This is a genomic window from Sphaerisporangium sp. NPDC004334, from assembly GCF_053602655.1.
In genome coordinates this window covers 115,344-172,318 of the sequence record NZ_JBSGDZ010000017.1, presented here as the reverse complement: position 1 = coordinate 172,318, position 56,975 = coordinate 115,344, and the positions used below count along the sequence as shown (strand labels likewise).

At 72.0% G+C, this 56,975-nt stretch carries 49 protein-coding genes (2 of these 49 cut by a window edge); 28 read left to right on the top strand and 21 right to left on the bottom strand.

Annotation, left to right across the window (positions count from 1 at the left end):
- Positions 1 to 1,337, bottom strand: the beginning of a protein-coding gene (locus tag ACWEN6_RS23385) for a hypothetical protein (RefSeq protein WP_452572747.1). The gene continues 1,588 nt to the left of window position 1, outside the view; only the first 1,337 of its 2,925 coding nucleotides appear in the window; the start codon lies at positions 1,335 to 1,337; the stop codon falls past the left edge of the window.
- Between the two features lie 392 nt (positions 1,338 to 1,729).
- Between ACWEN6_RS23385 and ACWEN6_RS23380 the strand changes: the two genes are divergently transcribed.
- From ACWEN6_RS23380 to ACWEN6_RS23365, 4 genes are read left to right on the top strand one after another with little or no spacing between them, the layout of a single operon-like run.
- Entirely contained in the window at positions 1,730 to 2,872 is a 1,143-nt protein-coding gene (locus ACWEN6_RS23380) for an ABC transporter ATP-binding protein (RefSeq protein WP_452572745.1), read from the top strand.
- On the top strand, positions 2,865 to 3,530 hold the full coding sequence (locus ACWEN6_RS23375; RefSeq protein WP_354927981.1) for an ABC transporter permease: 666 nt from the start codon (positions 2,865 to 2,867) through the stop codon (positions 3,528 to 3,530). The genes ACWEN6_RS23380 and ACWEN6_RS23375 overlap by 8 nt, the downstream gene beginning before the upstream one ends.
- On the top strand, positions 3,527 to 4,198 hold the full coding sequence (locus tag ACWEN6_RS23370; RefSeq protein WP_354927978.1) for an ABC transporter permease: 672 nt from the start codon (positions 3,527 to 3,529) through the stop codon (positions 4,196 to 4,198). The genes ACWEN6_RS23375 and ACWEN6_RS23370 overlap by 4 nt, the downstream gene beginning before the upstream one ends.
- A gap of 40 nt (positions 4,199 to 4,238) precedes the next feature.
- Positions 4,239 to 5,159 (top strand): ABC transporter substrate-binding protein, encoded by a 921-nt coding sequence (locus ACWEN6_RS23365; RefSeq protein ID WP_452572743.1) that lies wholly within the window; start codon positions 4,239 to 4,241, stop codon positions 5,157 to 5,159.
- A gap of 56 nt (positions 5,160 to 5,215) precedes the next feature.
- Here the strand turns inward: ACWEN6_RS23365 and ACWEN6_RS23360 are convergent, their stop codons facing one another.
- Together ACWEN6_RS23360 and ACWEN6_RS23355 are read right to left on the bottom strand one after the other, a co-directional pair.
- On the bottom strand, positions 5,216 to 6,223 hold the full coding sequence (locus ACWEN6_RS23360; protein ID WP_452572741.1) for a zinc-binding alcohol dehydrogenase family protein: 1,008 nt from the start codon (positions 6,221 to 6,223) through the stop codon (positions 5,216 to 5,218).
- 116 nt (positions 6,224 to 6,339) lie between these two features.
- The gene (locus tag ACWEN6_RS23355; RefSeq protein ID WP_452572739.1) at positions 6,340 to 7,131 is read right to left on the bottom strand and encodes a helix-turn-helix domain-containing protein; all 792 of its coding nucleotides are present in this window, start codon (positions 7,129 to 7,131) and stop codon (positions 6,340 to 6,342) included.
- Positions 7,132 to 7,307: 176 nt separating this feature from the next.
- On the opposite strand from ACWEN6_RS23355, the gene ACWEN6_RS23350 reads away from it, so the two are divergent.
- On the top strand, positions 7,308 to 7,787 hold the full coding sequence (locus ACWEN6_RS23350) for a flavin reductase family protein (protein ID WP_452572737.1): 480 nt from the start codon (positions 7,308 to 7,310) through the stop codon (positions 7,785 to 7,787).
- 111 nt (positions 7,788 to 7,898) lie between these two features.
- Here ACWEN6_RS23350 and ACWEN6_RS23345 read toward each other — a convergent pair whose 3' ends face one another.
- From ACWEN6_RS23345 to ACWEN6_RS23305, 9 genes are all read right to left on the bottom strand, one after another.
- Complete coding sequence (locus tag ACWEN6_RS23345) at positions 7,899 to 9,473, bottom strand: MFS transporter (protein WP_452572735.1); 1,575 nt, start codon at positions 9,471 to 9,473, stop codon at positions 7,899 to 7,901.
- 75 nt (positions 9,474 to 9,548) lie between these two features.
- Positions 9,549 to 10,037 carry a MarR family winged helix-turn-helix transcriptional regulator gene (locus ACWEN6_RS23340; RefSeq protein ID WP_452572733.1) on the bottom strand — a complete coding sequence of 163 codons (489 nt, stop codon included), beginning with the start codon at positions 10,035 to 10,037 and terminating at the stop codon, positions 9,549 to 9,551.
- A gap of 110 nt (positions 10,038 to 10,147) precedes the next feature.
- Positions 10,148 to 10,621: a MarR family winged helix-turn-helix transcriptional regulator gene (locus ACWEN6_RS23335; protein ID WP_452572731.1), complete on the bottom strand. Its 474-nt coding sequence runs from the start codon at positions 10,619 to 10,621 to the stop codon at positions 10,148 to 10,150.
- Between the two features lie 105 nt (positions 10,622 to 10,726).
- Positions 10,727 to 12,418, bottom strand: a complete 1,692-nt coding sequence (locus tag ACWEN6_RS23330) for a S49 family peptidase (protein ID WP_452572729.1) — start codon at positions 12,416 to 12,418, stop codon at positions 10,727 to 10,729.
- Between the two features lie 53 nt (positions 12,419 to 12,471).
- Entirely contained in the window at positions 12,472 to 14,847 is a 2,376-nt protein-coding gene (gene glgB / locus ACWEN6_RS23325) for a 1,4-alpha-glucan branching protein GlgB (RefSeq protein WP_452572830.1), read from the bottom strand.
- Between the two features lie 212 nt (positions 14,848 to 15,059).
- The gene (locus ACWEN6_RS23320; RefSeq protein WP_452572727.1) at positions 15,060 to 15,623 is read right to left on the bottom strand and encodes a hypothetical protein; all 564 of its coding nucleotides are present in this window, start codon (positions 15,621 to 15,623) and stop codon (positions 15,060 to 15,062) included.
- 127 nt (positions 15,624 to 15,750) lie between these two features.
- The gene (locus tag ACWEN6_RS23315; protein WP_452572725.1) at positions 15,751 to 17,178 is read right to left on the bottom strand and encodes a maltokinase N-terminal cap-like domain-containing protein; all 1,428 of its coding nucleotides are present in this window, start codon (positions 17,176 to 17,178) and stop codon (positions 15,751 to 15,753) included.
- On the bottom strand, positions 17,175 to 18,887 hold the full coding sequence (treS, locus tag ACWEN6_RS23310) for a maltose alpha-D-glucosyltransferase (protein WP_354847182.1): 1,713 nt from the start codon (positions 18,885 to 18,887) through the stop codon (positions 17,175 to 17,177). The genes ACWEN6_RS23315 and treS overlap by 4 nt, the downstream gene beginning before the upstream one ends.
- A 52-nt stretch (positions 18,888 to 18,939) precedes the next feature.
- Entirely contained in the window at positions 18,940 to 20,967 is a 2,028-nt protein-coding gene (locus ACWEN6_RS23305) for an alpha-1,4-glucan--maltose-1-phosphate maltosyltransferase (RefSeq protein ID WP_452572723.1), read from the bottom strand.
- A 448-nt stretch (positions 20,968 to 21,415) separates the two neighbouring features.
- On the opposite strand from ACWEN6_RS23305, the gene glgP reads away from it, so the two are divergent.
- From glgP to ACWEN6_RS23280, 5 genes are all read left to right on the top strand, one after another.
- Positions 21,416 to 24,013 carry an alpha-glucan family phosphorylase gene (gene glgP / locus ACWEN6_RS23300; protein WP_452572721.1) on the top strand — a complete coding sequence of 866 codons (2,598 nt, stop codon included), beginning with the start codon at positions 21,416 to 21,418 and terminating at the stop codon, positions 24,011 to 24,013.
- Between the two features lie 122 nt (positions 24,014 to 24,135).
- The gene (locus tag ACWEN6_RS23295; protein WP_452572719.1) at positions 24,136 to 24,519 is read left to right on the top strand and encodes a YciI family protein; all 384 of its coding nucleotides are present in this window, start codon (positions 24,136 to 24,138) and stop codon (positions 24,517 to 24,519) included.
- Positions 24,520 to 24,584: 65 nt separating this feature from the next.
- Positions 24,585 to 25,868: an RNA polymerase sigma factor gene (locus tag ACWEN6_RS23290; RefSeq protein WP_452572828.1), complete on the top strand. Its 1,284-nt coding sequence runs from the start codon at positions 24,585 to 24,587 to the stop codon at positions 25,866 to 25,868.
- Positions 25,869 to 25,971: 103 nt separating this feature from the next.
- Positions 25,972 to 26,550 (top strand): NADPH-dependent FMN reductase, encoded by a 579-nt coding sequence (locus tag ACWEN6_RS23285; RefSeq protein WP_354847193.1) that lies wholly within the window; start codon positions 25,972 to 25,974, stop codon positions 26,548 to 26,550.
- Between the two features lie 10 nt (positions 26,551 to 26,560).
- On the top strand, positions 26,561 to 26,917 hold the full coding sequence (locus ACWEN6_RS23280; RefSeq protein ID WP_452572717.1) for a winged helix-turn-helix transcriptional regulator: 357 nt from the start codon (positions 26,561 to 26,563) through the stop codon (positions 26,915 to 26,917).
- Between the two features lie 183 nt (positions 26,918 to 27,100).
- Here ACWEN6_RS23280 and ACWEN6_RS23275 read toward each other — a convergent pair whose 3' ends face one another.
- Positions 27,101 to 27,958 carry a hypothetical protein gene (locus ACWEN6_RS23275; protein ID WP_452572715.1) on the bottom strand — a complete coding sequence of 286 codons (858 nt, stop codon included), beginning with the start codon at positions 27,956 to 27,958 and terminating at the stop codon, positions 27,101 to 27,103.
- 215 nt (positions 27,959 to 28,173) lie between these two features.
- Between ACWEN6_RS23275 and ACWEN6_RS23270 the strand changes: the two genes are divergently transcribed.
- The 11 genes from ACWEN6_RS23270 (at position 28,174) to ACWEN6_RS23220 (ending at position 42,233) form a co-directional block, all read left to right on the top strand.
- Positions 28,174 to 28,536, top strand: coding sequence for a hypothetical protein (locus ACWEN6_RS23270; RefSeq protein WP_452572713.1), 363 nt, complete (start codon positions 28,174 to 28,176; stop codon positions 28,534 to 28,536).
- Between the two features lie 52 nt (positions 28,537 to 28,588).
- A complete protein-coding gene (locus ACWEN6_RS23265; RefSeq protein ID WP_452572711.1) occupies positions 28,589 to 29,890 on the top strand; it encodes a DUF6395 domain-containing protein in 1,302 nt (433 codons plus the stop codon).
- Entirely contained in the window at positions 29,887 to 30,729 is an 843-nt protein-coding gene (locus tag ACWEN6_RS23260; RefSeq protein ID WP_354847209.1) for a M55 family metallopeptidase, read from the top strand. The genes ACWEN6_RS23265 and ACWEN6_RS23260 overlap by 4 nt, the downstream gene beginning before the upstream one ends.
- Before the next feature lie 64 nt (positions 30,730 to 30,793).
- The gene (locus ACWEN6_RS23255; protein WP_452572709.1) at positions 30,794 to 32,497 is read left to right on the top strand and encodes a flavin monoamine oxidase family protein; all 1,704 of its coding nucleotides are present in this window, start codon (positions 30,794 to 30,796) and stop codon (positions 32,495 to 32,497) included.
- A gap of 3 nt (positions 32,498 to 32,500) precedes the next feature.
- A complete protein-coding gene (locus ACWEN6_RS23250) occupies positions 32,501 to 33,037 on the top strand; it encodes a YbaK/EbsC family protein (protein WP_452572707.1) in 537 nt (178 codons plus the stop codon).
- Between the two features lie 479 nt (positions 33,038 to 33,516).
- Positions 33,517 to 36,180, top strand: coding sequence for a protein kinase domain-containing protein (locus ACWEN6_RS23245; RefSeq protein ID WP_452572705.1), 2,664 nt, complete (start codon positions 33,517 to 33,519; stop codon positions 36,178 to 36,180).
- Positions 36,177 to 38,231, top strand: a complete 2,055-nt coding sequence (locus tag ACWEN6_RS23240; RefSeq protein WP_452572703.1) for a serine/threonine-protein kinase — start codon at positions 36,177 to 36,179, stop codon at positions 38,229 to 38,231. The genes ACWEN6_RS23245 and ACWEN6_RS23240 overlap by 4 nt, the downstream gene beginning before the upstream one ends.
- Positions 38,232 to 38,276: 45 nt before the next feature.
- Entirely contained in the window at positions 38,277 to 39,491 is a 1,215-nt protein-coding gene (locus tag ACWEN6_RS23235) for a serine/threonine-protein kinase (protein ID WP_452572701.1), read from the top strand.
- A gap of 421 nt (positions 39,492 to 39,912) precedes the next feature.
- Positions 39,913 to 40,692, top strand: coding sequence for an electron transfer flavoprotein subunit beta/FixA family protein (locus tag ACWEN6_RS23230; protein ID WP_354924793.1), 780 nt, complete (start codon positions 39,913 to 39,915; stop codon positions 40,690 to 40,692).
- An 11-nt stretch (positions 40,693 to 40,703) separates the two neighbouring features.
- Positions 40,704 to 41,657, top strand: a complete 954-nt coding sequence (locus ACWEN6_RS23225; protein ID WP_452572699.1) for an electron transfer flavoprotein subunit alpha/FixB family protein — start codon at positions 40,704 to 40,706, stop codon at positions 41,655 to 41,657.
- 120 nt (positions 41,658 to 41,777) lie between these two features.
- Entirely contained in the window at positions 41,778 to 42,233 is a 456-nt protein-coding gene (locus ACWEN6_RS23220; protein ID WP_452572697.1) for a DUF488 domain-containing protein, read from the top strand.
- Here ACWEN6_RS23220 and ACWEN6_RS23215 read toward each other — a convergent pair.
- From ACWEN6_RS23215 to ACWEN6_RS23205, 3 genes are all read right to left on the bottom strand, one after another.
- On the bottom strand, positions 42,211 to 42,717 hold the full coding sequence (locus tag ACWEN6_RS23215; protein WP_452572695.1) for a hypothetical protein: 507 nt from the start codon (positions 42,715 to 42,717) through the stop codon (positions 42,211 to 42,213). The two genes, ACWEN6_RS23220 and ACWEN6_RS23215, sit on opposite strands and share 23 nt — an antisense overlap.
- Positions 42,718 to 43,002: 285 nt before the next feature.
- Positions 43,003 to 44,346: an MFS transporter gene (locus tag ACWEN6_RS23210; protein ID WP_452572693.1), complete on the bottom strand. Its 1,344-nt coding sequence runs from the start codon at positions 44,344 to 44,346 to the stop codon at positions 43,003 to 43,005.
- Between the two features lie 605 nt (positions 44,347 to 44,951).
- Positions 44,952 to 45,461, bottom strand: coding sequence for a TetR/AcrR family transcriptional regulator (locus tag ACWEN6_RS23205; RefSeq protein ID WP_354847239.1), 510 nt, complete (start codon positions 45,459 to 45,461; stop codon positions 44,952 to 44,954).
- A gap of 60 nt (positions 45,462 to 45,521) precedes the next feature.
- On the opposite strand from ACWEN6_RS23205, the gene ACWEN6_RS23200 reads away from it, so the two are divergent.
- Positions 45,522 to 46,682, top strand: coding sequence for a cysteine desulfurase family protein (locus ACWEN6_RS23200; protein ID WP_452572691.1), 1,161 nt, complete (start codon positions 45,522 to 45,524; stop codon positions 46,680 to 46,682).
- Between the two features lie 47 nt (positions 46,683 to 46,729).
- Here ACWEN6_RS23200 and ACWEN6_RS23195 read toward each other — a convergent pair whose 3' ends face one another.
- Entirely contained in the window at positions 46,730 to 47,146 is a 417-nt protein-coding gene (locus tag ACWEN6_RS23195; protein ID WP_452572689.1) for a DUF2871 domain-containing protein, read from the bottom strand.
- Between the two features lie 176 nt (positions 47,147 to 47,322).
- Positions 47,323 to 48,525, bottom strand: a complete 1,203-nt coding sequence (locus ACWEN6_RS23190) for a serine hydrolase domain-containing protein (RefSeq protein WP_452572687.1) — start codon at positions 48,523 to 48,525, stop codon at positions 47,323 to 47,325.
- 347 nt (positions 48,526 to 48,872) lie between these two features.
- On the opposite strand from ACWEN6_RS23190, the gene ACWEN6_RS23185 reads away from it, so the two are divergent.
- A complete protein-coding gene (locus tag ACWEN6_RS23185) occupies positions 48,873 to 49,709 on the top strand; it encodes a CPBP family intramembrane glutamic endopeptidase (RefSeq protein WP_452572685.1) in 837 nt (278 codons plus the stop codon).
- A 39-nt stretch (positions 49,710 to 49,748) separates the two neighbouring features.
- Here the strand turns inward: ACWEN6_RS23185 and rplK are convergent, their stop codons facing one another.
- Entirely contained in the window at positions 49,749 to 50,174 is a 426-nt protein-coding gene (rplK, locus tag ACWEN6_RS23180) for a 50S ribosomal protein L11 (protein WP_452572683.1), read from the bottom strand.
- A 76-nt stretch (positions 50,175 to 50,250) separates the two neighbouring features.
- Here rplK and ACWEN6_RS23175 point away from each other — a divergent pair, with 76 nt between their 5' ends.
- On the top strand, positions 50,251 to 51,198 hold the full coding sequence (locus ACWEN6_RS23175) for a MerR family transcriptional regulator (protein WP_452572681.1): 948 nt from the start codon (positions 50,251 to 50,253) through the stop codon (positions 51,196 to 51,198).
- A gap of 23 nt (positions 51,199 to 51,221) precedes the next feature.
- Here ACWEN6_RS23175 and ACWEN6_RS23170 read toward each other — a convergent pair whose 3' ends face one another.
- Positions 51,222 to 52,265: a DUF695 domain-containing protein gene (locus ACWEN6_RS23170; RefSeq protein ID WP_452572679.1), complete on the bottom strand. Its 1,044-nt coding sequence runs from the start codon at positions 52,263 to 52,265 to the stop codon at positions 51,222 to 51,224.
- A 155-nt stretch (positions 52,266 to 52,420) separates the two neighbouring features.
- On the opposite strand from ACWEN6_RS23170, the gene mnmA reads away from it, so the two are divergent.
- Entirely contained in the window at positions 52,421 to 53,491 is a 1,071-nt protein-coding gene (mnmA, locus tag ACWEN6_RS23165; protein ID WP_452572677.1) for a tRNA 2-thiouridine(34) synthase MnmA, read from the top strand.
- 12 nt (positions 53,492 to 53,503) lie between these two features.
- On the opposite strand, the gene ACWEN6_RS23160 is transcribed toward mnmA, so the two are convergent.
- A complete protein-coding gene (locus ACWEN6_RS23160) occupies positions 53,504 to 54,139 on the bottom strand; it encodes an MBL fold metallo-hydrolase (RefSeq protein ID WP_354924813.1) in 636 nt (211 codons plus the stop codon).
- A 116-nt stretch (positions 54,140 to 54,255) separates the two neighbouring features.
- Between ACWEN6_RS23160 and ACWEN6_RS23155 the strand changes: the two genes are divergently transcribed.
- The 3 genes from ACWEN6_RS23155 to ligA all read left to right on the top strand — a co-directional run.
- Positions 54,256 to 55,266 carry a methionine synthase gene (locus ACWEN6_RS23155; RefSeq protein ID WP_452572675.1) on the top strand — a complete coding sequence of 337 codons (1,011 nt, stop codon included), beginning with the start codon at positions 54,256 to 54,258 and terminating at the stop codon, positions 55,264 to 55,266.
- A gap of 225 nt (positions 55,267 to 55,491) precedes the next feature.
- On the top strand, positions 55,492 to 55,992 hold the full coding sequence (locus tag ACWEN6_RS23150; RefSeq protein WP_452572673.1) for a hypothetical protein: 501 nt from the start codon (positions 55,492 to 55,494) through the stop codon (positions 55,990 to 55,992).
- A 217-nt stretch (positions 55,993 to 56,209) separates the two neighbouring features.
- Positions 56,210 to 56,975, top strand: the start of a protein-coding gene (gene ligA, locus ACWEN6_RS23145) for an NAD-dependent DNA ligase LigA (RefSeq protein WP_452572671.1). Its footprint extends 1,523 nt past the window's final position; the window shows 766 of its 2,289 coding nt (coding positions 1–766); its start codon is at positions 56,210 to 56,212; its stop codon lies off the right edge, out of view.

Here is a 56,975-nt window from a genome sequence, read left to right as displayed (position 1 = left end):
GGCCACTGGCCGTTCGCCAGGGCGTTCTTGAACAGCGAGCCCTCGCCGCCAGGGGCGCCCCGCTTCCTGTCCGGACGGGACGCGCCGCGCCGTTCCTGGGCCGGACGCGAGGACGTGGGGGGCTCGTCCGCCGACTGCGAGGAGGGCCGGGCTTCGCCGGCCACGTGGGATGCGGTGCCCGGAACGCCGGTGGAGCGGGACGTGGTGTCCGAGGGAGCGGTCGTGCGGGACGTGGGGCTCAGGGCGTCGGTGGAGTGCGAAGCGGCGCCGAAAATGTTTGTGGAGTGGGGAACGGCGCCGAAAACGTCGGTGGAGTGGGGAGCGGCGCCGAAGACGTCGGGCGAGTGGGGAGCGGCGCCGAAGACGTCGGTGGGGTGAGAGGTGGCGCCTGGGGCATCGGTCGCGCGGGACGTGACGCCGGGAGCGTCGGCCGGGCCGGAGGGGGCGTGCGTGGAGGAGGGCGTGGGCGCGTCGGTGGCGCGGAAACGGGAGCGAGACGCGCGAGCTGGTTTTCCGGCGGGGCGGGAGGCGCCGCGGAGTCTCGGCATCGGCTCGGTGGTGGCCTCGTGCTTGGATCTGCGGCCGGAGGCCGGAGGCGTGAGCTCGGGCGCGGGGAAGACGCCGGCGTTGGTGACCGGGTTGGGCTCGGCGAGCGGCAGAGGCCAGCGCGGCGTGGTGGGCCACCGCTTCTGCTGCGGGGCTCGCGCGGACGCCTTGGCCGTGTCGGGTGCGGGTTCCTCGGGCACCGCGGCGAGGACGCGGGTGCGCAGGGACGGCGAGGGAGTGCGCCAGGGCAGCCGGCCGAGGGACTCCTCGGCGGGCGCGACCCCGAGCACCTCGTACTCGGCGGCGAGCCGCGCGGAGGCCGTGGTGGCCCGCGCGGAGGAGACGGCCGAGGCCAGGGAACGGGCGAAGCGATGACGCGCGCTGATCATGAGCTGCTCGGCCGTGTCGGCCGCGACGTCCAGGACCCACGCGAGCTCCACGGTGTCGAGCCCGCAGACCGCCGACAGCAGCAGCACCTCGCGCTGGTGCGGGCGCACCTCGCGCACCACCCGTTCGACCAGCGCGGTCACCGGGTCGGCGGCGGGGTCCACCGAGGGGAAGGAGTAGGCGACATCGCGCCGGTAGATCTCACGGCGGGCGAGCGCGTACAGGGCGGCGCGCGGGGGCTCGATGGCCGGGACGCCGGTGAGAACGGCCACCAGGGTGTTGGCGGCGGAGGCGGTGTCACCGAGCTGGTCGTGGCAGTACGCGAACAGCCCGGCGGCGTGACGGTCGTAGAGCTCGGCGACCAGCTCGCCACGAGGGCGGCGATCGATGAGCGATGGAGTCACAGCCGGTACCTCTGGAATTCTCGAGCGGGGTCGGGGGGTTGGTGTGACGGCAGAGGTCGCAGGGAGCGTCAGCGGAAGCGTGGGGGCCAATCATGTCAAGGGGCGGCCGAGGACCGCACTAATCGATGCCACTTTGATAGATATCGCGAAAGTACCAGGAAGAAGGGCACGCACACGGCGCGATGCCCCTTTTCGGAAATGCTGACAAGTAGGCATGAGCGAGGTCTTGGGACAGATTGTCGAAGATCCCCATAGGCTGTGTCGGGAAAGATCAAGTGGACCCGCGGTCGGGCCGTCACCTACCGTGGGGGCTGCCGAGCGGGTGGTAGCCGTGCGCAGCCGACTCGACGTTTCCGGGCCACGGGGCCCGGCCGAGAAGCACGAGGTCGTGCGTGATCACATTTGAAGGCGTCACCAAGCGTTATGCCGACGGGACGGTGGCCGTCGACAATCTCAGTCTCCAGGTGCCGACCGGGGCGATCACCGTCTTCGTCGGGCCTTCGGGCTGCGGCAAGACGACGTCACTGCGGATGATCAACCGGATGATCGACGCGTCGTCCGGGCGCATCCTGCTGGACGACCAGGACGTCCGCCAGATCGATCCTCCCACGCTGCGCCGCGGCATCGGCTACGTCATCCAGCAGGCAGGCCTGTTCCCGCATCGCAAGATCGTGGACAACGTCGCGACCGTGCCGTACCTGCTCGGGTGGGACAAGAAGAAGGCGCGCGCCCGCGCGATGGAACTGCTGGAGCGCGTCGGGCTCGACACCAAGCTCGCCGGCCGCTACCCGTTCCAGCTCTCGGGCGGGCAGCAGCAGCGCGTCGGCGTGGCCAGGGCCCTCGCGGCCGACCCGCCGGTGCTGCTGATGGACGAGCCGTTCAGCGCGGTCGACCCGGTCGTGCGCACCAGCCTGCAGGACGAGCTGTTGCGGCTCCAGGCCGAGTTGCACAAGACCATCGTGTTCGTCACGCACGACATCGACGAGGCGATCAAGCTGGGCGACACCGTCGCGGTGCTTCGGGTGGGCGGCCATCTCGCCCAGATCGCCGACCCCTCGACCCTGCTGGCCGAGCCCGCGGACGACTTCGTCGAGGGGTTCCTCGGCAGGGACCGCGGCATCCGGCGGCTGTCGTTCGTCCCGGCCGAGGGGGTGGCGGTGCGGCGCGAACCGGACGTCCCCGGCTGGGCGGTGGTGCTCGACGCGGACGGCCGCCCCCTGGGCTGGCGCGCGGACGGCTCGGCCACCGGCGCCTCTCGCTCCGGGACGGGCGGCACCGAGGCATCTCCGGGCGCGGACGACCCGGGACGGTCGCCCGCCTCCGACGGGTTGCTGCCGTTCGGCACGTTCGACCCGCGCACCGACTCCCTGCGCGCCGCGCTGGACGCCGCGCTGCTCGCGCCGTCCGGGTGCGCGATCGCGGTGGACGGCGACGGGCGCTTCGAGGGCGTCGTCACCCGGCAGGCCATGGACGAGGCGCTCGCCGGCGCCGGCACGCGCCGTTCGCCCGGTGAGGGGACGGCGTCCCATGGGTGAGGGCGAGCCGCTGATCCGCTGGGCGTGGATCGGGCGCAACTGGCCGAGCATCCAGCAGTTGCTGGTGGACCACGTTGTCATGGCGCTGGTCCCGGTGCTGCTCGGACTCCTCATCGCGCTGCCGCTGGGCCTGGCGAGCGCGCGCTGGCGGGTGCTCTACCAGCCCACGGTGAGCCTGATGAACGTGGTCTACTCCCTGCCGTCGCTGGCGGTGTTCATCGTGCTGATCCCGCTGACCGGCCTGGCCGAGCGCACCACGGTGATCATCCCGCTCACCTTCTACTCGCTGGCGGTGCTGATCCCGGCGGTGGTGGACGGGCTGGCGGCGGTGCCCGACCACGTGCGGCAGTCGGCCGTGGCCATGGGGTTCGGGCCGATGCGGCGACTGCTCCAAGTGGACTTGCCGATCGCGGTGCCGGTCGTGCTGGCCGGACTGCGGGTCGCGACGGTGTCCAGCATCAGCCTGGTCAGCGTCGGCGCGCTGATCGGCCGAGGCGGGCTCGGTTACCTGTTCATCGACGGCTGGCAGCGCCAGTTCTCCACGCCGATCATCGTCGGCATCGTGCTGGTCGTGGTGCTGGCCGTGCTCGCCGACGGCCTGCTCGTGCTCGCGCAGCGCCTGCTCACCCCGTGGGCCCGTGCCAGGAGGACCGCGTGAACTGGCTGATCGACTTCTTCGGCGACCCGGCGAACTGGTCGGGGCCGGGTGGCATCCCGGCCCGGCTGCTGGAGCACGTCGAGTTCTCGGTGGTGGCGTTGCTGCTGTCGATGCTCATCGCCATCCCGCTCGGGCTGCTGATCGGCCACACCGGCCGGGGCGCCGTGCTCGTGGTGATCGCCGCCAACGCCGCCCGCGCGCTGCCCACCCTGGGGCTGGTGGTGCTGATCGTGCTGCTCGTCGGGGTCGGCACCACCTGGCCGGTGCTGGTGCCGCTGGTGGCGCTCGCGATCCCGCCCATCCTGGTGAACACCTACGAGGGCATCCGGGGCGTGGAGGACGACCTGCGCGACGCCGCGTACGGCATGGGCCTGCGCGGCGGCCAGGTGCTGATGAAGGTGCTGGTCCCGGTGGCGATGCCGCTGATCCTGCTCGGCCTGCGCGTCGCGGCGATCCAGGTGGTGGCCACGGCCACCGTGGCCGCGTACGTCGGCCTGGGCGGTCTCGGCCGCTACATCATCGACGGGCTGGCGACCAAGGACTTCCCCAGCACGATCGGCGGAGCGGTCCTCGTGGCCGCCCTCGCCCTGGTCGTGCAGCTCTGTTTCGCGTTACTGCAGCGTGTGGTGGTCTCACCTGGGGTGAGCCGCCGTTCCGGGCTCCGGTAACCTGTAATACCCCCCGATTTGGAAGGGATTTAAGTCACTTATGAGGCGAATCATTACCACCGCGGCGGTCGCGCTGACCGCGGTGCTCTCCTTGGGCGCGTGCGGCGGGGGCGACCCGCTCAGCGACACCGGCGCCAGCGCGGCCCCGAGCTCAAGCGGCTCCGGCTCCGCCGCCGCCAAGGTCGTCGTCGGCTCGGCCAACTTCCCGGAGAACGTCCTTCTCGCCTCCATCTACTCCCAGGCCCTGCAGGCCAAGGGCGTCCAGGTGGAGGAGAAGTTCAACATCGGCAGCCGCGAGGTCATCTACGACCAGGTCAAGAACGGCGCGCTGACCGTCCTGCCCGAGTACAACGGCGGTCTGCTCAGCTTCCTGGACCCCAAGAGCACCGCCGCCAGCAAGGACGACGTCAACACCGAGCTGAAGTCCAAGCTCGCCTCCGAGCTGGAGATCCTCGACTCCTCCCCGGCCGAGGACAACGACTCGCTGTCGGTCACCAAGGACACCGCCACCAAGTACAGCCTGACGACGATCGAGGACCTGGCCAAGGTCGCCAAGGACTTCGCGGTCGGCGGCCCGCCGGAGTTCAAGAAGCGCCGTGAGGCCCAGTTCAAGGACGTCTACGGCCTGACCTTCAAGGAGTGGAAGCCGACCGGCGACACCACCGCGGACGCCATCAAGAGCGGCGCCGTCCAGGTCGGCAACGTCTTCACCACCGACCCGAAGATCCTGATCAACGGCCTGGTGCCGCTGCAGGACCCCAAGAGCGTCTTCAGCGCCCAGAACGTCACCCCGCTGGTCAACAAGGCCGGCGCGAACGACACCGTGCGCACGACGCTGAACGCCATCTCCGCCAAGCTCGACACCGCGGGGCTCGTCGACATGATGAAGCGCGTGGCCGTCGACAAGGACGACCCGCCGGCCGTCGCCAAGGACTGGCTGACCAAGAACGGCCTCGCCTGACCTCACGATGATCGTCCCAGCTCGCGGCCGGTCGAGGCCGGCCGCGGCAGGGGTGGTCAGAAGCCGGTGATGACGACCTTGCCGATTGTGCGGCCGCTTTCCAGCATCTCGTGGGCCTTGCGGAGGGTGGCGGCCTCGATCGGGGCCAGTTCGGTGGTGAGGGTCGTGCGCAGGGTGCCTGCGTCGATCAGTTCGGCGACCTTCTCCAGCAGGTCGTGCTGGGCGATCATGTCGTCGGCCTCGTACAGCGACCGGGTGAACATCAGCTCCCAGTGGAAGGCGATGCTCTTGGACTTCAGGGGCAGCAGCTCCAGCCCCTCCGGCTCGTCGATGGCGGTGATGTGCCCGCCGGGTCGCAGCAGTTCGGCGTACGCCTCGATCTGGCCGTCGGTCTTGGGGGAGAACACGTAGTCCACTCCCTGGGGCGCCACGGCCCGGACGCTGGCTACCAGGTCGTGGTGGTCGGCGATCTCGTGGGCGCCCAGGCCGAGCACCCACTCGCGCGACTCGGGCCGCGAGGCGGTGCCGATGACGGTCAGGCCGGTCAGCGCGCGGGCGAGCTGGACGACCATCGAGCCGACGCCGCCGGCCGCGCCGAGCACGAGCAGGGTTCCGGTGCTGCCGGCGTCCAGCCGGAAGCGGTCGAACAGCGTCTCCCAGGCGGTGATCGTGGTCAGCGGCAGCGCGGCGGCCTCGGCGAAGCCCAGCGTCCGCGGCTTGTGGCCGACGATGCGCTCGTCGACGGCGTGGTAGCGCGAGTTGGAGCCGGGACGGGTGATCGAGCCGGCGTAGTACACCTCGTCGCCCACCTCGAACAGCGTGACCTCGGAGCCCACGGCGGTGACGACCCCCGCGGCGTCCCAGCCGAGCACCTTCGGCGTGCCCCCGGGATCGTCGCCCTTGCGGACCTTGGTGTCCACGGGGTTCACCGACACCGCTTCGACGCGCACGAGCAGGTCACGCGGTCCGGGCGTGGGAACGGGCAGCTCGACGTCCTCCAGGCTGCCGGGGTCGGACACGGGAAGGGATCTGCGGTAGGCCACCGCGCGCATCGTCTCGGTCATACGACGACCGTACGCAACGACGCCGGCAGCCCGCGACGCGCCCGGGCGGGTCCCGGCCGACCGTGACACCTCTGAGCGGGCGCCGGTCGGCCGAGAGGCGTCCGGTGGGGTGCTCCTCAGTCGCGAGCCGCTCGGGCGCGCAGGAGGGCGGCCGTGGGCTCGTCGGCCGGAAGGAACGCCTCCAGGTGCAGCTCGGCCAGGGTGACGTCGACGGCCGTGGCGAAGGAGGTGATCGTGGTGAGCAGGCGCAGCTCGCCCTCCGGCGACCACAGGCGCAGCGGCACGGCGAAGCCCAGGTGGTCGGGCCCCGGGTCGGTCACGGGGACGTAGCCGGACAATTCTGCGATGAACCCCTCCAGTCGCGCGTCGGGGCTCCTGGCGGCCATGGCCCGCAGGTTCTCGATGATGTGCCGGCCCCAGGCCGCGAGGTTGCGCACGCGCGGGGCCATGCCGTCGGGGTGCAGGGCCAGCCGCAGCACGTTGACCGGCGGACGGAGCAGCTCTGGGGAGGCCCCCTCGGTGAGCACGGCTATGGCGCTGTTGGCGGCCACCACCTCCCCGTACGGGCGCAGGACCACCGCCGGGTAGGGCAGGTGGCCGTCCAGGACGCCGGTCAGGGCGTCGAGCACCGGGCGCAGCAGCGGCTCGTCCAGGCGTGACTCGGGGAAGACGGGCGCGTATCCGGCGGTGAGCAGCAGGCCGTTGCGCTCGCGCGGCGACAGGCCGAGCGACTCGGCCAGCCGCACGACCATGGTGCGGCCGGGCATCGAGCGGCCCCGCTCCATGTAGCTGAGGTGGCGCTGTGTGGTGCCCGCGCTGATGGCGAGCTCGAGCTGGCTCACCCTGCGGCGCTCGCGCCAGCGCCGTAGCTCCTCGCCGAACCGCGTGTCCTCCATCGTCGTGCTCACCGCCCCGTTGTATCCGAGCCGCCGTGCCCGCGGCGATACCCCGCAGGGTATGACCCGCTGTCACCCCCGCGAGCCGGGCGGGACCAGGTCGGCGCGGGTCCGAGGCGCCAGGGTCGGCGTGGTCTGGCGCGGCCGGGGCGCCGGGGCGTCGGTGATCGGTGGTAGGAGTGGTGGCCATGAACGAGTTCGTGGAGGCGATGCGGCAGCTGGCCGCCGGGGTCGTGGTGGTCGCCGTGCGGGACGAGCGGGACGACATCGGCACGACGGTGACGACGTTCACCTCGCTGTCGGCCGACCCGCCCATGGTGCTGCTCAGCCTGGCCTCCACCGGGTACCTGTGCGAGGTGCTGCTGCGCCAGGACCGCTGGGCGGTGACCCTGCTCTCCGGCGACCAGGCGGTGATGGCCAGCCGGTTCGCCACGCCCGGGCGTCCGAGCGCGCGCCTGCTGCTCGCCGGGACGTCGCATCACCGCGGCCGCCACACCGGGGCCTTCGTCATCGACGGCGGCGTGGCCGCCCTAGAGGCCGAGACCGCCCGGGTGATCCCCGGCGGGGACCACACGCTCTTCCTCGCCCAGGTGCTGGGGGTCGACTACGTAGCCCCGGCGCTGCCGCCGCTGGTGCGGCTGCGCGGGCGCTACCGCGCGCTGACCTGATGCTCGCCGTGCGCCGACCTGATGCCCACCGCGTGCCGACCTGCTCACCGCGTGCTGACCTGATCCTCGCCGTGCGCCGACCTGATGGTCACCCGCGCGCTCGCCTTGTGGTCACCGTGTGCTGACCTGATCATCGCCGCGTGCGCCGGCCGGGTCGTCGCCGGTCTCGCGGGCGGGAGTCTCGCGGGCGGGAGTGCGGGGCCGGCGGGGGAGCACCACCAGGGCGACGAGGAAGGCCGCGGTCAGCAGGCCGGCGCCGACGGCGAAGGCCAGCCGGTAGCCGCCGGTCAGCGCCGCGGCCGGGCTCGCCCCGTGCGCGGAGAGGCCCTCGGTGCGGGAGGCGGCCAGCGTGGACAGCACGGCGACGCCGAGCGCCATGCCGATCTGCTGGGTGGTGTTGAACAGCCCGGAGGACAGCCCGGCGTCCCGCTCACCGGAGCCGGACATGCCGAGCGTGGTCAGCGCCGGGATCGCCAGCCCGAAGCCGGAGGCCAGCAGCATCGGCGGGAGCAGGTCGGTCACGTAGTTCGCGTGCACGGGGACCCGGGCCAGCAGCACGAGCTGCGCGATCAGGAGCGCGATGCCCGCCAGCAGCACGTCCCGCTCCCCGAACCGGGCGTACAGCCGGGCCGAGATGCCGAGGGACACCGCGCCGATGGCGGTCGCCGCGGGGAGCATCGCCAGGCCGGTGGCGGTCGCGCCGTACCCGAGCACCTTCTGCGTGTAGAGCGCGGTCAGGACCTGGAAGGCGAACAGCGCGGCGACCATCAGCATCTGGACGAGGTTGGCCCCCGAGACGTTCCGCGACCGCAGTACGCGCAGCGGCATGAGAGGGGTCCGCGCGGTCGCCTGGCGCACGAGGAACCCGGCGAGCAGCGCGACCGACAGGGCGCCGAACCCGAGGGTGGCCGGCGAGGTCCACCCCCGCGTCTCGACCTGGACGACGGTGTGGATGCCGAGCATGAGCCCCGAGGTCACCAGGAGCGCACCGGCGACGTCGGCCCCGGCCGGCAGGCCGAGCCCGCGGTCGCGGGGCAGGACGGGCACGGCGACCGCCAGGGCGGCCACGCCGATGGGCAGGTTGACGAAAAAGATCCAGTGCCAGGTGAGGGCGTCGGTGAGCAGGCCGCCGAGCACCGCGCCGATGGACGCGCCGGCGGCGCCGGTGAAGCTGAACACGGCGATGGCCTTCGCCCGCTCGGCCGGCTCGGTGAACAGCGTCACCAGGATGCCGAGCCCGACCGCGGCGGCCATGGCGCTGCCCGCGCCCTGCAGGAACCGGGCGACGATCAGCGTGGTGGGGTCGGCGGCGACGCCCGCGAGCACCGAGGCGGCGGTGAACACCGCGGTCCCCGCAAGGAACACGCGCCTGCGGCCGGCCAGGTCGCCGAGCCGGCCGGCGAGCAGCAGCAGGCTGCCGAAGGCGATCAGGTAGGCGTTGACGACCCAGCTCAGCCCGGCGGGGGAGAAGCCCAGGTCGGTCTGGATGGCGGGCATGGCCACGGTCACGATGCTGCCGTCGAGGATGGTCATCAGCGTCGCCGTGGCGATCACCCCGAGGGCGATCCACCGGGAACGGGGCCGGGCCGGGGGCGGCGGCTCCGCGGGGCGCGGGCCGGCGTGCGAGGAGGGCGGGCCGGCGTGCGAGGGGGACGGGCCGGCGTGCGAGGGGGAGGTGGCGGACATGGGCTCTCTCCTGTCGGATGAGACGACAAGAGAGACCGTAGCAGATAGTTTTGTTGTAGACGATCCCTGACGGATCTAACTTGCCCGCTGACGCGCCCGCCGCACCGGCTGCGGATTGTCCGCCGGAGTGGCCAGCTCGTCGGTGGCCAGGCGGTTCATCACCCGCAGGAACAGCTCTCGCTCGTCCTTCGACAGGCCCGCGAGCGCCGTCTGGTGGACGCGGTCGACGATGCGCTGACTGAGTGCCGCGACCTTCGCCCCCTCCTCGGTGACCGCGATGATGCGGGCCCGGCGGTCCTTGCCCGAGGGGCGCCGCTCGGCCAGGCCGGCCTTCTCTAGGGCGTCCACGGTGACGACCATCGTGGTCTTGTCCATGTCGCCGATCTCGGCCAGCTCGGCCTGCGTCCGCTCCTCCTCGACGGCGTGCACCAGCACGCAGTGCATCCGCGCCGTGAGCCCGATCTCGGACAGGGCCGCCGCCATCCGCGTGCGCAGCACATGGCTGGTGTGGTCCAGCAGGAATGACAGGTCCGGTGTGGTGGGTGCGGGAGCCATGGCGGTCATTCCTCCAGCATAACGATGTCGTTCCGTACCGGATTATCCGCTAGTAGAGCCGTTTGCCGGAGTTCGGTGGATCCGGCCCCCGGAGACCGCAGGCGGGCCGGAAGGACCGGTCAGTCGAAGCCGCCGAACCAGCCCGGGACGTCCAGGCGGAAGACGTCGGCCGGGGTGACCTCCCGCAGGTCGGCCTCCAGGGCGCGCAGGCGGTCCTCGCCGAGGACCTGCGCCCACCGCGCCCGGATGTCGTCGAAGATGCGGGCCGACCGCACGAGGCTGTCCACCCCCCGCTCGGTGAGCCGCACGAGCTTGCGCCGGGCGTCGTGCGGGTCCGAGCCGCGCTCGACGTACCCGACGCGCTCCAGCGTGTCGACCGTCTTGCCCGCCGCCTGCTTGGAGACCCCGAGCCTTCGGCCGAGCTCGGCGGCCGTCGTGCCGTGCGTGCCGATGGCCTGCATGACGAACCCGTGCAGCGGGCGCACGTCAGGATGCCCCTGCCGGGCCAGCTCGGCGTGCACCTCGTCGATGATGGTGCGAAACCCCAGGAACAACCGGAGGGGAAGCTCGTAGCCCGGCGGGTTCGTGGACACGATGGACGACCTCGCTCAATGGCAGACAACCAGGTTGACCAGCCTAGCGGCGCCCGCCGCCGGGCCACCAGAGCGGCCAGGCGGACGGTGGCGCGGGGCGCCGCGCTAGCGGATCGCCCACGTGCCGGGCAGCATGAGCGGCCCGTACGCGGGCAGGCCGAGCTCGGCGGCCACCCGGGCGAGCGGGCCCCAGGCTTCCAGGCGCACCTGCCCGAGCGCCGCGGCCCTGTCCTCGCTGGACTCCGCCGGCCGCAGCCGTTCGAGCGGATGCATGCGCGGATAGGGGCGCACCGTGGCGTCCTTCGGCAGACCGGCCCGGCTGCGGGCGATCGCCAGCGCGTCCTCCAGGCCGCCGAGCTCGTCCACCAGGCCCCTGCCGAAGGCGTCGGCGCCGGTCCACACCCGGCCGCGGGCCAGATCGTGGGCCCGGTCGCGGTCGAAGCCCCTGCCCTCGGCGACCTTGCCCACGAAGTCCTCGTAGATGCGGTCGAGCCAGGCGTTGACCCGCTCCCACTGCGGTTCGGAGAAGGCGCGGCTGGGCGAGAACATGCCGGAGTTCGCGCCGACGTCCACCGACTCCGAGGTGACGCCGAGGCGGCCGAGCAGCTCGCCGACGGCGGGCTTGCCGCCGAACACGCCGATGGAGCCGGTCAGCGTGCCCGGCTGGGCCACGATCACGTCGGCGGCCATCGAGACGAAGTAGCCGCCCGACGCGGCGAGGTCGCCCATCGAGATGATGACCGGCTTGCCGGCCTTGCGGGTGAGGACGACCTCGCGCCAGACCACGTCCGAGGCGACGTACGACCCGCCGGGGCTGTCGACGCGGAAGACGACCGCCTTGACGGCGTCGTCGCGGCGGGCGGCGCGGAAGGCGGCGGCGATCGTGTCGGAGCCCATGGCGCCCGCGCCGCCGAGCGGGCTGCGCCCGCTGCGGCCCAGCCGGATCTGCCCGCTGCCGTGGATCAGCGCGACGACGCGCTCGCCCGGGTGCGGGAGCTTCTTGGCGATGGCGCCCTTGGCGTACCGCGAGACGTACAGCAGCAGGTCGCCTTCGGAGCGGACCTCGTCGTAGACCTCGTCGCGGTAGGCGAGCCGGTCGACCAGGCCCGCCTGGACCGCCTCGGCGCCGATGAACGGGCCCTGGTCGATGAGCTCGCGGACCCGCTCGGGGGCAAGGCCGCGCCCCTCGGCGATGCCGGAGACGATCTGCTCGATGACCGACTCGCCGATGCGCCCGGTGGACTCGCGGTGCGCGTCGGTCATGTGGTCCTGGGTGAACATGTTCGCGGCGGTCTTGTACTCGTGCCGCTGGCCGATCTGGTAGTCGACGCCGATCTTCGACAGCGCGTTCTTCACGAAGCGCTGCTCCAGCGAGATGCCGGTCAGGCCGACGTCGCCGGACGGCTGGAGGTAGACCTTCTCGAAGGCGCTGGCCAGGTAGTAGGGCACGGTGCCCGCGCCGAACTCGCCGAAGGTCTCGGCGAAGGCCACGGTCAGCTTGCCCGCCGCCCGCAGCCGCACGACGGCCGTGCGCAGCTCCTGGACCATGGCGAGCCCGATGGGCCGTCCGCCGATCTTGACGACCAGGGCCTTGACGCGCGGGTCCCTGCGCGCGCGGCGCAGACCGGACAGGACGTCGGCCAGGCGTGTCTTGCGCATCGACAGCACGGCGCTGAGCGGGTCGGCGGGAGGCCCTTCGGTGAGCCCCTCGGTCAGGTCGAGCTCGAGAACCAGGGGAGCCGTGCGCCGCTGCCGGAACCTGTCGACGGTGTCCATGATCGACTTTGTCGCGTCCATAGCGACACCCTAGGCGACGTTTCCGGGGAAGAGGCGCACGCTTTCCCATCGGTTCACGCCGGCGGCCGCTCCTCGCCGTCCGCGGCCGTGCCGCTCTGAGGCGCCGCGCCGGTCAGGGCGTCCCCGGCGGCGGGAAGGCCGTCGGCGGGCGCGCTGTCAGCGGACGGGCCGTCAGCGGGCGGGCCGTCAGCCGGGCCCGCGTCCTCGGCGGCGGGGAGGGCCGCCGCGGGGTCGTCGTGCTCGGCGGCAGGAAGGGCCGCGGCGGGGGCGGCCTCGCGGGTGCCGGGGTGGCGCAGGTACAGGGCGCCGAGCGGCGGCAGCCGCAGGTGCGTGGAGTACGGCAGCCCGTGCCAGGGCCGCTCGACGGCCTCGACGGACCCGAGGTTGCCGACACCGCTGCCGTTGTACTGGTAGGCGTCGGTGTTGATCACTTCTTCCCACACGCCGTCGGCCGGCAGGCCAAGGGTGTACTCGTGGTGCGGCTGACCGGAGAAGTTGACCACGCAGGCCACCATCGAGCCGTCGGCGCCGTGGCGCACGAAGGAGAACACGTTGCCGGAGGCGTCGTCGGCGTCGATCCACTGGAACCCCGACGGCGAGTGGTCCTGGGAGTACAGCGCCGGAGAGTCGGCGTACAGGCGGTTGAGGTCGCGGACCAGCCGCTGGACGCCCTGGTGCGGCTCGAAGTCCAGCACCCACCAGTCCAGGCCGCGCTCCTCCGACCACTCCGAGCCCTGGCCGAACTCGCCGCCCATGAACAGCAGCTTCTTGCCGGGATGGGCCCACATGAACGCGAACAGGGCCCGCAGGTTGGCGAAGCGCTGCCATTCGTCGCCGGGCATCTTGCCGATCAGCGACCCCTTGCCGTGCACCACCTCGTCGTGCGACAGCGGCAGCACGAAGTTCTCCGAGTAGGCGTACATCAGCGAGAAGGTCATCTGGTGGTGGTGGTACTGCCGGAACACCGGCTCGTGGTGCAGGTAGGCCAGGGTGTCGTGCATCCAGCCCATGTTCCACTTGAAGCCGAACCCCAGCCCGCCCAGGTGCACGGGACGGGAGACCCCCGGCCAGGCCGTGGACTCCTCGGCGATGGTGACGATGCCGGGCGCCTCGCGGTAGGCCACCGCGTTCATCTCCTTGAGGAACTCCACGGCGTCGAGGTTCTCCCGGCCGCCGTAGATGTTCGGCGTCCACTCGCCCTCGCGGCGGGAGTAGTCCAGATAGAGCATCGAGGCGACCGCGTCCACGCGCAGCCCGTCGATGTGGAACTCCTTGAGCCAGTAGACCGCGTTGGCGACCAGGAAGTTGCGCACCTCGCGCCGTCCGAAGTCGAAGATGAACGTCCCCCACTCGGGGTGGGTGCCGCGCCGCGGGTCGGAGTGCTCGTACAGGGGGGTGCCGTCGAAGCGGGCCAGCGCCCATTCGTCCATGGGGAAGTGCGCGGGCACCCAGTCGAGCAGCACGCCGATGCCGGCCTGGTGCAGCCGGTCGACCAGATGGCGGAACTCGTCGGGGCCGCCGAACCGCGAGGTGGGCGCGTAGTAGGAGGTGACCTGGTACCCCCACGAACCGCCGAAGGGGTGCTCGGCGACCGGCAGCAGCTCCACGTGGGTGAAGCCCATGTCCCGTACGTACTCCACGAGCTGGGTCGCCAGCTCCTCGTAGCTCAGACCGGGGCGCCAGGAGCCCAGGTGGACCTCGTAGGTGCTCATCGGGGAGGCCAGCGCGTCCTGCTCGGCGCGCCGGCGCATCCACTGGTCGTCCTGCCAGGCGTAGGCGGAGGAGTCGACGATGGACGCGGTGGCGGGCGGCTGTTCCGTGCGGCGGGCCATCGGGTCGGCCTTGGACCGCCACACCGAGTCGGCGCCGAGGATGGAGAACTTGTAGTGCTCTCCTTCGCCGACCCCGGGGATGAACAGCTCCCACACGCCCGACCGGCCGAGCGACCGCATTGGGTGCGCCGCGCCGTTCCAGTGGTTGAACCCGCCCTCGACCCGCACGCCGCGCGCGTTGGGCGCCCAGACGGCGAAGGCGGTGCCGTCCTCGTCGTCGTGCCGCATGACGCGGGCGCCGAGGACCTCCCACAGGCGCTCGTGCCGGCCCTCGCCGATCAGGTGCAGATCGACCTCGCCCAGCGTGGGCCAGTGGCGGTACGGGTCGCCCGCCTCGTGCGGCTCCGCGCCGGCGTAGGTGACCCGCAACCGGTAGGGCGGGATCTTGTCCACCCCCGGTAGCGTCGCCGCGAACACCCCGTGCTCGACGTGGCTCATCTCGTGCGCGGCGTCATCCAGCACCAGCTCGACCTTCTCCGCCAGCGGCTTGAGCGCCCGGACGGTGAGGCCCTCGGGGGTGAGGTGCGCGCCAAGGATCGCGTGCGGATCATGGTGCGCGCCGCCGGCCAGCCGGTTCAAGTCAAGATCCGCGTTCATCAGCTCGCTCACTGCTCCTCGGCACCGTGATTGGTGTTATTGAGCTAACCCTGCCCCAGATCGTCCCACCAACCCATGATGTCGGGCGGATCACACCGCGGGAACGGCGAACGCACGGTTCGGCAAGCCCGGAACCGCCTCACCGCTCCCGGGTGGGGGGACGCCTTGACCGCGCGGGAGTCACCATCCGAGCACGCGGACCCCTCGCGCGCTCACCACTTCAGCACGCGGACGCCTCCGGAGGCCATGTCCACGACGACGCGACCGATGTCGAGCTCCTCGCCGTTCGGGAACCACACGAACAGTTGCAGGCAACGGCGGGTCTCGCACCCGAACCGGCGGAAGACCAGCGACCGCACCCGCAGGTCGGCGGCCGACGAGAGCGGACGGTGCGCCGCCTCGGCGTAGGCCCTGCCGACGACGGCGGCCAGCGGGGGGTCGGCGAGCAGGAACCGCGTCGCCCGGGCCTGCTCGGAGGGGGTGGGGGCCGCCGGATGGCCGCCGTCGCGCGGGTCGCCGGTGAAGGGGAGGCCGGGGGCGGCCGCCGCGCCGCCGCGCCGGGCGCGGGCGGCCGCGCGGCTGCGCGCGCTCACCTCGTCATCGGCTCCGGTGGTGGCGCGCTCGGGCCGCCCCGCCTCGGTCGGCCCGCCGGCCGCCGGGGGCGTGCGCCGCGTCCCCCCGCGCTCCTCGCCCGGCCGGACGGTCAGCGCGAACAGGCACATGCCGGACACCAGGACGCCGAACACGACGGGGATCGCGAGCCGCCGTCGCCTCATCAGCCCACTCTCTCACCGTCCGTCAATGTCCGGTCGCCCATAGTATCCAACGTCGGGGTGCGCGCGCCGCCTTGCGAGAGCGCCGTCAACCCAGGTCGCGGCCGAGTCGGCCCAGGTCGTGGCTGACTCAGCTCAGGTCGTGGCTGAAGGCGGCCAGGGGGATCGGCAGCCAGGACGGCCGGTTGCGCGCCTCGTAGACCACCTCGTAGGCGGCCTTGCTCAACTCCAGCGCGCGCAGCAGCACCGCGTCGTCGCCGTGGATGCGCCCGCCGCCCGCCGAGTATCCGGCGATGAACGCCGCGCGGTTGCGCTGTGCCCACTCCGCGGCCAGCGGCTCCAGCTCCTTGGCCTCGGGGTGGTCGGCCAGCAGGTGGCGCGCGGCGTAGTCGAACGAGCGGAGCATGCCGGCGACGTCCCTGAGCGGGGAGTCCAGGGCCCGGCGCTCCTGGAGCGGCTGCCCGGGCTCGCCCTCGAAGTCCAGCACGACCCACTCGCCGGGCGTGCGCATGACCTGGCCCAGGTGGTAGTCGCCGTGCACCCGCTGCACGGTGATGGGCCGTCCGGTGTCGGCCAGCCGGTCGAACGCCTCGTGGGCGACGCCGGCGTGCTCGGCCAGGCCCGGCACCTCGGAGATGGCGGCCTCCAGGCGCCGCCTGAACCCCTCGACCATGCGTTTGACCTCGGGCGCCTCCACCGTGCTGGTGGTGAAGGCGGCGGCCAGCTCTTTGTGCAGGTGGGCGGTGGCCATGCCGAGCCGGTTGGACTCGGCGGCGAAGTCGCCTCCGGCCTCGGCCGCGGTGGTGCCGGGCAGCGACCCGTAGAGGTCGCGCACGCTGGTGAGGGCCAGGGCCCACCCGTCGCTGGCGGTGGGCAGGAACTCCTGGGTGAAGGCCAGCGTGGTGTTCTCCCCGCCGACGTCGGTCTCGATCCACCCGTAAGGCTTGGCGATGTTCGGCGATCCGCGCTCGGCGAGGGCGGAGACCACTTCCAGCTCCGGGTTCACCCCAGGGATGATCTTGCGGAACAGCTTGCAGATGTAGGCGTCGCCGAACACCAGGGAGGTGTTGGACTGCTCGGCGCCGAGCACCAGGCTGCGGAGGGCGGTGTCGATCTCGGTGCCGGGCATGTGGCGGAACCGCAGGCCGCCGATGTCGGCGCCGGAGGCGATGCCGGACAGCAGCAGGCCGGTGACCTCGGCGTCGTGCACGGCGTCGTAGGCGTGGCCGTCGGGCGTCTCGCCGATGGCGACGTGCTTGAGCCGCTGGGGCAGCTCGGGGCGGAAGCCGATCAGGAGCTGGTAGCGGTCGGTGCGCGTGTCCTGGCGGACGGTGATGACGAGGTGGCGCACGGTGACCCGGTCGTCGGTCGGCGGTCTGCGGCGGTCCGTGGTCCCGCAGGACCCCGCCACATCACTGTGGAAGGATTCTGCAGGACCACGAAGGGGCAACGTAGTGGCGGCCTCGACGGCCAGTTCGGTGATCGCGCGGCCCTTGCCGGCGAACCACCGCTGATGGGTGATCCAGCCGGCAAGCAGCTCTTCGAGAGTATGTCTCACGTCTCCTCGGTTGCTGCGCTCGTGGGCGGAAGGGTGAACCAGTAGAACCCATGCCCGGGGAGCGTCAAAAGATACGGAAGTTCGCCAATTGGGGGAAATGGCACCCCTCCGGTGCACTCCACGGGGGTGACGCCCTCGAACCGGCGCAGATCCAGCTCGACGGGCTGGGGGAAGCGGGACAGGTTGTTGACGCACAGCACCCGGTCGTCGCCCAGCTCGCGGACGAAGGCGAGGACGCTGGGGTTGGAGGAGTTGAGCTCGGTGAACTCGCCGAGACCGAAGACGTGGTGGCGCTTGCGGATCTCGATCATCTTCTTGGTGAAGTGCAGCAGCGAGCCGGGGTTCTTCTGCTGCGCCTCGACGTTGAGCGCCTGGTACCCGTAGATCGGGTCCATGATCACCGGCAGGTAGAGCCGGCCGGGGTCGCAGTCGGAGAAGCCCGCGTTGCGGTCGGGGGTCCACTGCATGGGGGTGCGGACGCCGTCGCGGTCGCCGAGCCAGATGTTGTCGCCCATGCCGATCTCGTCGCCGTAGTACAGCACGGGGCTGCCGGGCAGGCTCATGAGCAGGGCGGTGAACAGCTCGATCTGGTTGCGGTCGTTCTCCAGCAGCGGCGCCAGGCGGCGGCGGATGCCGACGTTGGCGCGCATCCGCGGGTCCTTGGCGTACTCGGTGTACATGTAGTCGCGCTCTTCGTCGGTCACCATCTCCAGGGTGAGCTCGTCGTGGTTGCGCAGGAAGATGCCCCACTGGCAGTGGTCGGGGATCTTCGGGGTCTGCGCCATGATCTCGGAGATGGGGTAGCGGGTCTCGCGGCGGACGGCCATGAAGATGCGCGGCATCAGCGGGAAGTGGAAGGCCATGTGGCACTCGTCGCCGCCGGTCACCGGGTCGCCGAAGTACTCCACGACGTCGGCGGGCCACTGGTTGGCCTCGGCGAGCAGCACGCGGTCGGGGTAGAGCGCGTCCACCTCCTTCCTGATGCGCTTCAGGTAGGCGTGGGTCTGCGGGAGGTTCTCGCAGTTGGTGCCCTCCTGCTCGAACAGGTAGGGCACGGCGTCCAGGCGGAAGCCGTCGATGCCGAGGTCCAGCCAGAAGTTCAGGACCTCGACCATGGCGTCCTGAACCGCCGGGTTCTCGTAGTTGAGGTCCGGCTGGTGGTGGAAGAACCGGTGCCAGTAGTACTGCCCGCGCACCGGGTCGTAGGTCCAGTTGGAGGTCTCGGTGTCGATGAAGATGATGCGGGCGTCGCTGTACTCCTCGTTGTTGTCCGACCAGACGTAGAAGTCGCCGAACGGGCCGGTGGGGTCGTGCCGGGACGCCTGGAACCAGGGGTGCTGGTCGCTGGTGTGGTTCATGACGAGGTCGGCGATGACCCGCATGCCGCGTTTGTGCGCCTCGTCCACGAGCTTGATGAAGTCTCCCAGGTCACCGAAGTCCGGGAGGATCTTCATAAAGTCGGAAATGTCGTATCCGCCGTCTTTGAGGGGGGATTCGTAGAGTGGCAGGAGCCACAGGCAGTCGACGCCGAGCCACTGGAGATAATCCAGCTTGCTGATGAGCCCGCGGATGTCACCGGTGCCGTCGCCGTTGCTGTCCGCGAATCCCCGGATGAGGACCTCGTAGAAGACGGCGCGCTTGTACCAGTGCGGATCGCGCGGCTTTTCGTGTGTGAAGGTATTCGGAACGGGCTGAGGCGTCAAGCTCACCTGTGGACTCCCCGCTGTGCTTATGCGCGCTTTCCGCCGCCTTCGCCAGTGCCTACGGCTGACTGGCCGGCGTCGCTCGCAGTGTGAGGACGTGGGCTGGGTTGATGTGCGGATCGAGGCGCACGTAATTGGCATGCCGCCAGTGGTACGAGTCGCCCGAGAGCTCATCGTCCACGACGAATTCGGCGCCCCAATCGAGGCCGATGGCAGGCATGTCCAGCCAGACCGTCGCCTCGTGGGTGTTGTGTGGGTCGAGGTTGACCACCACCACGACCACATCGCCTATGCCGTGCCTTCGTGTGGACGCGTCATAAGCTCCGGGTAGCCGCTTGGAAAAGCAGACCATGTCCGGGTGGTCGACGTTGTGGAACCGTAGGTTACGCAGTTCCTGAACCGCCGGGTGTGCTCTTCTGAACAAATTGAGGGTTGTGATGAAGGGAGCCAGGCTCCGGCCCTCGCGTTCCGCGGCGGCCCAGTCGCGCGGCCTCAGCTCGAATTTCTCGCTGTTGAGATACTCCTCGCTGCCCGGTCGTACCGGGACGTTCTCCGCGAGCTCGTAGCCCGCGTAGACCCCCCACGTGGGCGACGCCAGCGCCGCCAGGACGGCCCTGATCTTGAACGCCGGGACCCCCCCGTTCTGCAGGTACTCGTGCAGGATATCCGGAGTGTTGACGAACAGGTTCGGGCGCAGGAAGTGCGACGTCTCGTGTGAGAGCTCCGTCAGGTAGCTCTCGAAGTCGGCCTTGGAGTTCTTCCACGTGTAGTAGGTGTACGACTGGTGGAAGCCGATCTTGGCGAGCGTCTGGAGCATGGCGGGACGGGTGAACGCCTCGGCCAGGAACAGCACGTCCGGGTCGGTGGCGTGGACGTCGGCCAGCAGCCGCTCCCAGAACCCCACCGGCTTGGTGTGCGGGTTGTCCACGCGGAAGATGCGCACGCCGTGCGCGGTCCAGTGGCGCACCACCCGCAGCACCTCGGCGTAGATGCCCTCGGGGTCCTTGTCGAAGTTCAGCGGATAGATGTCCTGGTACTTCTTCGGCGGGTTCTCGGCGTAGGCGATCGACCCGTCCGCCCTGACGGTGAACCACTCGGGGTGTTCCTTGACCCACGGGTGGTCGGGGGAGCACTGCAGGGCCAGGTCGAGCGCCACCTCCAGGCCGAGCTCGCGGGCCCGCGCCACGAACGCGTCGAAGTCCTCCAGCGTGCCGAGGTCGGGGTGGAGCGCGTCGTGGCCGCCGTCCTCCGACCCGATGGCCCAAGGGGAGCCGACGTCGTGCGGGTCGGGGTGCAGGGTGTTGTTGCGCCCTTTGCGGAACGTCTCGCCGATCGGGTGGACCGGCGGCAGGTAGACCACGTCGAAGCCCATGCCCGCGACCGACGGCAGCCGCTCGGCCGCGGTGCGGAAGTTGCCCGACTTGGGGACGGCGCCCTCGTCGAGGACCGCGCCCTCGGAGCGGGGGAACAGCTCGTACCACGAGCCGTACAGCGCCCGCCTGCGGTCGACCCGCAGCCGGTGCCTCGGCCCCCGGGTGACCAGGTCGCGCAGCGGGTGCTGGGCCAGCACGGCCGCCGTCTCGGGGAGTTGCGCCACCGCCAGCCTCGCCCGCGGGTCGAGGTCCTCGTCGCGCAGTTGGTCGGCCACGTGCTGCAGGGTGGCCCGGTGGGCGCACCTGTCGCAGCCCGCCTGGCGCACGGCCTTGGCGGCGCGCTCGAACAGGCGCGCCCCCTCCTCGCACATGAGATCGGTGTCGATGCCGCGGGGGATCTTGATGCCGGCGTCGTGCAGCCAGGTGGCGATCGGGTCGCTCCATGCCTCGACGCGGTACTGCCACTCGCCCTCGGTCGGCGGCGTCACCTCGACGGCCCAGCGGTCGGTGCCCGGGGCGACCTCGCGCATGGCGAGCAGACGCCCGCGCGTGCCCTGCGGGTCGGTCAGCACGACCCCGGCGGCCACGGCGTCGTGCCCCTCGCGGAACACGGTGGCGCTGATCTCGAAGGTCTCGCCGGCCGCCGCCTTCGCGGGCCACTGCCCGCAGTCGACGACAGGTTGGATGTCCTGGATTGGGATTCGTCCGATCATCGCGTCTCAAGGTAGCGGCGACGCGCCGGGCGCCGCCGGGAATTGTGAGGGCAGGAGGATCTTGCTTTTCGGGTCGTCGCCGGCGGACGCCGGCTATGGGCGGGCATGATGGATCACACCCCGAGACGACGACCGTCGTCCCGGGGCTGGCAGGCGGTGGTGTGGCTCTTACATGGGACTGCCCCCATAGTCGCGCTTCAAGCCTGCTTGAGGGAAGTCAGGGGATACTTGGGGGGCTTGTGTCTCCGGCTGTTGGGCCTGGTCTCCGCCTTCGGTCATCGGTCGTACATGATCAAGACATGATCAAGTTGAGATCACTGTGACGAGTCCGCTTTAGTGAGGTTTGAGCCGCTTGGGTAGCGGTGAGAGCAGAAACGCATGAGATCTGGTAGGCGCACAAGAGTGTTCCGGTCGCGCGTCGTGGCGCTGAGTAACTAGGGTCTGGCCAGTGAGAGCAATCCGCAGATTCACCGTCCGTACCGTTCTTCCCGCGGAGCTCGCCGCACTCGGCGAGCTCGTCCACAATTTGCGCTGGTCATGGCATCCCGAGACCATGGACCTGTTCGCCGAGGTGGACCCCGACACCTGGCGACGCGTCGGGCACGACCCGGTCGCGCTGCTCGGAGCGGTGGAGGCTGACCGGCTGGCCGAGCTGGCCCGTGATCGCAGGTTCCTCCGCAAGCTGGCCGACGCCGCCGACGACCTGCGCGAGTACATGACCGCGCCCCGGTGGTACCAGACTCTGCCGGACGCCCCGGCGGCCATCGGCTACTTCTCGCCCGAGTACGGCATCGCCGCCGCGCTCCCGCAGTACTCAGGAGGTCTCGGCATCCTGGCCGGCGACCACCTGAAGGCCGCGAGCGACCTGGGCGTGCCCATCCTGGGCGTCGGGCTCCTCTACCGGCACGGCTACTTCACCCAGTCCCTGTCCGCCGAGGGCTGGCAGCAGGAGCACTACCCGAGCCTGGACCCCGGCGGCCTGCCCCTCAGCCTGCTGAAGGAGGAGGACGGCACGCCCGCCCGCGTCGTCATCCCGCTGCCCGAGGGCCGCGCGCTGCACGCGCAGATCTGGGTCGCCCAGGTCGGGCGCGTCCCGCTGCTGCTGCTCGACTCCGACGTGGCCGAGAACGACAACGCCGCCCGCGACGTCACCGACCGGCTGTACGGCGGCGGCACCGACCACCGGCTCATGCAGGAGCTGCTGCTCGGCATCGGCGGCGTGCGGGCGCTGCGCGCGTACTGCCGCGTCACCGGCCACCCCGCGCCGGAGGTCTTCCACACCAACGAGGGCCACGCCGGGTTCCTCGGCCTCGAGCGCATCCGCGAGCTCACCGAGCACCGGCTGTCGTTCGACGAGGCGCTGGAGGCCGTCCGCGCCGGCACCGTGTTCACCACGCACACGCCGGTGCCCGCCGGCATCGACCGCTTCCCCGCCGACATGATCGGCAAGCAGTTCGGCGGCGACAACGCCTGGCCGACCGTGCCGGTCGAGCGCATCCTCGCGCTCGGCGCCGAGCCCGACGGCCCCGAGGGCGGCGAGCAGGTCTTCAACATGGCCGTCATGGGCATGCGGCTCGCGCAGCGGGTCAACGGCGTCTCCGAGCTGCACGGCGACGTCAGCCGCGGCATGTTCCAGGGCCTGTGGCCGGGCTTCGACCTCGACGACGTCCCCATCGGCTCGATCACCAACGGCGTGCACGCCCCCACGTGGGTCGCGCGCGAGGTGATGGAGCTGGCCGGCAAGGAACTGCCCTCGCTGGTCGAGATCGCCCAGGGATGGGAGGGCGTCCAGAAGCTCTCCGACGAGGACATCTGGGCCATCCGGGGCCGGCTCCGCCGCCGGCTCGTCGAGGCCGCCCGCGAGCGGCTCCGCGCCTCCTGGCGCGCCCGCGGCGCCTCCACCGCGGAGCTCGGGTGGATCGACGAGGCCCTGGACCCGGACGTGCTGACCTTCGGCTTCGCCCGCCGGGTGCCGTCCTACAAGCGGCTCACCCTCATGCTCAAGGACGCCGACCGGCTCAAGCAGCTGCTGCTGGACCCGGAAAAGCCCGTCCAGATCGTCATCGCCGGCAAGGCGCACCCCGCCGACGAGGGCGGCAAGAGGCTCATCCAGCAGATCGTCAAGTTCGCCGACCGCGAGGACGTGCGCCACCGCATCGTCTTCCTGCCCGACTACGACATGGCGCTCGGGCAGCTCATGGTCCAGGGCTGCGACGTGTGGATGAACAACCCGCTGCGCCCCCTGGAGGCCTGCGGCACCAGCGGGATGAAGGCCGCGCTCAACGGCGGCCTGAACCTGTCCATCAGGGACGGCTGGTGGGACGAGTGGTTCGACGGCCTCAACGGCTGGGCGATCCCGACCGCCGACGGCGTCGAGGACCACGACCGCCGCGACGAGCTGGAGGCCGGCGCGCTGTACGACCTCATCGAGCGCGAGGTGGCCGACCGCTTCTACGACCGGGCCGGCGACTCCCACCCGCGCCGCTGGCTCGACATGGTCAAGCACACCCTCAGCTCCCTGGGCCCGAAGGTCCTGGCCGGGCGCATGCTGCGCGACTACGTCGTCGACCTCTACACCCCGGCGGCCGGGTCGGCCCGCGAGCTGTCCAAGGGCGAGCACGCCAAGGCCCGCGAGTTCGCGGCCTGGAAGCTGCGCGTCACCCGCGCCTGGCCGGGCGTGCGCGTCGAGCACATCGAGGCGTCGGGCATCGGGGACACCCCCGAGCTGGGCGCGTCGATGGAGGTGCGCGCCACCATCGCCCTGGGCGATCTGTCCCCGGACGACGTCAGCGTCGAGGCGGCCTACGGCAAGGTCGGCGTGCACGACCAGCTCCTCGCGCCGTCGTACATCCCCCTCACCGCCGGACCGGCAGGCGACGACGGCAAGGCCGCCTACACCGGCGTGGTCCCCCTCGACCGCACCGGCGCGTTCGGCTACACCGTCCGGGTCGTCCCCTCGCACCCGCTGATGTCCTCTCCGGCGGAGCTCGGCCTCATCGCCGTTCCGGAGGAACCCGCCGGCATGACCAGCGGCACCCTCCGCTGACGCCCATTTGTTCGCGCCGAATTCTCCGCCTGTGTAGAAAAGGCCGGTCGCCCGTTCGACGTCCATGTGAGAAGCCCGCCCGGCACGACGGCCGGGCGGCGGTCGCCGAAAGAGGAGACATCATGAGGGTCATGGTCATGATCAAGGTGAGCGGGGCGGACGAGGGCAAGATCACTCCGACGCCGGAGATGATGGCGGAGATGGGCGCCTACAACGAGAAGCTGGTGAAGGCGGGCATCATGCTCGACGGCGGGGGCCTGCGGCCGAGTTCCGACGCGGCGCAGGTCGTCTTCGAGGGCGGCACGACCTCGGTCGTGGACGGCCCGTTCACCGAATCCAAGGAGATCATCGTCGGCTACTGGGTCTGGCAGGTCAGCTCCCTGGAGGAGGCCGTCGAGTGGGCCCGGCAGTGCCCCAGCGACCCCGGCAGCGGCACGCGGGAGGTCCTCGAGGTGCGTCCGTATTACGACGAGGAGGACTTCCCGTCCGCGGAGACGCGGGGCTGAGGGCGCCGACCGAGTCCGGGGAGGGACGCGGTGCACGCGCGGCGCTCGCTCGGGGAGGGGTCGTGATGGACGCCCGGCGCACGGTCGAGGCGGTGTGGCGCATGGAGTCCGCTCGCCTGGTGGCCTACCTCGCCAGGGTGGTCCAGGACGTCGGGCTGGCCGAGGACATCGCCCAGGAGGCGTTCGCGTGCGCCCTGGAACAGTGGCCGCGACTGGGCGTCCCGGACAACCCGGGCGCCTGGCTGACCACCACGGCCAGACGCCGGGCGATCGACCTCATCCGGCGCGAGCGGGTGCGGGACCAGAAGTACGCCCAGGTCGCGTCCGACCTCCTGGGTCCGGCCCCGCCGCCCGGCGGGGCCACGGACGCCGAACTGTTGTCGCTGGTCTTCGTCGCCTGCCACCCGGTCCTGTCCCGCGAGTCGCGCGCGGCGCTGGCGCTGCGCCTGGTCGGCGGGCTCAGCACCGAGGAGGTCGCCCGCGCGTTCCTGGCCCCGGCCGCGACCATGGGGCAGCGGATCACCCGTGCGAAGCGCACGCTGACCGAGGCGCGGGTGCCGTTCGAGGTGCCCGGCGACGACGAACTGCCGGCCCGGCTGTCGGCCGTCCTGGAGGTCGTCTACCTCATCTTCAACGAGGGCTACTCGGGCACGTCGGGTGAGGAGTGGGTCCGCAGGGACCTCGCGGAGGAGGCCATGCGCCTCGGCCGCATCCTGGCCGGCCTATTGCCGCGCGAGCCGGAGGTGCACGGACTGGTGGCGTTGATGGAACTGCAAGCCTCCCGCTTCCGGGCCCGCACCGGTCCGCGCGGCGAGCCGGTACTGCTCCAGCACCAGGACCGCTCCCGCTGGGACCGGACGCTGGTGGCGCACGGGCTGGCCTCACTCACCCGCGCCAAGACGGCCGGCGGCCCGCTCGGGCCCTACACCCTGCAGGCGGCCATCGCCGCCTGCCACGCCCGTGCCCGGCGGTTCGAGGAGACCGACTGGGAGGCCGTCGTCGCGCTGTACGACGCTCTCGCCCAGCTCGCCCCCTCGCCCGTGGTGGAGCTCAACCGCGCGGTCGCGCTGCTGCACGCGGACGGGCCCGAGGTGGCGCTGAAGGCGCTCGACGCCGTCCGGCAGGATGCGCGGATGGCGCGTTACCACCTGCTCGGCGCCGTGCGCGGCGACGTGCTGCTGCGCCTCGGCCGGTCGGCCGAGGCGGCCGAGGAGCTCGAACGGGCGGCAGGCCTGGCGCCGACGACCCGTGAGCGCACCCTGCTCATGGAACGCGCCGCCGCCGCGACCGAGCACGGCTCGTTGCACGGCTCGCCGGGGATCGATGGCTCTTCAACGGATCCGGAATAAGGAGGTGAGGTGCTCAGTTATCCGTAGCGGCTAAGAAATGCTTAGCTGAATGCGGCGACGGGCAAGGTCCGAGAGGTCCGAGCCCGTTGGTGAGGAGATGGTCATGGCGAAGTTGCAGATCCTGGTGGCGAGCACCCGGCCCAACCGCGCGGGGATTCCCGTGGCGCGGTGGATCGAGCAGGAGGCCAGGGCGCAGGGCGCGTTCGACGAGGTGGAGGTGGTCGACCTCGCCGAGCTGGGCCTGCCCTTCATGGACGAGCCGCACCACCCGAGGCTGCGCAACTACCTCAACCAGCACACGTTGGACTGGAGCGCCAAGGTGGACGGGGCCGACGCCTTCGTCTTCGTCATGCCGGAGTACAACTACGGCTACAGCGCCCCGCTGAAGAACGCCATCGACTACCTGTTCCACGAGTGGGCCTACAAGCCGGTCGGCATCGTCAGCTACGGAGGGGTCTCCGGCGGGCTCCGCGCCGCTCAGATGATCAAGCAGGTCGTCACGACCCTCAAGATGACGCCCGTGGTCGAAGCGGTCGCGATCCCCTTCGTCCAGCAGTTCGTGGGCGAGGACGGTAGCCTCTCCCCGAACGACCTCATGGTCTCCTCGGCGAAGGCCATGTTCGACGAGTTGAGGCGCGTGAGCGACGCCCTGCGGCCGCTCCGCGAGAGCCTGCCCGCATGAGGAGCGATCCATGACGGTCACGACCGAGATCCACCAGGTCTGCGCACGGTTCCACATCGCCGTCGAACTGATCGGCGCCCGCTGGACCGGCGCCATCCTCCGGGTCATCTTCACCGGCCACAGCCGGTACGCCCAGATCAGAGAGGCGGTGCCCGGCATCAGCGACACCATGCTGGCCGCCCGGCTGCGCACCCTGGAGGCCGAGGGCCTGGTCGAGCGCGTGGTCCTGCCCACCACTCCGGTGCAGGTCGAGTACCACCTCACCGAGAAGGGCCGCGACCTGGCCCCGGTGCTCGAAGCCATGATCGCCTGGTCCCACAAATGGATCCCGCTGCCGCCCTCCGGCGAACCGGCCCCCGAGGCATGACCCCCCAGCCAGACGGGGCGGTGACACCGACGCACCACCGCCTCAGGCCTGACCGGCCCCCCGTCTGCGGCGCTCGCGCGGCCGGCGCGAGAACACGACGGCCACGACGGCCCGACCGGGATGTTCAGGATGAGACCGGGATATTCAGGATGAGGGAGAAGGCCGTAGGACTCGGTGTGACGCTCAGTCGTCGACGAACAGCTCATCCGTGGAGGTCGCGGTGATGCTGCGCAGCATCCAGGTGTCGAGCACGGTGAGATCGGCGCAGGCGGTGATGCGCTTGCGGGCGTCGTCCGAGACCTGGACGCCGCGAGCCTCGAGAATGGTCAGCACCGCGCTGACCTTCTCTACGACGCGCCCCTCCACACGTCCTTCCTGCTTTCCTGCTTCGAGGCCCTTGCCGTAGTGCTCTCGGGCGAAGGGGCTGAAGACCGGCCAGGTGGTGTCCGTCATGATCTCCTCCAGGATGCGCCGCACGGCCTTCGAGGCCAGTCGGTATGCGTATTCATAGTACTGCGGAGCGTGTTCGGCGCCGATGTCCTTCAGCGCGGTGACGAAGGTGGAAGCGACAAGCGGCTGCTCGCCGTGCACCATCACTGAGAACGCCGCCAGCTCCGGATGTTCCAGAGCCCGCACGGGATCGGTGATGACGGGGGTCAGGTCGGGGCCGAACACCTTGGGCGTGAGCACGTAGCCGCCTAGGCTGGTGGTGATCGGCTGGGCCATCCAGCGGGCCACCTTCGCGTCGTTGCAGATCACCAGGACGGTGACCGGGCAGTCGAGCTGGAGCCACAGGGCCGCCGCGTAGCGGGACAGGCCGCGGCGCTTGGAATCTTCGACGTCCTGCTGGATCTCCACGATGACGCCGTGTATGGGGTCGTGCGGCGGCCCCACGACGATCACCGTGTCGGCCTGGCAGTCGCGTGAAGGGCGGTCGTTGAAGTCGCCGGCGGCCAGATATGCCGGCGCGCTGCTCGGCACGTTGACGCCGAGTTGTTCGCGCAGGATCTCCAGCGCGAATTGCGGTCGGTTTCGAACCATCTGATTGAGAATGTCGTGTACAACGGAGGGGATGTCACGGAATGCTATCAGTCAAATGCGAACGGTGAGCGCGTCGTTTGATTCGGCCGTGTGGTGGCTGCCGGTTCGTGTCGGATGCCTTTGGCGCTGAGTCAGCGTGGGCTGTCAGGAAACGTGATGTAACGGTCATCTATGGGATTCGGGTAGATCAGGCTTTGCCGTTAAGGTGACCGGTCATGGCTGGGTTCGTGATGCGTGTCCTGGCGCCGCTGCGGCTCCGGCGCGCCGTCGTCGGCCGGTTGGATGCCCGTTATGTGACGCGGGCCGACCACCGGCAGGACGTCCGGGACGCCCTGTGGGAGGTCCAGGCGCTCAAGAGGGAGATGGAAGGGCTGCGGCGCGAGGTCGAGCAGCTTCGCCGCGAGGTCAAGCGCGCAGCCACGACGGCGGGGACGCCGGGCGCGGCCCTGACCGCGAAGGTCGAGGACGCCCATCGGCTGGCCACCGAGACCGCCTCGGCCGTCGACCACCTGCTGCAGGAGGAGGTCCGGCTCTGGCAGGCCGTGGACGGCCTGAGGGGCGGCGAGGCGGCATCGTGAGGAGTGCCTGTACGGTCCCGGACGCGGGCCTGGGGAGCGGTGAGGTGGCGTCGTGAGGGTCGCGTGGACGGCCCTGGACGGGGGACTGTGGCGGCTGCGCATGCGGCTGGACGCCGGCGAGGACCTCGCTGGGACGGTCACCGACGGGCACCCGGTGGAGCTGGCGACCGACACCTGCCATGTGCGCCTTCCAGCCCGTGCGGGCGACGCGGGCCCGTCCGGGGCCGGGTCGTCGGGAGCGGGTTCGTCCGGCGCGGGAACGCCGCCGGGGGAGGTGCATCCCGATCTGCTGGCGCTGGCCGCGTGGACGGTGGTGGCGCCGTGGACGCGGCGCAGGGTGGTGTTCGACCGGCCGATCTCGGCCGAGCTGGCGGCGGCGTTCGAGAGCGGCTGGGGCGTCGAGGCCGGGCCGGTGGGCGGGGGGCCGCCGCGTGCGGCCGGTGACCGGCTGGCGATCTCCTACAGCGGGGGCGCCGACTCGGCGGCCGTGGCCGCGATCCTGCCGGACGCGCCGCTGGTCCACTTCCGCAGGGTCGGCCATCCCCGCGTCCCGAACCGCTGGACGCACTACCGGTCGGACGTGCTGGCCGCGCTCGCGAACGACACCGGCAGGGACGTGACGATCGTCGAGTCCGACCTGGAGTTCCTGCTGCGCTCGCCCCGCCCGGGCTACCCCGAGCACCATGCCGTGATGGCGGGCGCCGTCCTGCTGGCCGACGCCATGGACCTCGGCGGCGTCGCCCTGGGCTACGAGATCGGCTCCCGGTGGCTGGGCGGCGGCCGGTACGTGCACCGGTACACCCCCGACAACCCGATGTGGTCCGGCCACGGCCCGTGGGGCCGGCTGTTCTCCGCCGCGGGCCTGCCGCTGGTCCTGCCGGTCGGCGGCATCAGCGAGGCGATGACGATGCGCGTCGCGCTGGGCTCCGAGCTGCGCGACCAGGTGCGCTGGTGCCTGCGGGGCGACGGCGCGGGCCCGTGCGGGCGGTGCGGGAAGTGCCTGTACAAGGAGCTGATCCAGGCCGCGATCGAGCGCCGTCCGATGAGCACGGCGATCACCGCCGACCGGCCGGTGGCGCGCAAGTGGCAGCAGCCCCCGCCGTACGGCGGCCAGGAGATGATCGAGTACGGGTGCGCGCACATCCCGAACATCGACGACACGCCCTTCGCCCGCGCGGCCGGATATCTCAGGGCCACACCCGAGTCCACCGCCTGGCTGGAGCGGTGCTACCCTCCGGCCGTCGAGGAGATCCCCGCGCGCTGGCGCGGAGCGATCGCGGCCGTCATGGAGCGTGACTTCGGTTTCATGGACGCGGACGACGTCAAGCGGGTAGAGAGCTGGGGAGGGCGATGAAGGTCTACGTGTCGGTCGACATGGAAGGCGTGACCGGGCTCACCGACCCCGAGGAGATGCACGCCGGAGGCCGCGGCTACGAACGCGGCTGCGAGCTGATGACCGCGGACGCCAACGCGGTGATCGCCGGCGCCCACGAGGCGGGCGCGACGGCGGTGACCGTGAACGACGCCCACGGCTCGACCAAGAACCTCCGGGTGGACCTGCTGGACCCGCGGGCCACGCTGCTCCGCGGCCCGGGCAAGCCGATGCGCATGGCCCAGGGGCTGACCGCCGACTTCCAGGCCGCCTGCTTCGCCGGCTACCACGCCCGCGCCGGCGTCCAGCACGGCGTGCTCAACCACACCTGGATGGGCAAGGAGATCCAGAACGTCTACCTCAACGGCGAGGTGTGCGGCGAGACGCGGCTGGTGGCCGGGTTCGCCGGATTCCTCGGCGTGCCGGTGGCGCTGGTCACCGGGGACGAGGCGGTCTGCGCCGAGGCGCGCGAGCTGCTCGGCGACGTCGAGACGGTCGCGGTCAAGAAGGGCGTGGACAGGTTCGCCGCCGAGCTGCTGCCGCCCAGCGTCGCCCAGGCGCTGATCCGGGAGGCCACCGCGCGGGCCCTGAACCGGCTGAGCGACTTCCGCCCGCACGTGGTGGACTCGCCGTACACCCTCGGCGTCGAGTGGAACTCCACGGCCATCGCCGCCGGCTGCTCGCTCATTCCCGGCGTGCGCGCGGCCGGCCCCCGGCACACCGAGTTCACCACGGAGGACTTCCGGGACATCATGGCCCTGCTCGGCATCTTCGCCATGATCGCGGGCCAGGTGGCCTGCGGCAGCGGCGTGTACGGCTGAGCCGGTGGGCGAAGACGGGTCACCGCGGCCACAGGAGGACGGGCCGCCGGGACACGGTGACGGCGTGCCACCTGGACCGCGAGGCGGCGTGCCGTCGGGGTCGCGGGGCGGCCTGCCACCTGGGCCGCGGGGCGGCGGGTCACCGGAGTCGCGGGGCGGGGACGGGCTGACGCGGCGGTCGCTGCTGGTCGGCATCGGCGCCGCGGGCGGAGCCGGAGCCATGTACGCCGCCATGGGCGTGCTCGGCCTGGCCCCGTCCAAGGAGACGGCCCCCGTGCCCTTGGCCGGCGGGTCCGCCGCGCCGTCGCCGTACGTCCCGCCGCAGCGCTCGGACTTCGCGTTGCGCGGCGGCCGCCCGGCGTCGGTGCTGGTGCTGGGCGCGGGCGTCGCCGGCCTGGCCTGCGCGTACGAGCTGGGTAAGGCCGGGTACGAGTGCACGGTGCTGGAGGCCCGCGACCGGGTGGGCGGGCGCAGCCTGACCCTGCGCGGCGGCGACACCGTCGCCGAGCTGCCGCTCCAGGGGGGAGCGGGGCAGGCCGGGGAACTCCAGCGGGTGAAGTTCGGGGAGGGCACGTACTTCAACGCCGGTCCCGCGCGCATCGCGCAGTGGATGGTCACGCTCGACTACTGCCGCGAGCTGGGCGTCCCGCTGGAGGTGTTCGTCAACACCAACTCCGCCGCCTACGTCCTGACCGACGGCATGAAGGCGCCCGTCCGCGCCCGCACGGCCCGCGCCGACGCCTACGGGTACATCTCCGAGCTGCTGGCCAAGGCGACCGACGCCGGCGCGCTGGACGCCCGGCTCACCCGCGCCGACAAGGAGCGGCTGCTGGACTTCCTCTCCCATTTCGGGGACATCGGCCCCTCGCACGCCTACACCGGGGGCGAGCGCCGCGGCTTCCGGGTCAATCCCGGGGTGGGGCCGGGCGCCGAGCTGGGCGCCGTCCCCCCGCTGGCCGAGGTGCTGAGCCAGGGGCTCGGCCGGGTCCTGACGATGGACGCCGGGTACGAGCAGGCCATGCCGATGTTCCAGCCGGTGGGCGGCATGGACGCGATCGTCCGCGCGCTGGCCGGGCGGGTAGGGGCGGCGCGCATCAGGACCGGCGTCCGGGTCACCCAGATCACCAACGACCCCGACGGCGTCGAGGTCGCGGTGGAGGGCGGCGCGCCGCTGCGGGCGCAGTACTGCGTCGCGGCGCTGCCGCCGCACGTGCTGGCCCGCATCCCCGGCAACCTCGGCGCGGAGGTCAAGACGGCCCTGACCGGCGCGGTGCCGATGGCGGCGGGCAAGCTCGGCCTGGAGTACGGCCGGCGCTGGTGGGAGATCGAGGACCGCGTGTACGGCGGCGCCACCGAGACCGACCTGGACGTCGGCCATATCTGGTACCCCTCCCACGGGTTCCACGAGCGGCGCGGGCTGGTGGTGGGCTACTACAACACCGGCGCCGACGCCGACGTCTACAGTGCGCTGCCCCATGGGGAGCGCCTGCGCCGGGCCCTCACACAGGGCCGCAAGATCCACGGCCGCAGGTACGGTCAGGACCTGCTGTCCAGTGTGTCGGTCTCCTGGGGGCGGCAGCCGCACATCGAGGGCGCGTGGGTGCGCTGGTCCTCGCCTTCGGGGCAGCGGGCGCTGCTGCGTCCCGCCGGGCGGGTGTACTTCGCCGGGGACTGGCTCACCCATCTGATCGCCTGGCAGGCGGGAGCCTTCGAGTCCGCCCGTAAGGTGGTGACCGAACTCCATCACCGCGTCCTGAAGGAGGCATGACCCATGAAACTGGGCACGCTCGAATGGGTGCCCGCCGGCGACCGGCCCGATCTGCTCGCCGATCCGGTCGCGCGCGCAATCGGGGCCATGACCTCCGAGGGGGCCTCCGAGGTGTCGGTGGCGCCCATCGACCCGGCGCTGGCCGACACCGCCGCGTTCTGCGAGCGGTACGGCGTGGCGCCGGAGGAGTCGGCGAACTGCGTGATCGTCGCGGCCAAGCGCGGAGGTGAGACGCGGTACGCGGCGGTCATGGTGCTGGCGACGATGCGCGCCGACGTGAACGGCGTCGTGCGCCGCCATCTGGACGCCCGCAAGACGTCCTTCGCCCCGCAGCAGGAGGCCGTGGCGCTGTCGGGCATGGAGTACGGCGGCATCACGCCGCTCGGCCTGCCCGACGACTGGCCCGTCCTGGTGGACGCCGAGGTCGCGCGGCGGCCGCTGCTGGTCATCGGCAGCGGCATCAGGGGCTCCAAGCTGGCGCTCTCGGGCGAGGCGCTGGCCGGTCTCAAGACCGCCGAGGTGGTCGCGCTCGCCCAGTGATCTGCGGGCGCTGGGGTCCTCGTGCGGCGCGCGCGCACCCCGCCATGACGCGCACAGTGATCGCTCCGGCGCACACGGGTCACATGAGTTTCCCGATTTTGGAAACCCTTGGGTCCGGTTCAGCCGTTGTACTACCGGGAATGTGGCCTCTTGGTTCCTCTCATGGGCGGGGTTTAAGCCGGTATGGTGCTACGTGCCGTCAACGGCCGCGAGCGCGCGCAGCGCTCTGGTCTCCGCGCCGGGCTCAAGGAAGAGTCCGGCGGGCGCCTCCCCGAGACCGCCGGCCGCCCGGCCGGCGACGGGGGTTGCCAGCCGCGATGGCGCGAGGGTAAGCGCCGCGCGGATCCGTCGGTGCGGCATGCCATGATTCGCCGGCCGGACTTTTTCGGTATGGGCATTGCACAAAGTGAGCGAACCGTGACAATTGGAGCAAGGCGCTTCCCTTCGGTCACCACTGCCGGGGCACCGCCGGAGATCAGATGAATCAGGACGACCGATTGGGCCCCTACCGGCTGCTCCGGCGGCTCGGCGAAGGCGGCATGGGCGTGGTGCATCTCGCGCTCGACTCCCAGGGCAGGCAGGTCGCCGTCAAGGTGCTCCGCGCCGAGGTCACCGGGGACGACGTCGCGCGCCGCAGGCTCGCGCGCGAGGTCGAGACCATGCGGCGGGTGCGCAGCAGCCACATCGCCGAGGTGCTCGACGCCGACGTGACCGGCAGCCGTCCCTACATCGTGACGCGTTACGTGCCGGGCAGGCCCCTGGACGACACGGTCAAGCAGGACGGCCCGCTGGAGGTAGGCGCGCTGCTGAGGCTGGCCCAGGGCGTGGCCGAGGCGCTCACGGCCGTGCACGCCGCCGGCGTCATCCACCGCGACCTCAAGCCGGGCAACGTGCTCATGCTCGACGGCGAGCCCGTTCTCATCGACTTCGGCATCGCCCAGGCCGTCGACGCCACCCGGCTCACCCAGACGGGCATGTTCATCGGCACCCCGGGCTACCTCGCGCCCGAGATCATCGAGGGCCACGAGGCGGGTCCGGAGGTCGACGTCCACGCGTGGGCCGGAACGATGCTGTACGCCGCCACGGGCGCCCCGCCGTTCGGCAAGGGCACGCTGGAGATGGTCTTCTACAACATCACCGCCGGGCGGGCCAACGTCGAGGCGGCCCCGGCCGTCATCCGTCCTCTGCTGCGCGCCGCCTTCAACCGCGACCCGGCCAAGCGGCCGAGGGCCGCCGAGCTCGCCGCGCAGCTCTCGCGCCTGGTGCCCCCGCGCGCGCCGCAAGGACGCGCGCGGGTGCCCGACGACATCCGCACTGTTCCCGATATGTCCGGCATGCCAGTTGCCGGCACCTCGCTGTCCCACCCGGAACCGCTCCCCGCCGAGCCGCCGGCGGCAGGGCGCTCCCCGTCCGCCGACCCGCGCCTCGGCGCGGTCCCACCCGGCGCGCTGCCTGGTGCGGTGCCGGGCGTCGTGCCCGGCGCGGCGTCGGGCACGCGCACCGGCGCCCCCGAGGCGTCTGCGGCCGCGGCGGCCTCCGGGGTCCGTCCTGGCACGGTCCCGCCCGAGGCGCCGCCCGGCGTGGCCACGCCGTACGCCGGGTTCCCCGCCGCCGACCCGCGCGCCGGCGCCGCCGGGTCGCGTCCCGGCGCGGGGCAGGCCCGCCCCGGCGGCGCCCCCGCCGAGGAGTTCGTCTCGCTGCTCGGCGACGCGCCGCAGGCCCCCGCCGTGGGCGACCCATGGCCGACGGTGCGGGTGACCGGAGAAGAGCTGCGCCAGGCCGGCATCGCCTTCGACCGCGGCGCCGCCGCGCCGGGCGCCGGCCCGTCCGGCGGCGGGCCCGGGCCCGATCTCGCCGGCGGCGGGCCGTCTCCGGCGGACGGCGGCCGGGGCGAGGGCGAGATCCCCACCCGGTACGCCCCGCCGTCGGGGTCCCGCCCGTGGGAGGGCGGTCGTCCCGCGCCGCTCGACCAGGGCGAGGTGCCCACCAGGCGGGTGCGTCCCGACGAGCTCGGCGACCTCGACGCCAAGGCCAAGACCTACCGCGCCGAGCCGGGCGCCACGCCCGGCGTCTCGGCCCTTCCCGGAGCGGTCCCGTTGCCCGGGTCCACCGGCTCGCAGGCACCCCCTGGCGCCGGTTCGCACGGCCCCCAGGCACGCCACGGCTCGGCCGCCGGTTCCCGGGGAGCGCCGGGCTTCCCGGCGCCCGGCGTCCAGGGCGCCCAGGGCACTCATGGCGGTCACGGTGCCCAGGGCGCCCAGGGCGTGCATGGCGGTCACGGTGGCCAGGGGTCTTCCGGGTTCGCCGCGCCGGGCGGGCACGCCTCGCCCGGCCACCCGGGTTCCGGCGGCCACGGCCCGACCGGCGGGAGGCCCTACCACCAGGCGTTGTTCGAGCAGTCTCCCGAGCTCTTCGAGCAGACGCCGCACATCCGCCACCCGGCGCAGGCCCAGTCGGCGCCCGCGCCCTACGTGCCGACCGTCCACCTGCCGCCCGAGGCCACACCCGACTTCGGCCGGCAGGGCATCGGCGTCGACGGCACGCCCCGCTCCCCGGTGTACACCGTGGCGGGCGTGCTCGCGCTGATCATCGCGGTCGGCGCGGCCGTCGTGCTGCCGGTCGTGGTGACGGTGCTGGTGGTCCCGGTCGCCGTGCTGCTCAGGGCCGCCGACATCGCCCAGCCGGCGTTCGCGTCCCGGCGGCCCGCCGCGGCCGCCGCCGGTGACATGCTGCGCGTGCTCGGCCGGCCGGGGGCGCTGGTGAAGTCGGCCGGCGTCACGCTTGCCCTGCTGCCTTACGCCTTCATCCTGGGCGTGCCCGTGACGCTGGTGCTCACCTTCCTGGTCGACAGCATCCCCCCGGGCACCGCCCTGAGCTGGGGGGTGGCCGTCTCGCTCTGGATCATCTGCGCGGGCCCGGGTGTGGAGGGGCCGGGCCGCCAGCTGGGCAGGACGCTCGCCGCCGCGTTCCCGGCCAAGGGCGCCGCCACGGCGCTGACCTTGGCACTCGGGGTCGTGGCCGTGCTCGTGGCCCTTTACGCGGTCGCCACGCTCGTCAGGCCCATGGGCGATGCAGTCTGGAGTCCTGTGGACGTGGACACCTGGCTGCGCCGCTTGCAAGAGCTTCGGACAAACACAGGATGACGGGGGAAACCGTGCCGGAGACGCTCGACAGATTGGGGCCGTACCGGCTGCTCCGCCGGCTCGGCGAGGGCGGGATGGGCGTGGTCCACCTCGGCCTGGACGAGGAGGGCAGGCAGGTCGCCGTCAAGGTCCTGCACCCGCACGTCGCGGCCGACCTCAAGGCGCGCGACCGGCTCACGCGCGAGGTCGAGACCATGCGCCGGGTGCGCAGCCCGCGCGTGGCCGAGGTCCTGGACGCCGAGCTGACCGGCGCGACGCCGTACATCGTCACCCGGTTCGCCCCCGGGCGGACGCTGGAGGAGACCGTCCTGACCGACGGCCCCCTGCCGGCGCATGAGGTCGTGCGGCTGGCGCGGGGCCTGTCGGAGGCGCTGATCGCCATCCACGCCGGCGACGTCATCCACCGCGACTTCAAGCCGGCCAACGTCATGCTGGTCGGCGGCGACCCGCTGGTCATCGACTTCGGCATCGCCCACCTGGTCAACGCCACCCGGCTCACCCAGACCGGCATGTTCGTCGGCACGCCCGGCTACCTGGCGCCCGAGATCATCAGGGACGACGAGATCACCCAGGCGGCCGACGTGCACGCCCTTGCCGCCACCGTCTTCTTCGGGGCCACCGGCAAGCCGCCGTTCGGCACGGGTTCGTTCGAGTCGGTCTGCTACAACATCATGGAGGGCCGAGCCAACATCGACCAGGCGCCGCCGTGGCTGCGCGGCTGGCTGCGCGCGGCCTTCGCCGTGAACGCCGCCGAGCGGCCGGACGCCCAGCGCCTGCTGGCGATGGCCAGGTCTCTGGACCCGAGCGTCACGGCCCTGCGGGAGTCCGCGGTGCCGCCGGGGCACACCCGCCGGCTGGACGGCGCGCAGGTCAACGGCCGGCTGCCCGACGGCACCCGCGTGCTGGACGCCGACGCTCGCCCGGCCGGCGGCGCGCCGGACGCCACGCACGTGCTGAACGGCGACGGCACCGCCGTTCTCGGCGCCGGCGAGCGCTCCGACGGCACGACACCGACCAAGCGCACCAAGCCGGCCTCCGAGGACAGCTACTCCGACCTGCTGCCGCCGGTCCGGTACGCCGAGCCCGAACGCGAACGCAGGCGCGGGCGCGCCGGGGCGCCGCCGCCCGCCGCCCCGGCCGCGTACGCGCCGCCCCCGCCCGCCCAGGGGTACCCTCCGGCGCCGTACGCCCCGCCCGGCCAGTACGCGCCGGTGCCCTACCCCGACCAGCGGGTGGCCGGGCCGCCCCCGCCGGCCTATCCGGCGCCCACGCGGGGCAGCGCGCCCCCGCCCACCCAGCCCCCGCGGGCGTACCCGCCCGCGCAGGGCCCCGGCCCGTACGGTCCGGAGGTCGGCCCGCGCGGCGACGAGCGGCGCCCCGAGCGCCCGCCCTACCGGGCCGGGCATCCCGTGCTCGCGGCCCTTCTGCTGGCCGTGGCCGTGGCCGGCGCGCGCCTGCTGCCCGTCCTGATGTGCGTCTTCATGGTCGTCGTGGTGCTCTGCCTGCGGGTCGGCGAGCACCTCTGGAGCGACCTGGCCGAGCGCCGCTCCATCCGGGGCGGCTCGGCCAGCGACCCGCTGCTCGCCGTGCTCGGCACGCCGTGGGCGCTGATCCGCGCCACTCTGACCACGGTGCTGGTCACGCCGCTGACGGTGATGTTCGCCCTGTGCGTCTGGGGCGGGCTGCACTTCGTGGGCGGCATGGGCACCGACACCGCCGCCTCCTACGGAGCGGCGGCCTTCGTCGGCGGCCTGTTCCTGCTGCCGGGCGGCGGCAAGCCCCGCAAGGCCGTCGCCCGCACGCTGACCGCCGCCATCCGCAGCCCGGGCGCGGGCATGGTCGCGACGATCATCGTGGGCACGCTGGCGTTCTTCACTGTGGTGGCGGCGATGTCCGCCGTCCCCTCGTGGATCCCGTGGCAGGCGCCCTCGCACGCCATCGACGCGCTCAGCGAACAGGCCAGGAGCACCGCCACCGGCCTCATCGGCGGTCTGGTCAAGGACCTGATGAACGACCTCGGCCTGGGGTTCCTGGCCTTCTGGGGCAGGTGACCGCGCCGCGGGCGACGACGGGCCGGGCCGGCCGGAAGGAGTGGCATGAGCACCGCTGGTCGGCTGGGGCCGTACCACCTGCTGTCGCGCCTGGGCGCGGGCGGGTTCGGCGAGGTCCATCTGGCGCTGGACCCCGAGGGCCGCACGGTGGCGGTCAAGGTGCTCCATCCGCACGTGGCGGCCGACGAGCAGGCCCTGGCGCGGCTGGCCCGCGAGGTGGAGACCATGCGCCTGGTGCGCGGGCCGCACCTGGCGGAGGTGCTGGACGCCGATCTCACCGGCTCGCGCCCCTACCTGGTCACCCGGTACGTGCAGGGCAGGTCGCTCGGCGCCGTGCTCGCCGCGGGCGGCCCCCTGCGCGGTGAGGAGCTGACGCGGCTGGCGCGGGGGCTGGCCGAGGCGCTGGCGGCCGTCCACGCCGCCGGGGTCGTGCACCGCGACCTGAAACCGGCGAACGTCATCCTGGCCGACGGCGAGCCGCACGTCATCGACTTCGGCATCGCCTGCGCGCTGGACTCGGCGTCGGTGACGGCGTCGGGGGCCGTGCTCGGCACCCCCGGGTACCTGGCGCCGGAGGTCCTGGAAGGCGGGGAGGCCGGGCCCGCGGCCGACGTCTTCGCCTGGGGGGCCACGGTCGCCTACGCCGCCTCGGGGCGTCAGCCGTACGGGACCGGGCCGCCGCCCGCGGTGGCCTACCGCGTCGTGCACCACGACCCCGACCTCGCCGAGGCGCCGGCCTGGCTGGTGCCGCTGCTGCTGGAATGCCTGCGGCGCGACCCCTCCGCACGTCCTGAGGCCGCTGAGCTGTGCGCCAGGCTGGGCGTCGTGGCCCCGCCGCCGTTACCGGCGGAGCGGCCGCGCCGCGCGGCGGCCCCGGAGCCGCCGACGCAGGAGTGGCGGCCGCGCAGCCGCGAGACGGCCGGTCAGGTGGACGACGCGCGGACGCGCCACCGCGACAAGGTGCGCCGGCGGTGGGTGGCCGGGTCGGGGGTCGTGTCCGGGCTGGTCGCCGCGGCCGTCCACCAGTACGTCCCCGAGCTGTCGCTGCTGGTCCTTTCGGCCTACGGCGTCGGCGTGCTGGTCGACGCGGGCGCCGGTGCGGTGTCCAGGGCGCGAGGGCGCGTGGTGTTCGCCCTGGTCAGCGGGGCCGGCACCGCCGGGTTGTACGCGGCGCTGATCGCGCTGTTCAGCCCGTTCACGCTGCTGCTGGCCCTGGGCACCGTGCTGTTCGTGCTGCTGACGGTGGCCTTCGCCGGATGATCGCCCAGGGGGGGCGCGCCCGCCTCGCGGACAGTGATCGGCCCGGACGTCCCGGCGTCGGTGGACGCGCCGCGCGGGGCGGGTCGGACAATGCACTGGAATATAGTTCGGTAGGGTGGGAAGGCCTCGTCGTGCGGGGCCCCAAGTGTCGTACGCTGCGGGTACGCGGATAAGCTACTGACCAGTAACTACTTGCGGGTACATTGAGGGAGGAAAGGGATGCGCTTCCGACGCGGAGATCGTCCTGGCCCACCCGACGTCACGGCGTTCCCGGGAGCATGACAATCTGATCGCGGCTCCGGTGCCCGCCACCGGAGCGGCGCGTACGACGTGTGCGTACCCCCGCGCGCACGTGCCGATCAATCGGCGCCGGCCCAGCGATGCGGCGGCGCCTCGTGAAACGGGAGGTCGGCCACCGGCCATGAACATCGTCGTCTGCGTGAAGCAGGTCCCCGACACGGCGACCGAGCGCAAGCTGAGTGACAAGGACAACACGCTCGACCGTGACGCCGCCGATGGGGTCATCAACGAGCTGTGCGAGTATGCCGTCGAAGAGGCCCTCAAGATCAAGGAGGCGCACGGCGGCGAGGTGACGGTGCTCACCATGGGGCCCGCCAAGGCCTCCGACACCATCCGCAAGGCCCTGGCCATGGGCGCCGACAAGGCCGTCCACCTGGTCGACGACGCGCTGCACGGCTCGGACGCGCTGTCCACCTCCTACGCCCTGGCCCAGACGCTGAAGAAGATCGGGTTCGACCTGGTCATCCTCGGCTCGGAGTCCACCGACGCGCGCATGGGCGTGCTGGCCGCCATGCTGGCCGAGCGCCTCGGCGCGCCGCAGCTCACCTTCGCCCGCAAGGTCGACGTCGAGGGCTCCGCGGTCACCATCGAGCGCGTCACCGACTACGGCTACGACAAGGTGCAGGCCTCGCTGCCCGCCGTCGTCTCGGTCGTCGAGAAGATCAACGAGCCGCGGTACCCGTCCTTCAAGGGCATCATGGCCGCGAAGAAGAAGCCGGTGCAGACCTTCGGCGTCGCCGACGCCGAGATCGACCCCGCCCAGGTCGGCCTCGCCGCCGCCTGGAGCGAGGTGGCGGACTTCTCCGCCGCCCCGCCGCGCGCGGCCGGCACCATCGTCAAGGACGAGGGCGACGGCGGCTCCAAGGCCGCCGACTTCCTCGCGTCGAAGAAGTTCATCTGAGGGGCGGGTCGATGGCTGAGATTCTGGTTCTCGTCGAGCACGTCGAGGGTGAGGTCAAGAAGGTCACCCTCGAACTGCTGACGCTCGCGCGCACGCTCGGCTCGCCGTCGGCGGTCTGGGCCGGCCCCGGCTACTCCGCCGACGCCAAGGCGCGGCTGGCCGAGTACGGCGCCGACAAGGTCTACATCGCCGACTCCGCGGAGGTGTCCGACCACGTCGTGGCCCCCAAGACGGCGCTGCTCGCCCAGCTCGTCTCCTCCGCCTCCCCGGCGGCGGTGCTGGTGGCCGCCACGGCCGAGGGCAAGGAAGTGGCGGGCCGCCTGGCGATCCGCACCGACTCCGGCATCATCACCGACGCGGTGGGCCTCGTCGACGGCCCGGTCGCCGAGCAGTCCATCTTCGGCGGCGGCGTCAACGTCCACTCCCGGGTCGCCAAGGGCACCCCGATCTTCGCGGTGCGCCCCAACGCCACCACCCCCGAGGCTTCCACGGGAGCGGCGGCCGAGGAGCAGGTCACGGTGACGCTGTCGGAGGCCGACAAGGCCGCCAAGGTCGTCGAGCGGGTCAAGCAGGAGAAGGGCGCCCGCCCCGAGCTCACCGAGGCCGCCATCGTGGTCTCCGGCGGACGCGGCGTCGGCTCGGCCGAGAACTTCGCGGTCATCGAGAAGCTGGCCGACGCCCTCGGCGCCGCCGTCGGCGCCTCGCGCGCCGCGACCGACGCCGGGTGGTACCCGCACCAGTTCCAGGTCGGGCAGACGGGCAAGACGGTCGCCCCGCAGCTCTACATCGCGGCGGGCATTTCCGGCGCCATCCAGCACCGGGCCGGCATGCAGACCGCCAAGACCATCGTCGCGATCAACAAGGACCCCGAGGCCCCGATCTTCGAGCTGGCCGACTTCGGCGTTGTGGGCGACCTCCACCAGATCGTCCCCCAACTCACCGAAGAAGTGGACAAGCGCAAGTAACCCCCCTCACCGACCCCGGGCGCCGTCCCCTCGTCCATAGGCCGAGAGGACGGCGCCCTTCCGCACCCTCCCGGCGAGTCCATCGAACAGCGATGGGCGTTGTATGGAAGGCTTGAGATCATGCCGGTGATGGAACAGAGCGCGCGGGCGATCGGCGTGGGATACGAAGGCCGCGATCTTCCTGGGTTCATCGAGATGCTGCGTCGCGAAGGCGTGGAGCTGCTGGTCGACGTCCGCCTGACGCCCATCTCCCGTAAGCGAGGGTTCAGCAAGACCGCTCTGGCAGGAGCTCTCACCGAAGCCGGCATCGGCTACGAACACATGCGGCACCTGGGCAATCCGAAATGGAACAGGGCGGGGTTCGGCGGCAGCCCCGGCGAGCTGAGCACCGCCCGCGATGTCTACTCGGCCGGGCTTTCGACCCCGGAAACGCAGGAGTGCTTGCAACGCATCGTCGATGCATGCCGTCTTCGGCGTGTCGCAGTGATGTGCTTCGAAGCCGACCAGCGCCGTTGCCACCGAGATCTCGTTCTGTCGGCCCTCGGTGAGCGGTTCACCTACCCCCTTTCCGCGTGAGCCTCCGCGGGTAGACGACACCCAGCACGATGAAGCTCTGCGGGTGCGCCTGCTGGTTGCCTACATAGAAGATGGTGTCGCGGTCAGGGGCGCACATCATGTCCCAGAACTTCTCCTGGATGGCCCGCTTGACCGTGTCATCGTCACGTTCCCTCAGACGACGCTGCAAGGCCACGAGCTCCCAGTCGTAGACGCCCTGCTCGTGGGCCCTGCAGGTGGAAGACCCGCAGCGGTAGCGGTACCAGGCCTTGAAACGGGGGGCTTGAAGAGCCGTCCGGGATGTCGATTCGAACAGTCCCAGTTGCCGGACGTACTGATCGATCTTTCTCTGCTCGGCGGTGGTCCACCCAGGATGCGGCCGGATGATCAGGTCGAGCACCTTCTCGGGGCGAATCGCCGCCAATGATCGCGCAGAGGGCTGTCGGCGTACGGCTGCGATCAGTTCGCACATCGAGCTTTCGATGTAGTCATCAAGGTAGGGCATCCGTTTCGCCCAGCCATCAAGGTGGTTTTCGACGATGAAGCTGTCCGCACGTGGTCGCCAGCTTTCGGCCCGTGGACGATCCGAAATAAGGTAAATGGGAAGTATCGCCGATAGTTCCTTACTCGAATCGGATTTCCGGCTCTACGCGGCTCCGGGTCCGTGCGAGCTTGTAGCGCGGGGCGGCAAGGCTCACGGCGCGGCGGGGCTGCGACTCCGGTTCGCTGACATGGCCGGACCTGACGCCCACCGCCCTTGTGGTCTTGAGAGGGCGGTGGGCGTTCGGTGTCAGGCGACCAGGTCCAGGGGTTCGGGTTCGGGGGTGCGCTTGGGGGCCGCGGCGCGCAGGGCGGAGGGCCGGGGCTCGGCGGTGGTGGTGGCGTCCCGGAGGGAACGGGTGCGAGGCAGGAAGCGGGCCGCCACCGCGATCGAGACGCCGAGGACGGCGGCGATGCCGAGGGCGAAGCGCAGTGTCATGGCGTGGGAGAGGAAGCCGATCACGACCGGGCCGAGGAGCAGGCCGGCGTACCCCATCGCGCCGGTCTGGGCGATCGCCGGGCCGGGGGTGGGAGTGGCGGTGCCCGCGAGCGAGAGCGCGATCGGGGAGATCGCGGCGACGCTGATCCCCACGAGTGCCATCCCGGCGACGGCGACCACCGGTGAGGAGGTCGTGATCACCACCGTGAAGGCGGCGGCCGTGCCGAGGCCGGAGGCGGCGATCAGCCGGCGGGCGCCGAGGCCCGCGCGCAGCCGGTCGCCGATGAGCCGGGCGATCAGCATGCCCGCCTCGAAGATCGGGTAGCCGAGGGCGGCGACGGCCTCGGGCGCGCCGATGACGTTCCGCAGGAACAATCCGTTCCAGTCGGCGACCGCGCCCTCGACCATGAACGCGCCGAACGCGATCGCGCCGAGCAGGTAGATCACCCGGGGCATCCGCGTCCGAGCCTTGCCACGGCCGGAGGCGCCGGAGCCCTGGGACTCGGCGGGGCGCGTGGAGCTCTGGGAGCGGATGGAGGGCGTGGAGCCCTCGGAGGTGGCGGACTTCGCGGTGGCCGGCCGGTCCGCCGGGACGGCTCCGTCTGGGAGGAAGCCGCGGCTGAGCAGGTAAGCCATCGGCGCCGAGACGATCGCCACCGCGAGCAGGTTGGCGGTGAAGGAAACCTCGAAGAAGATCGCGAGCGTGCCGAGCAGGCCGGCCGACCCGGCGCCCACGCACCATCCGGCATGCATGCCGTTCATCAGCGGGCGCCCGTACGCCTGCTCGACCGCGGAGCCGTGCGCGTTCATGGCGACGTCCACCGCGCCGAAGGCCATGCCGAACAGCGCGGTCGCGGCGACCAGCCACGGCAGGGAGGGCGCGAAGGCCACCCCGGCGAGCGTCGCCGCGGTGAGCGGGGCTCCGGCCCGCAGGACGGCACGGCTGCCCACCCGTGCCATCACGCCCCGCATGGACTGCATGGTCACCAGGGCTCCGAGCCCCCATGCGAGGAGGGCGACGCCGACCGAGGCCTCGGATATGCCGAGTTTCTCGGCCAGCGCGGGGATGCGCACGGTGAACGTGCCGCACATCAGGCCGGCCAGGACGAAGGTGAGGATCGCCCGCACGCGGGCCACCCTCAGAACGGGGGTCAACACAAGTTCCTTTCACGTTGGTGTCCACAGGTGTGGACGGGGTGCGCGGACGAGCGCCGGTCGCGGCCTCAGGCACGGCGGTCGACGCCGGGGGGCAGGAGGCCGGGCAGGACGGACGTCCACGATCGAAGGGATGCGGCGAGCTGGAGCGCGCGGGCGACCGAACGGATGGCGGCAGGTCAGGGCGCGGTGGCAGATTGGATGGCGTGGGGTCACCGCGCGGTGACCAACGGATGCCGATAACGAGCGCGGCGACCAACGGATGCCCCATGAGCAGCGCGTGAGCGGCGGATGCCCGATGAGGAGCGCGTGAGCGGCGGATGCCCGATGAGGAGCGCGGCGGCCGAACGGATGCCGATAAGTACGCGGCGGCCGAACGGGTGCCGGCCGGTCAGGCGCGGCGGCCGGGTGGTCGCCGGCGGGCCGGAGGATGGTGGGGGCTCCATGCCGCCGGGCGGGGGACCGCCGGATGCGGACAGAAGGCAGGGGGACGCGCCCGCTGAAAGGCCTTGTCCGGCGGTCGGCCGGGAAGGGCGCTTACAGGCTGACGGGCTCCCTCACAGGCTGACGGGCTCCTGCGCGTGTACGCGAGCGGCGTGGCCCGGTCATAAGGGCGACAGCAGGGCCAGCAGGCGCCGGTGCAGTTCCTCGTACTGGGCCTCGTCGTAGATGCCGGGGTCATGGGTCGCCACGTCCCACAGCCCTTCGCAGGTGAGGCGGACGATCTGCGCCGCCATCGGGTCCGCCTCGGTCTGCATGCCCTCGCGGTGCCAGCGGCACATGGCCTCGCGCAACGGGGCCAGCAACTGCGGGTCGCCGGCGGCGCCGGTGACCACCGCCCAGCGCCGCAGCCGCCCGGTGCGGATGGCCGCCAGGGTGGCCGCGAGGTAGGACCGGGTGTAGGACGCCTGGCCCTGGGCGGCGACCAGTTCGTCGAAATCGGCGATGAGGCGCTCGATCAGGGCCTTGATCAGGGCTTCTTTGGTGGCGAAATGGTACAGAAGACCGCCCTTGCTCACGCCGGCCCGCTCTGCCACGGCCGACAGCGTGAGGCACCCGGCCCCCTGGTCGGCCAGCAGGTCTTCCGCCGCGTTCAAAAGCTCGTCTTTCCGCACGCCCGTAACTATACCGGCTGGACGGTACAGTGCGCGAACTGGGTTACGCTGGAGTACGCCATGGCTTACCTAGACCACGCGGCGACCACGCCGATGCTTCCTGAGGCCGTCGATGCGATGACGGCGCAGCTAGCCCGCGTCGGCAACGCCTCGTCCCTCCACGCGGCGGGCCGCCGCACCCGCAGGGTCGTCGAGGAGTCGCGCGAGGCCATCGCCGGCGCGCTCGGCGCGCGGCCCAGCGAGGTCGTGTTCACCTCCGGGGGCACCGAGGCCGACAACCTCGCCATCAAGGGCCTGTTCTGGGCGCGACGCGCCTCCCACGGCGCCGACCGCCTTCTGATCAGCGCCGTCGAGCACCACGCCGCCCTCGACCCCGCCCACTGGCTGGCCGAGCACCAGGGCGCCTCCGTGGAGCCGCTCGCGGTCGACGAGTACGGCCGCATTCACCCCGGCACCTTGCGCGCCGCCATCGAGCGGGCGCCTGAACGGGTGGCCCTGGTCAGCGTGATGTGGGCCAACAACGAGGTCGGCACCGTCCAGCCGATCCAGGAGCTGGCGGCGATCGCCCACGAGTACGGCATCCCGTTCCACACCGACGCCGTCCAGGCGGTGGGACAGTTGCCGGTGTCGTTCTCCGCGTCCGGCGTGGACGCGATGACCATCTCGGGGCACAAGGTCGGCGGCCCGGTCGGCTCCGGCGCCCTGCTGCTCGCCCGCGGCGTGGACCCGGTGCCCGTGCTCCACGGCGGCGGCCAGGAGCGCGACGTCCGCTCCGGCACGCTGGACGCCCCGTCGATCACCGGGTTCGCGACCGCCGTGCGGGTCGCCGTCGAGCGGCGGGAGGCCGAGGCCGCCCGGCTGCGCGCCCTGCGCGACGAGCTGATCGCCCGCGTCCGCGCGGCGGTGCCGGACGTGGTGCTCAACGGGCACCCCGACGAGCGCCTGCCGGGCAACGCCCACTTCTCCTTCCCGGGGTGCGAGGGCGACGCGCTGCTGATGCTGCTGGACGCCAAGGGAGTCGAGTGCTCGACCGGCTCGGCCTGCTCCGCCGGGGTCGCCCAGCCCTCCCACGTGCTGCTCGCCATGGGCGCCGACGCCGTACGGGCGCGCGGTTCGCTGCGCTTCTCCCTCGGCCACACCTCCACAGCCGCCGACGTGGAAGAGCTGGCCCAGGTCATCGCCCCCGCCGTCGAACGCGCCCGCCGCGCCGGCCTGACCTGACACCTCCCGTCCACCCGCCCGGGGCTGTACGCCGCCCGGGCGGGTGATCAGCTCGTGCCGCTCGTCGCGGGGATCCGCTTGCCCAGGTTGACGAAGAAGAGGATCAGGCCCACGGTCAGCACGATGTGCCCCAGTCCGGCGATGCCGGAGATCGCCGCGCTGGTTCTGGCGCCGAGGACCGTCTGGGTGCCGTGGATGATCATCATGAGGACGGTCAGCGCGAGGCCCGCGTTGTAGACCCAGAAGGACCAGTTGAAGAGCTTGCTCGCCGACAGGGTGAACAACTTCTCAAGCGCCAGCACGACGAGGTAGAAGAGCATTCCGAGGGCGAGCAGGTGGGTGTGCACCACCCCGAGTTGGGTGTCGCCCGTGAAGTCGTTCATCTTCGTGAGTTCGCGGTAGTACAGACCGCTGACCACGCCGAGGATCATGTAGGTGTGTGCCGCGTAGTAGAGCTTTTTCATGATTGCGACCTCAGGGGAGTTGGTGCAGGAATGGGCGGCCGGAACGCCGGACGGCGGCCACGGAGCCCGGCGTGGTTCGTCGGCCACCGAGCCTGGCGTCGTTTCGGCTCGTATTGCTGCGGAGGTCATCGCCGGAGGAGCTCCGGCGCGGCGAGCGAGCGCCGGTGCCGCCCGGGTCAGAGGTACTTGGGGAACAGGTCGCCGGTCGGCCACGTGGTGACGCCGTTCCAGACGGTGTTCATCCGGGAGCTGAGCACGTCGTAGTCCGGAGTGCCGGTCTCCTCGCGCTGGTCGAAGACGGCGGCGTAGGTGAAGCCCTGCTGCAGCCGGGCCAGGTAGGTGTAGGTGCCGGGCAGGCTGCCGTTGTGCCAGGTGTTGAGGTGGCCGGTCACCTGGCGCACGTACCAGCCGCACCCGTACCAGGAGCCGTCCGCGCTGACGCCGATCTCCGGCTTGGCGAACGCCCGGCTGATCGAGGTGGCGTTGAGCACCGGTCCGGCGGCGTCGAAGATCCGGGCCCACCTGACCAGGTCGACCGCCGAGGCCAGCCAGCCGCCGTTGGCGGCGTGGTTTCCCATGTTGAAGCCGCCGTACGGCGCGGGCACGACGGTGCCCGAGTCGTCCAGGACGGTCTTGGCGGTGTACTGCGAGTAGTACGGCACCTCGCCCGCCGCGGCCTGCGACCTCAGGCCGCGGCCGAGCCGCATCCGGGTGACGCCGGCGGGGGCGAGCAGCTTCTGCTTCACGTACGACTCGTAGCTCTGCCCCGACACCTTCTCGACGACCAGGCCGAGCAGCAGGTAGCCGTAGTTGCTGTAGGCCATCCGGGCGCCCGGGGCGAAGTCCAGCGGCCGGCCGCCGGCGTAGGCGACGATGTCGCTCTTGCCGACCGGTAGCGGCATGCCGAGCTTGGCGGCGATGGTCCGATCGGCCATCAGGTAGTCGCCGGAGATGTCGCGGTCCCAGCCGCCGGTGTGCTGCATCAGGCGCCACAGGGTGACGTTCTTCAGCCGCGGGTCGGTCGTGGTCGGCAGGCCGAGCAGGTCGGCCACCTTCGCTCCGAGCGACACCTTGCCGTCCTGGGCCAGCCGCAGGACCGCCGCGGCGGTGATGTTCTTGCTGAGACTCGCGATCCGGAACAGCGACGTCGGCTGCACGGCAGGGACGGCCGTGTCGCTGCTGTACCGGTATCCCCGGGCCAGGACGAGCTTGCCGTTCTTGACCGCGGCGAGCTGGGCGCAGGGGATGTTCCGCTCTTTGATGTAGGTCTTCATCACGGTGTCGAGGGCGGCCAGCTGCGAGGGCGCGGTGCCCGTGGCCGTCACGGTGGGCGCGCCCGCCGCGTACGCCGGCGATCCGGACAGCGCGATCGCGGGCATCAGCCCGGCGCCCACCTTGAACACTTCACGCCGACTGAGCGCCACTTTCGTCCCCCGAGTACCTTTAGTAACTTTTGCGCGATCTTATCGATCTAGTACGCGCGGAAGCAGGTACTTCGGCAACTCGGGCGGCGTGATCGCTGATCGCCCGGGTGCTCCCCGGGCGTACGGAGGGTTCCGAGGGTTCCGGCGATTCCGCGTCGCCGGTGGACGGGCGGCCGGTCGCCTTGTCCCCCGTGCGAGCTACGGGGAGGTGTCCACTGGGTGGTGACGATTCCGGGGCCGCGAATCCATAGCGTTCTGGGCACGCGCGGCGCCGGGCCGCGGGAAACCCACAAGGAGTCGTCGTGCGTCTGGTGAAGCAACTCGTGGCCGTCGCGGTGGTGGCCTTCCTCGGCAGCCTGCTGGTGGGCGCGGTGCAGGGTGTCCCCGTTCTCGCGCTGATCGCCGGCGTCGCGACGGCCGTGCTCGCCCTGCTGACGTACGCGAAGGTGGTGCGGTGGACCGAGCACCGCGACCCCGTGGAGGTGGCCAAGGAAGGGGCCGCCGCCTCACTCGGCCGGGGATTGCTGATCGGTGCGGCGATGTTCACGGCGGTCATCCTGCTGATCGCCCTGTTCGGGGGCTACCGGGTGAACGGCTGGGGTTCGGTCGGCGGCGCCGTGACGCTGATCGGCGTCACGGCCGCCGCCGCCGTGACCGAGGAGGTGATGTTCCGGGGCGTGCTGTTCCGGATCATCGAGGAGCGCCTCGGCACCTGGGGGGCGCTCGTCCTGACCGGCCTGGTGTTCGGCCTGATGCACATCATCAACCCGCACGCCACCCTGTGGGGGGCGCTCGCCATCGGCATCGAGGCCGGCTGGATGCTCGCCGCGGCCTACGCCGCCACCCGCACGCTCTGGCTGCCGATCGGCCTTCACTTCGCCTGGAACTACACCGAGGCCGGGATCTTCGGCACCGACGTCTCGGGCAAGACCGGGTCGGAGGGGCTCCTGGACGGCCTGACGTCGGGACCGGCGGCGCTGACCGGCGGTGCTTTCGGCCCTGAGGCGAGCCTGGTGACGGTGGCCGCCGGCCTGCTGGTGACCTGGCTGTTCATCCGCCTGGCCCGCAAGCGCGGCACCATCGTCCCCCGCCGCCGACGCCTCACCCCGGTCGAGCCCGGCCCCACCCCCGCCCAGTGACGGCGAACGGATGAAACCAGGGGTGGGACGGTGGATCGGTCACTTTCTCACCTGGAGGCCCATGGAGCGGGCGGTGCCGGTGATGATCTTTTCGGCCTGGTCGAGGTCGGTGGTGTTGAGGTCGGGGAGCTTCACGCGGGCGACCTCGCGGAGCTGGTCGCGGGTGATGGTGGCGGCGGTCTGGTGCCCGGGGCGGGGGCTGCCGCCGTCCAGGCCCGCCGCTCTGCGCAGGAGCGAGGCGGTGGTGGGCATCTTGGTGGCCAGGTCGAACGACCTGTCCTCGTACACGGTCACTTCGGCGGGCACCACGAATCCGCGCTGGGACTCGGTCGCGGCGTTGTAGCGCCGGCAGAAGTCCATCAGGTTGATCCCCAGTGGGCCGAGGTCCTTGCCGACGGTCGCCGGTCCCGCCTCACCCGCTCTGAGCTGGATCTTCACGACTCTGGTGATCTTGTTCTTAGCCATGCCGGAAAAGGTAAAGTGTCCAGTAACTGGAGACTCAACGGGATTTTCCGCCCGCAGGACACGACGGAGCCGAGCCATGGAGCCACGACACGACGGCTACACCATCGGGCAGGTCGCCCGGCTGTCCGGCCTGCCGGTGAAGACCATCCGCTTCTACTCCGACGTCGGTGTCCTGCCCGAGCGCGAGCGCACGGCCGCCGGGTACCGCCTGTACGGCGAGGAGGACCTGGCCAGGCTCGAGCTCATCCGCACGCTCCGCGACGTCGGCGTCGACCTGGCGACGATCCGCGACCTGGGCGAGCGTGACCTGCGTCAGGTGCTCGCCCTCCAGCTCCGCACCGTGGAGACCCAGCTCAAGGCGCTCCAGCGCACCCGGGCCGTCCTGCGGGCGACCCTGGAGCGCGGCGAGCCCTCCGAGACCGACCTGCGCCGGCTGAACACGCTCGGCCGCCTCGGAGCCGCCGAGCGCGAGGCGCTGATGGACGCCTTCGTCGGCGAGGTCGGCGGCGGCAGCCGCGCCCGCGAGCAATGGCTCACCGGGCTGCGCGAGGCCATGGTGCCCGACCTGCCGTCCGAGCCGACCATCGAACAACTCGACGCGTGGCTGGAATTGGCCGAACTGCTCTCGGACGAGGACTACCGGGCCGTCCTGCGGCGCGACGACACCGGCTTCTGGGAGCGGCGCGACCGGTCCGGGGACGAGCGGTTCGAGAGCTGGTGCCGGGCCAACGAGGAGATCACCGAAACCGTCCTGGCGGCCGTCGAGAAGGGCGTGGAGCCGGAGTCCGCCGAGGCGGGGGCGGTGCTCGCCCGGGTCGTCATCCTGCTGAGCGGGATGCACGGCGCGGCGGGCGACGGGCCGGAGTTCCGCAGTTCGCTGTCACGCGGGTACGAAGAGCACGACCCGCGCGCCGTCCGCCACTGGCAACTGGTCGCCACGATCAAGGGCACCCCCTGGCCACACCCGCAGACCATCGCCCACGACTGGATAGCCAAGGCCCTGCGCGCCCACCCGACCCCCTGACGCCGGCCGGGCCCACCGAGGCGTCAGCTCAGGAAGGGGGAGACGGCGATCCAGCCGGGGTCCTCGGCGATGGCGATGTCGGGGCGGCCCTCGTGCCAGGTGGAGACGAGCTTGTCGACCTGCGCGGGGACCTCGGCGGCGGGGTCGGCGTAGACGTGCAGCACCCGGGAGCCCTGCGCGCTCACGTGCACGGCCAGCAGGGCCGCGTCACCGAGCCGGTCGAGAAGGGCCGCGAGGCGCTCCTCGAACTCGCGGAGCGCCGCCGCCGACCCGCCGTCCGGGAGGCCGTCCTCGTCGGACTCGGCGTACGGCAGCGTGATCGCGATGTGCTGGTCGAGCAGCGGATGATCGACCGGGCGCAGAGGATGGCGGGCGGCGGCGATCAGGCGTGCTCCGTCGCCGGTCTGGCCCTCCAGCAGGGCCCACTGCTCCTGCTCGAACTCCGAGGCCAGGTCGGCCACCACGGCCGGCAGGTGGACGGCGGCCACGGCGTCGATGGGCTGGAACGTGGCGGCGGTGATGTCGCCCACCCAGCGGGCGACCTCGTCCTCGCCGAGCAGCCAGTCGAGGGCCAGCAGCGCGGCCTCCATGCGCGTCTCGTCGTCGAGGTCAGGGAACAGCGGGTGGAAGGCGGCGATGTCGATGCGCGTGGCGCCGTTGGGCACCCGCAGCCCGAGCACCAGCTCGCCCAGCGCGAACTCGCGGCCCGCCACCTCCAAGGTGAGGGAGGCGGCATCGGAGTGGGCCGGGCGCGAGGGCAGGAACTCCCACAGCGCGTCCGTCGGCGGCGCGGCGAGCGCCCAGCGATGCGCCAGCGGACGTAGCTCGGGGTCACCGCCCGAGGAGACGATGAGCGCGTGCAGCGCGGCGCGACCCGGGGTGATGTCCCACGTCAGCTCGGGACTCAGCGCGGCGACCGCCGGGCCGACCTCGGTGGCGAGGGCCTCGCGGTCGCCCGCGTCCAGCAGCGTCTCGACCTTCGGCCGCGCATCGGCCCACCACGCCCAGAAGCCGGTGATCGCCTCGGCAGGCCCACCCGGCTCCTTCTTGCGCCCGAACAGTCCCATGGCCCTGGATCCTCCCAGGTGTACGCCTTGAACGCGAACGTGAGCCCTCATCCAAGATCCGCGCAGCCCCGCCACCCGGTCTCGGGCGAGCGGAGGGGGCGAAGTGGGCGGCGGCAGCCGTTCGGGGCCGGGGGGCGGGTAACCTCGGGGGTGTTATGAGTCTTCGTGTGCTTGCCGCCATGTCGGGCGGCGTCGACTCCGCGGTGGCGGCCGCCCGCATCGCCGAGGCCGGCCATGACGTGACGGGCGTCCACCTGGCCCTGTCGGCCAACCCGCAGTCCTACCGCACCGGCGCGCGAGGCTGCTGCACGCTGGAGGACGCCCGGGACGCCCGGCGCGCCGCCGACGTGATCGGCATCCCCTTCTACGTCTGGGACATGGCCGAGCGGTTCCACCGCGACGTCGTGGAGGACTTCGTCAGCGAGTACGCCGCCGGGCGCACGCCCAACCCGTGCCTGCGCTGCAATGAGAAGATCAAGTTCGAGGCCGTGCTCGACCGCGCGCTCGCGCTCGGGTTCGACGCGGTCGCGACCGGCCACCATGCCCGCCTGTCCGACGGTGTGCTGCGCCGCAGTGTCGACTCCGGCAAGGACCAGTCGTACGTGCTGGCCGTCCTCACCCGCGAGCAGCTCTCGCACGCCGTCTTCCCCCTGGGTGGCTCCACCAAGGCCGAGGTCCGCGAGGAGGCCGCCGCCCGCGGTCTCACGGTGGCCGACAAGCCCGACAGCCACGACATCTGCTTCATCGCCGACGGCGACACCCGGGGCTTCCTGGCCGAGCGGCTCGGCGCCGAGACGGGCCCGATCGTCGACGAGTCCGGCGCCGTCCTCGGCACCCACGCCGGCGCGTACGGCTTCACCGTCGGCCAGCGCAAGGGCCTGCGCCTCGACCGGCCTACGCCCGACGGCCGCCCGCGCTACGTGCTGTCGATCGAGCCGGTGTCCAACACGGTGACGGTCGGCCCCCGCTCCTCGCTGGCGGTCACCTCGATCGACGCCGAGCGCCCGGTCTGGAACGGCCCCATCGCCGCGCCGCACGAACCGCTGGTCTGCCAGGTGCAGCTCCGTGCCCACGGCGAGGTGTACGGCTGCCGCGCCCAGGTGTCCGGCGACGCCCTGCACATAGAGCTGGACGCTCCCGCGACCGGCGTGGCCGCGGGCCAGGCGGCCGTCCTCTACGACGGCGACACCGTCCTCGGCTCGGCCACCATCGCCTCGTCCTGCTGACCGCCCTCGGGGTCAGCCGGGCAGGTCGACGCTCTCGCCGGTCGCGAGGCGGCGGAAGTCCGCCTCCTGGGCCTGGGCCCGGCGGGAGAGGATGTTGTCCACCAGCATGAGACCGATGTCGTTGTAGAGGCCGTCGTGGATGGAGTACGCCCGCTGCGGCGCGACCTCCCGCAGGTAGTCCACCATTTCCATGGCCTTCAGCCACGGGCCGCTGGTCGGGGTGAGCAGGGTGCCGACGGGCCTGCCGGGCAGCGTGAAGGCGTCCCCGGGGTGGAAGACCTCGTCGTCGACGAGAAAGCCGACGTTCTGCACGACGGGCATGTCGAAGGCGATGCGCGCGTGCTCGCGGCCGAGGACCCCCACCGAGAATCCGGCGGCCGTGAAGGAGTCGCCCTCGCCGACGACGTTCACCTTCGCGCTCAGCCCTTCGAGCTGCTGGGCGGCGGCGGCGCAGGTCCAGATCCGCACGTCGGGGCGCAGGGCCGCCAGACGCTTGGCGTCCAGGTGATCGAAGTGCTCGTGCGTGATGAGGACGGCGTCGGCTCCGTCGAGCGCCGACTCCTCGGTGAGGCCGCCGGGGTCGATGACCAGCGTCGAGCCGTCCTTCTCCAGGCGGACGCACGCGTGACCGTGTTTGGTGAGCTTCATCCCTCCATCATGGACCTGCCCGATCAGCGGTCCGGAAGCGCGCCCACCGCTCTTTCGGACGATCTCTCGGCTCCGATGAGTCCACGACCTCCGGGCAGTCCCTAAGCTTGCGCGGTGTGAGCGAGTTTCCGTGGGATGCGGCGAGTGCGACGGGCGTCGGGTCCCACCCCGGCGAAGACCACGTCGAGACGCTGCGCATGGTGTTCGGCGAGCTTCCCGGCCTGCCGTACCTGCCCGAGCTGCCCGGCCGCGGCGTGGGCGCCGACATGATCGGGCGCACGGCGTCGCTGCTGGTCGACATGCCGGTCGAGGTCCGCCCGTCCGGATGGCGCGTCGCCGACCGCCCGGGCCGCGACATGCGCAGGGCCAGGGACCATCTGGCCCGTGACCTGGACGCCTTGGAAGAGGTCGCGCTGGGCTTCGAGGGCCGCCTGAAGATCCAGGTGTGCGGGCCGTGGACGCTCGCGGCCGCCGTGGAACTGCGCCACGGAGACAAGATCCTCGCCGACCCGGGGGCCGTGCGCGATCTGTCGGAGTCGCTGGCCGAGGGGCTGGCGCTTCATCTGGACGCCGTCCGCACGCGGGTGCCGGGGGCCGAGGTGCTGGTGCAGGTGGACGAGCCCGGCCTGCCGGCCGTTCTCGCGGGCACCGTGCCGACCGCCTCGGGCTTCGGGCGGCTGGCCGCCGTCGAGGCCCCGGTCGCCGCCGACCAGCTGGGCGTGGTCCTGCCCGCCGAGACCTTCACGATCGTGCACTGCTGCGCGCCCGGGGTGCCGCTGGAGGTGCTGCGCACCGCCGGGGCCCGGGGGATCTCGCTGGACGCGAGCCTGCTGCGGCGCCGCGACGAGGACCGCATCGGCGAGGCGATCGAGGCCGGCACGGCGCTGTTCCTAGGCGTGGTCCCGGGCACCGACGTCCGGTTGCCGGACGTCGGCGTCGTCGCCAAGCCGGCGCTGGAACTGTGGGGACGGCTCGGCTTCACCCCCGCGCGACTCGCCGAGCAGGTGGTCCTCACGCCGGCGTGCGGCCTGGCCGGAGCCTCTCCCGCCTACGCCCGCGCCGCCCTGGCCCGCTGCCGGGAGGCGGCCCGCGTCCTGCGCGAGGACCCCGAGGAAGAGCGCGGCTGACCAGCGACGGCAGGAGCCCGGGCGCCACGGGGGCCCGCGTGCTGGTTCGTGCGAGTGGCCGCCCGAACGGCATTCCGCGGCCGGCTCCTGGAATGGGGCTCGTGCGAGGTGGACGCCGGAACAGCGGGGGACAGCCGGTCGCAAGTGGGGGCAAGTGCGGTGCAAGCGGCGCCGTCTATCTCTTGATGGGCAATCACCATCGCCACACGCAAGAGAAGGAACGACATGCGTAGCGGACTTCACGTACTGCTCGGGCTCACCGCCGCCGCGACCCTGGGACTCGGGCTCTGCGCTGCTCCGGCCTCCGCGACAGGTCAGAGGATCGCCTCGGCTCAGGCCACCTCGGCGGAGGCCGGGGTTCAGGGGACGGCCGAGGCTCGGAGCGCGGCGGCGGAGAAGTGGTCGTGGGGGCCGACGACCTCCACCGACGCCAAGGGGTGGGCCAAGGGCGAGATCCGCACCACCAGATCGGGCCTGCGGATCACCGGGAACCTGTACGACGCGGGCGGCGCGCGCACGTGCTCGTGGCTGAAGATCAAGTGGCTGACCGGTCAGGGCGGGTACCGCACCGCGACGGTCAAGAACTGCTCGCGGTCGGCGCCGCGCGCCTTCCGCGTCGACGCGGGCCACATGCTGAGTTCCCTGGCCAAGGTCTGCCGGGGCACCGCCACCCGCGTCACCGGCAAGTGCTCCCACTGGGAGGGCGTCTGGGCCCAGGGCGGCTGAGCCACTCAGCACACATCCGTTGGAGAGCCGCGCTCGGTGGGGGTGTGCGGTGACCGCGTCAGGGAGCTGGAAGGGGAGTCCATTTCGTGGGGAAATGTCGGTGCTGGGTGGCATGGTAGGAGTAACGATTCCCCTGGTAGGACGTCTGTGCGAGGGCGCGAGCACTCTTCGTAGCCCGTAGCGTTCTCCATGGGGCTGAACGATGAGGGGAGACGGCATGGCTGCCGAGGTCGAGGGCGTGCCCGTGGGCGCACTGGAGCGCCACGCCGAGCTGGCCGAGCTGGCCGAGGAGGCCAACTGGCGCTACCACGTGCTCGACGCGCCGACCGTGAGCGACGGCGAGTACGACGCGTGGATGCGCGAGCTGCGCGAGCTGGAGGAGGCGCATCCCTCCCTGCGCACGCCCGACTCCCCGACGCAGAAGGTCGGCGCGCCCATCTCCAGCGACTTCACCCCGGTCCAGCACCCGCGGCGGCTGGAGAGCCTGGACAACGCCTTCAACGACGCCGACCTCGCGGGCTGGCAGGCCAGGGCCGAGCGGCTGCTGGAGGCCGATCCCGGCCCCTACCTGTGCGAACTGAAGATCGACGGCCTGGCCATCGACCTGGTGTACGAGAAGGGCCGGCTGGTGCGCGGCGCGACCCGGGGCGACGGCCGGGTGGGCGACGACGTCACCGCCAACGTCCGGACGATCAAGAACATCCCGCACCGCCTCACCGGGGACGGCATCCCCGACCGGCTGGAGGTCCGGGGCGAGGTCTACCTCTCGGTCGAGGGCTTCCACAAGCTGAACGAGCAGCTCGTCGCGGCGGGCAAGCCGCCGTTCGCCAACCCGCGCAACTCCGGCGCCGGCTCGCTGCGGCAGAAGGACCCGCGCATCACCGCGCAGCGCGACCTGTCCATGATCTGCCACGGGGTCGGCGTCTGGGAGGGCGGCTCCCCGCGCCCGGAGGCCCAGTCGGCGATCTACGAGCGGCTCGGCG

Bases quoted from the DNA above. Each gene is read 5' to 3' on its own strand.
- ACWEN6_RS23225 (WP_452572699.1), top strand. From the start codon at position 40,704: ATGGCTGAGATTCTGGTTCTCGTCGAGCACGTCGAGGGTGAGGTCAAG.
- ACWEN6_RS23290 (WP_452572828.1), top strand. From the start codon at position 24,585: ATGGACGCCCGGCGCACGGTCGAGGCGGTGTGGCGCATGGAGTCCGCT.
- ACWEN6_RS23295 (WP_452572719.1), top strand. From the start codon at position 24,136: ATGAGGGTCATGGTCATGATCAAGGTGAGCGGGGCGGACGAGGGCAAG.
- ACWEN6_RS23320 (WP_452572727.1), bottom strand. From the start codon at position 15,623: ATGAGGCGACGGCGGCTCGCGATCCCCGTCGTGTTCGGCGTCCTGGTG.
- ACWEN6_RS23175 (WP_452572681.1), top strand. From the start codon at position 50,251: ATGGAGCCACGACACGACGGCTACACCATCGGGCAGGTCGCCCGGCTG.
- ACWEN6_RS23245 (WP_452572705.1), top strand. From the start codon at position 33,517: ATGAATCAGGACGACCGATTGGGCCCCTACCGGCTGCTCCGGCGGCTC.
- ACWEN6_RS23275 (WP_452572715.1), bottom strand. From the start codon at position 27,958: ATGGTTCGAAACCGACCGCAATTCGCGCTGGAGATCCTGCGCGAACAA.
- ACWEN6_RS23235 (WP_452572701.1), top strand. From the start codon at position 38,277: ATGAGCACCGCTGGTCGGCTGGGGCCGTACCACCTGCTGTCGCGCCTG.
- ACWEN6_RS23260 (WP_354847209.1), top strand. From the start codon at position 29,887: ATGAAGGTCTACGTGTCGGTCGACATGGAAGGCGTGACCGGGCTCACC.
- ACWEN6_RS23285 (WP_354847193.1), top strand. From the start codon at position 25,972: ATGGCGAAGTTGCAGATCCTGGTGGCGAGCACCCGGCCCAACCGCGCG.
- ACWEN6_RS23305 (WP_452572723.1), bottom strand. From the start codon at position 20,967: ATGATCGGACGAATCCCAATCCAGGACATCCAACCTGTCGTCGACTGC.
- glgB (WP_452572830.1), bottom strand. From the start codon at position 14,847: ATGAACGCGGATCTTGACTTGAACCGGCTGGCCGGCGGCGCGCACCAT.
- ACWEN6_RS23270 (WP_452572713.1), top strand. From the start codon at position 28,174: ATGGCTGGGTTCGTGATGCGTGTCCTGGCGCCGCTGCGGCTCCGGCGC.
- ACWEN6_RS23345 (WP_452572735.1), bottom strand. From the start codon at position 9,473: ATGTCCGCCACCTCCCCCTCGCACGCCGGCCCGTCCCCCTCGCACGCC.
- rplK (WP_452572683.1), bottom strand. From the start codon at position 50,174: ATGGCTAAGAACAAGATCACCAGAGTCGTGAAGATCCAGCTCAGAGCG.
- ACWEN6_RS23190 (WP_452572687.1), bottom strand. From the start codon at position 48,525: ATGCCCGCGATCGCGCTGTCCGGATCGCCGGCGTACGCGGCGGGCGCG.
- ACWEN6_RS23330 (WP_452572729.1), bottom strand. From the start codon at position 12,418: ATGGACGCGACAAAGTCGATCATGGACACCGTCGACAGGTTCCGGCAG.
- ACWEN6_RS23350 (WP_452572737.1), top strand. From the start codon at position 7,308: ATGAACGAGTTCGTGGAGGCGATGCGGCAGCTGGCCGCCGGGGTCGTG.
- ACWEN6_RS23150 (WP_452572673.1), top strand. From the start codon at position 55,492: ATGCGTAGCGGACTTCACGTACTGCTCGGGCTCACCGCCGCCGCGACC.
- ACWEN6_RS23200 (WP_452572691.1), top strand. From the start codon at position 45,522: ATGGCTTACCTAGACCACGCGGCGACCACGCCGATGCTTCCTGAGGCC.
- ACWEN6_RS23220 (WP_452572697.1), top strand. From the start codon at position 41,778: ATGCCGGTGATGGAACAGAGCGCGCGGGCGATCGGCGTGGGATACGAA.
- ACWEN6_RS23215 (WP_452572695.1), bottom strand. From the start codon at position 42,717: ATGCCCTACCTTGATGACTACATCGAAAGCTCGATGTGCGAACTGATC.
- ACWEN6_RS23375 (WP_354927981.1), top strand. From the start codon at position 2,865: ATGGGTGAGGGCGAGCCGCTGATCCGCTGGGCGTGGATCGGGCGCAAC.
- ACWEN6_RS23365 (WP_452572743.1), top strand. From the start codon at position 4,239: ATGAGGCGAATCATTACCACCGCGGCGGTCGCGCTGACCGCGGTGCTC.
- ACWEN6_RS23250 (WP_452572707.1), top strand. From the start codon at position 32,501: ATGAAACTGGGCACGCTCGAATGGGTGCCCGCCGGCGACCGGCCCGAT.
- mnmA (WP_452572677.1), top strand. From the start codon at position 52,421: ATGAGTCTTCGTGTGCTTGCCGCCATGTCGGGCGGCGTCGACTCCGCG.
- ACWEN6_RS23280 (WP_452572717.1), top strand. From the start codon at position 26,561: ATGACGGTCACGACCGAGATCCACCAGGTCTGCGCACGGTTCCACATC.
- ACWEN6_RS23230 (WP_354924793.1), top strand. From the start codon at position 39,913: ATGAACATCGTCGTCTGCGTGAAGCAGGTCCCCGACACGGCGACCGAG.
- ACWEN6_RS23360 (WP_452572741.1), bottom strand. From the start codon at position 6,223: ATGACCGAGACGATGCGCGCGGTGGCCTACCGCAGATCCCTTCCCGTG.
- ACWEN6_RS23170 (WP_452572679.1), bottom strand. From the start codon at position 52,265: ATGGGACTGTTCGGGCGCAAGAAGGAGCCGGGTGGGCCTGCCGAGGCG.
- ACWEN6_RS23340 (WP_452572733.1), bottom strand. From the start codon at position 10,037: ATGACCGCCATGGCTCCCGCACCCACCACACCGGACCTGTCATTCCTG.
- ACWEN6_RS23240 (WP_452572703.1), top strand. From the start codon at position 36,177: ATGACGGGGGAAACCGTGCCGGAGACGCTCGACAGATTGGGGCCGTAC.
- ACWEN6_RS23195 (WP_452572689.1), bottom strand. From the start codon at position 47,146: ATGAAAAAGCTCTACTACGCGGCACACACCTACATGATCCTCGGCGTG.
- ACWEN6_RS23160 (WP_354924813.1), bottom strand. From the start codon at position 54,139: ATGAAGCTCACCAAACACGGTCACGCGTGCGTCCGCCTGGAGAAGGAC.